Raw genomic sequence first — 56,968 nt, 5'->3', positions numbered from 1 at the left:
CTCTTCGTCCTCCGCGGGCGGCGGGGCGACGGCGAACTGGACGAACTCCTCCGCGCCGTGGTGCACGACGCGGTAGAGCGCCGTGCCGATGAGCACACCCAGGGCGATCGACATGACGGAGACGAGGGCGGCGGTGAAGTCGGCGAGACCGTTGTCGGTCGCCACCGCCTCGGTGAGTCCCACCAGCCCCGCCGCTCCCGGCACCAGCAGCCAGAACGCGGGGAGGAACGTGAGCTGCGACGGGGCCCCGTGGCGCAGCCCGGCGATCCAGAACACGACCGGCGTGACGGCGACCGCGCCGACGAAGCCGCCGACCGCCGGGTCGATGAACTCCGTTCCCGCCCATTGGCCGAGGTAGGCGACGACCAGGGCGAGCAGCACCCACCCGAATGTGGACGGCGGGGAGGAGAAGTGCAGGTAGTTGCCGAGTGCGAACACGAGGATGCCCAGCAGCGGCACCCACCAGGGCAGGTAGGACGAGGAGGCGTCGAGCGCCTCGTACGAGTCGCTCGAGACGCCCACCACCGCGCCCGCGGCGAGGATGCCGAAGGCGAGGAGGGCGAGCTGCACGAACCCGTAGATGAGGCGGGACGCACCGGAGATCATCTGCCCGGCTGCGAGCTCGACCGTCGCCGTGGTGAGCACGCCGCCGGGGAGGAAGGTCACCAGCGGCGCGATCAGCAGCCGGATCGGGTCGCCGATCTCGATCACCTCCGCGAGCAGGAACACCGCGGCGGCGCACACGAAGGCCGCGGCGATGGGCATGACCAGCTGCAGTGTGGGGGAGCGCACGAGCTTGAGCAGGCCGATCCCGAACCCGAGCACGAAGGCGACGAGCGCGCCCTGCCAGGTCGGCGCGAGCAGGAGCGCGAGGCCGGTCGTGAGGATGGCATGCCCGAGCGTGCGGGTGAACCAGCCGAGCCGCGGGCGCATCGCGCCGATCTCGTTGAGCCGCCGGATGCCGTCCAGCGGGTCCACGGCGCCGGTCTTCGCCTGCGCGATGAGGTCGTACAGCGCGGCGATCTGGTCGAAGCGGAACGAGGCGTTCGTGGCCGACCGGAACGCGACCCGCTGCTCCTCCGCGTCCCCCGTCTCCACGATGATGATCGTCGGCAGGACGACGAAGTCGGCGCCGTCTCCCCCCGATGCCGTGGCCACCTCGGCGATCGTGTCCCGGATGCGGTCGACGGACTCCGCCGATGCATTCATGCCCTGAGCCAGTCCCAGGAGGAACTGCCGCAGCGCCGACCGGTCGACGACGTCGGTCATGTCACGTGAACAGGAACGACAGCGCCACCCCGACGACGATCGCCGTGCCGACGTAGACGAGGTTCGGCAGCTGGAACGAGTGGTCGATGACGAACTTGCCCATCTTCGTCGTTCCGGTCTGGTCGAACGCGACCGTCGCCACCTGGCTGCCGTTGGCGGGCAGCGTGTAGATGCCCATCGCCGCCGGCCACAGCCCCACCAGCAGGGAGGCGGGCAGACCGATCGTGATGCCGATCGGGACGATCGCGTTCGTGGCGCTCGATTGGCTGGTCGTGAGCATGGCGACAGCGAAGAGCGCCAGCGCGAACAGCAGAGCGCCGAGGAAGGCGGACGATCCGGAGACGACCGAGCCCAGCCCGTCGACGATGAGGGTCTGGTTCGCGGCGACGAACGTGTTGGCGAGCCAGGCGATGCCGAACAGGGCGATGGCCCCGACGATGCCCGCGGGGAACGTGGACTGCTTCGGCACGTCGGCGGCCTTGACCTTGCAGAACACGAAGATCAGCGCGGCGATGATGCCCATGACGACCTCGATGATCACCGTGACGCTCAGGCGGAGCGGGTCGCCGTCGTCATCGGTGCCGATGACCGGACGGAGGTTCTCGAACAGGCCGAAGAAGACGATCACCGCGACGCCCGCGAGGAACAGCGAGGCCGAGAGCACGGCGGTCGGCGGGAGCTTGTTCTCGTGCGCGTCGACGGTGGGCGGCTTGATCTGCCCCTCCGCCAGGCGCTTCTGGTACTCCGGGTCGTCCTCGAGGTCCTTGCCGTGACGCATCATGACCAGGGCGGCGACGAGCAGGCCCGCGATCGAGGCCGGCCACATGATGAGGAGCAGGCCGCCGAGGTCGACGCCCTGCGGCGCGAGCAGCACGACCATCGATGCGGTGGCCGCGGAGACCGGCGAGCACAGGATGCCGACCTGCGAGGCGACGGCCGAGACCGACAGCGCCCGCTCCGGCCGGATCTTCTGCTGGTAGGAGACGTCGTAGATCACGGGCAGCAGCGGGTAGAAGATGTTGCCGGTCCCCGCGCCGACCGTGAAGAGGAACGACATGGCCGGCGCGAGGAAGACGACGGACTTCGGGCGTTTGCGGATGACCTTCGCGGCCACCGACACCATCCAGTCGATGCCGCCGGCGGCCTGCATGGTCGAGGCCGCGGTGATGACCGTGATGACGATGAACACCGCGTCGACGGGGGCGTTGCCGGGGGCCTCCCCGAACACGAACACGAGCACCGCGACGCCGACGAGGCCCCACACGCCCAGGCCGATCCCGCTCGTGCGGGTGCCCATGAAGATCGCCAGGACGACGACGATGAGCTCGGCGACGAGGATCCAGACGCTGTCGTTCACGACGACGGCCCCTTCACGATCGGCGCCGCCCCGGTGAGGACCTGCACCGGCAGCTCGGTCTCGACGATATTCCCGTCGGCCGCCTCGACCTTCAGCGCCAACGCGTTCTCGACCGGGCTGACCGCCGTGACGAACTCGCTGTTCTCGAAGTGCAACGACTGCAGGTTGCCCACCGCATACCCGGTGGAGAGCTCGCCGCTGAGCAGGGAGGCGTGGAAGAGCGGCCGTCGCTGGTCCTCGGCGTCGTAGTGCGGACAGAAGCTGCCGTGCAGGAACCCGAGGCCCTCGGGGAGCACCTGCAGCGTGGGTCCGTAGCTGTCGGTCGTGCCGCCCTCGAACCAGCAGATGCCGCCCGCGCTGCCTCCCGTGAACACGACGTTCGACGAGGGGTCCTCCCACATCTCGCGCATGATCTCGTCGAGGCCCTGACGCTTCCAGACGTCGAGCATGTTGGCGGTGTTCCCGCCGCCGACGTGGATGACGTCGAAGCCCTTCACGAACCCGGCCAGGTCGTCGACGGCGCGATGGAACAGCGGCAGGTGGTGCGGCGCGCATCTGTCGGAGTCGTACGTGGAGTAGAAGCTCACGATGTAGGCGGTGTCATCGCCGGTCGCGGTGCCGACGAAGAGGACCCGAGGCCGCTCCTTGCCGGTGAGCTTCAGGATGTACTCGTGCGTCGGATCGTTCCGACGTTCCATCATGGCCTTGCCGGCCCCGGTTGCGACGACGTGCGACATGCCCCCACCTCACTGTCGAGTGTGAATGCGCTCAACCTAGCGTCGCGCCGTCACCGCCGTCCAGAGCGGTCACCCTGGCCGGGTGAATCCGCGCCTCTCAGCCGAAGACGCGAGCCGTGCCGACCATGCCTTCCAGGAGGGCGGCTGTGCGGGCGCGCGGTCCCTCCGGCGCGATGCCGAGGACGCGGGCGAGCTCCAGGGCGAGAGCGGCGTGTCCGGCGGCGCTGGGGTGGAAGGGGTCGTTCATGAGGCCCCACGGCATCCCGCCACCGCCCAGCTCCGCGAAGTGCGCGTACTGGTCGACGAGGATCACGTCCTCCGCGGACGCGACCCGACGGACGGCCTCGGCGAAGTCGGCGATCCGCGCCCGCTCCGGCGCGTTGCGGACGTCGATGGCGGGCGGCGTCTGGAGCACCGGGATGGCGCCGATTTCGCGCACCCGGCTCACGAAGTCATGCAGGGAGGCGGCGTAGTCGTCCGGCGAGATCACCGGTCGGGGCCCGCCGTCCGAGGCGTCGTTGGTGCCGACCATGAGGGTGACGACATCCGGCTGCCAGCCCGCGACCCGACGCTCCCAGTCGTCGAGGATGTCGACGATCCGGTTGCCGCTGATCGCGGTGTTGAGCACGATGTCGCGGACGCGCTCGAGCTCGCCCCTGATCAGCTCGTGGAGGTGCTCCTGGTAGCTGCGCCCGCCCTGGGTGTGCACCAGGCCGTGGGTGATCGAGTCGCCGGTGATGACCCAGTTCAGCGGTGCCGGGTCGCGGAGCGCGTCGGCGAGGCGGCGGAGGTCGTCGTCGGCGGTGGCAGGGGAGGCGGAGGGGGCGATCGGCACGTTTCCGAGCTTATCCGGCGTAATGCTCAGGGGCCGTTCCCGTCCTGTTTGCCGAGGGGCGAGGCTGGGCATGTGAGCGCGGACGGGATCCGTGGCCCAGGACGTCGTCGAATCCCCAACCCGACGACGTGGAGAAATCGAGTCCCTCGTGCGGCGGGCTGCTCCCCCGGCCCGCCGCACATCCCCGGGTCTCGGGGCGTTCCGTCGGCCCATTCCGGAACGCCGATATACGCGCGGCTGCGAACACCTGCGATGCGCCGCATGAGGGGTACCGTCGTTGGCGGCCTGTTCGAGGGAGGGGAACCTTGCGGGCCGGGGGAGAGCTCGGCGGCATCGCCGCGGGCGGAGAGAGTGCGACGCCGCGCGGCGTGGAGACACGTGCGGCGTGCATCGTCGCGTTCCGCAATCCTGCGGAACGCGCGTAGTACGTCGGGCCCCGCCGTGTCTCATCTTCGACCGTGCCCACGTCGCGTGTGCGCGGCTGTCACCGGAGGAACACATGCTGACCCATTCGCCACCCGTCCGACCCCGCTCGGGACGGAGCCGCATCGCCCGCCGCGTCGCCGCCGTCGCCATGATCGTCGGCGGATTCGTCGGAGCCCTGCTCGTCCCCGTCGCGGCGACCGCGGCCCCGCCGTACACGACCGGCGCGACGGTCGAGTCTCTGACCTTCACGGAGACGGCCGTCGCCAGCGGCACGAAGGCCGAGCTGACCGGCACCTGGTCCCTGCCGGACAACCCGGTCGCACCTGCCGGTTTCGTCGTCGAGCTCCCCGAGGGCCTCCGTGGGCTGCCGGACACCTTCCCGTTGCTCGACGCGGCGGGAGCTGAGGCGGGACGCTGCGTGACGACCGCCGCGCAGCTCGTCTGCGACATCGACAGCGCTTACCTTGAGGAGCACCCCGTCGGTCTCTCCGGAGGCTTCTCCTTCTGGGCGACGGTGACCACCGAGGTGAGCGAGACCACCACGGTCACCTACGACTTCGGTGACGTCACCGCTTCCGTCGATGTGAAGCCGGACCCTTTCATCTGCACGACCGACTGTGACTTCCGAGGCCGCGCGGACTTCAAGAGCGGGGAGTACCAGAACACCTCGGACACCATCGCGTGGGACGTCGCCGTCGGGGCGGGAGCGAAGGGCATGGCCGCGGGTCAGGAAGTCGTCGTCACCGACGTCATCGGCTCCGACCAGGAGCTCCTGCGCGAATCCGCCGCCGGGGAACGCTACCCGTCGCTGTGGGTCGCCACCGGTCTGCAGACCCTCCCCAGCGGTCTCGTCGTCCCGGGGCCGGTCACCGAGGTCGCTGCCGCCGACTACATCGTCTCCGCCGACGGGACCACCGTCACCTTCACCGCCGTCGAGGGCGGCTTCTACAACGTGCACTACCTCTCGCGGGTGACCGACGACGGTGCGGCCGGCACCTACCGCAACGCCGCCGAGATCCGGGTCGGCACCGAGACATCGTCGACGGTCACGTCGGAGGTCACCCGCCACGGCGGCTCGGGGACGGGGAACGGTACGCGCGTCGGGCGCTTCACGGCGCTGAAGACCCTCAGCGGTCCGGCGGCCGCGACCGAGCGGATCCCCGCCGGGACCCGGTACGTGCTGGAGTACACGTACCCGGCGGGGCCGGGCTTCCCGGCGGGCTCGGGGGTGCTCGATCTCGAGGCCGGATCGCCGGTGACGAGCCCAGCGCTGCCTGCCGGCGCGGAGGTCAGGGTCCGCGAGCGGGCGCCGGAGCCCGTGGCCGGCACCGCCTGGGGCACGCCGGTGATCAGCCCGGAGCGGTTCACGGTGGGGGACGAGACCGTCACCGTGAGCGTGCAGAACCCGGTGGCCGTCGTGCCCCCGCCGCCCGTTCCAGCCACGCCGAGCACGCCGGCGACGCCGAGCACGCCGGCCACGCCGAGCACGCCGAGCACGCCGGCGGGCACTCCCGGGGGCTCGCTGGCCACGACCGGCGGGGGGATCGCGACAGCGGGTCTGCTCGCCGGGGTGCTGCTTCTGGGGATGGGAGGCGCGCTGGCGGCCGCGCGACGCGCACGCCGCGGGAACCGCTGATCGCACGCGCCGGGCGGGGTGCGGCCGACATCCGCCGGGCCGTGCCCCGCGTCGGCGTGAGAACGCACGGGTGAGGTCTGTCACCTCACCGACACAGGCCCTCGGGGGAAGGGAACACCATGAGCGACGAACGCAGAGACGAGGAAAGGGAACGCGACGCGGACCTGCTGGACCGGGTCCGCGGGGGTGACGAGCAGGCCTATGCGGAGCTGTGGGAGCGCTACGCACCCGCGGCGGCGGCCGTGGCCCGCAGCTACTGGTGGTCAGCCGATGCCGACGACCTCGTCGCAGAGTCCTTCACCCGCATCTATCAGGCGATCCAGGCCGGGAAGGGGCCGACGGCCGCGTTCAAGCCGTACCTGTTCGCCACGATGCGCAATCTCGCCATCAGCTGGGGCCGCGCCCGTCGCGAGGTGCCCATCGAGTACATCGAGGCGGTGGAGGACCCGAACAGCACGGATGCCGCGGCCGACGCCGATTTCGACGCCTCGCTCGTCTCGCAGGCCATCCTGGCCCTGCCGGAGCGCTGGCAGGATGTGCTGTGGTTCGGCGAGGTCGAGCACCTCTCCATGCACGAGATCGGCAAGCGCCTCGACATCAGCGAGCGCGCGGCCGCGGTCCTCGCCTTCCGTGCCAGGGAGGGGCTCCGGCAGGCCTGGATCACCGCGCACGTCGCGGCCCGCCCGCCGGCCTCCCGGGAGTGTCAGTGGACGATGGGGAAGCTGGGCGCACACGCCCGCCAGCGCCTCACGCCCCGGGACACGGCCCGTGTGCACGCCCACCTCGACGAGTGCGCCGACTGCCGCGCCAAGGCCGAGGAGGCGCGTCACGCCAGCTCGCGCATGCTGTCCGTCCTCTTCCCCGCCGGCATCACGGTGGGGGCCGGTGCGCAGATCTGGCAGTCGCTGACATCTGCCGGACTGTCCGCCAGCGCCGCCCCGCTGCCGCCCGCGATCGCCGCTCCGGTCGCGGGTATCGCTGCGGCGAAGGCCACCATCGGTATCGTGGCCGCGGTCGCCGCGACGACCCTCGCGGCGACCGTCGCCGCCACGGTGGTCGGGGGCACCGCCGTGGTCGCGGCGCCCGCCGCCACGGAGGTCGTGACGTGGAGCGTACCCACCCCGGCCCCATCCCCGGAGGCGACATCCGCCCCGGCGGCGACGCCGGTCGCGAGCCCTCCGCCGTCGGCCGCGCCGGAGCCGTCCGCTCCGGCAGCGCCGCCGCCGGAGCCGGAGCCGGAACCCGTCCCCGAGGCGAGCGTGCCGAGCGCTCCTGTCCTCATCGACGTGCCAGGACAGGTCTCACGCACCGAGCTGCTGTCCGTGACCGTGGCGTGCGAGGTCGGTGCCGACCTCACGGTGTCCGCCTACGGCGCCACCCTGGCGGCGGGGACGTGCGCGGCGAACGAGCGATGGCAGGCGAGCTTCCGCGTCGACGCCTATCCGGTGCCCGCCGGGACCGCAGTGACCCTGAGTTTCGCGCAGTCCAACATCGCCGGGATCTCCGGCGCGGCGAGCGCGGAGGTGGTCATCGTGGATTGATTTCGGAACCGCGCGTAATCACCCCCGCGGATCGCTGTCCTGTAGGAGTCCGCCATCTCCGGATACCAGCGGATGAAGAGATCGAGATTGGAACCACATCGCCATGAGGAAACGATCGGGCGCCTTCGTGCTCGGATTGCTGCTCGCCCTGGGCGCCGTCGCTGCCGCGGCACCCGCTGACGCCGCGACGGGAGCCGCGACCATCGTCGACGCGAACACCGGCCGGTTCACGCTGCCGGACGGCACGATCGCCACCGCCACACTCGCCGGCGGCTCCCGCATCTTCGGCGGCGAGGGTAAGACGCTGAGCTCCTGGAGCGGCACGGATGCCATGTACGCGGCCGGTGTCTCGGCGAAGGACCTCGCGACGCTCGACGTCCACTCGAACGCGAACTGCGGGACGTCGTCGCGCTGCGGCGAGGGGCAGCTCACGATCACGTTCGATCGCCCGGTCGACGATCCCGCGATCCACATCGCCGAGTTCGGCGCCGGGACCGGCGGTACCGTGCTCGGCGGGATCTCGGTCGCAGACGGCATCCGTTTCGCCTCCTCCGACGGCGGCGCCACCCGTGCGGTCGTCTCCGACGGCGCCACTTTCGTGGACGGAGGCGACGGCTACTCCCGCGGCGACATGAGGATCTCCTGCACCGCGGCCTCGCGCCCCGGCGGCTGCGGAAGCTTCACCGTCCCGGGCACCAAGATCACCCGGATCGTCTTCGATGTCGCCCGCTTCGCCCTCGGCGGCACGCAGACCGCAGCGCTGGACGGCTACGCCCTCGGGGTGACCGCCACCGCCACGCCGGACCCGAAGGTCGCCGGACTCTCGATCGCCAAGGTCGTCGACAAGGCCGCGGCCGCACCGGGCGACGTCCTCGACTACACCATCACCGTCCGGAACACCGGCGAGGCGGAGGCCCGTCAGGTGCCCGTGACCGACACGCTTCCCGCCGGGCTGCGCGATGCGACGGCCGATCAAGGCGGCGTGGTCGCCGACGGCGCGGTCGCCTGGACAATCGACGCCCTTCCCGCCGGCGGCACGAGCACCCTGCACGTCTCCGGGACCGTCGACCGCGCAGGCGCGGGCACCACCCTCGTCAACCGCGCCGTGGTGGAGAACCCCGCCGGTGTCCCGGCCGAGACGCCGGCGCCCACGTCCTCCACGCCGTGTGCGGACGACGCGAGTGTCGCCTGCGCCTCCACTGTCGTCGCCGCCCTGCCGGCGTTGTCGCTCGCGAAGACCGTCGACAAGCAGGTCGCCGGCCATGACGAAGCGCTGTCGTACACCCTGGTCGTCGGCAACGCCGGGACGGCCCCGGCGACCGATGTCCCCGTGACCGATGTCCTTCCGCCCGCCTTGACCGCGGTCTCGGCCGATCAGGGCGGCGTGGTCGCCGACGGCGCCGTCCACTGGACGCTCCCCGAGGTCCCGGCCGGCGGCGAGGTCGTGCTGCACGTGACCGGCACGACGCCGGGAGGTCTCGACGAGGCCCAGCTCGTGAACCGCGCCACCGTGCAGAACTCCGCCGCTGCGCCGAACGGGACGCCCGCGCCGACGGTGACCACCCCGTGTCCTGACGACCCGCAGCAGGCATGCGCCCTGACCGCGGTGGCCCCGCTCGCCTCGTTGGAGATCGACAAGACCGTGGCGCAGTCCGCCGCGCCGGCGGGGTCCATCCTCGACTACACGATCACCGTGTCGAACGTCGGCCCCGGTGCTGCGACGCAGATCCCCGTCGTCGACGACCTGCCCGACGGTGCGCGGTTCATCGCCGCCTCGACCGGGGGCGTCGCCGTGCAGGACAGGGTGGGCTGGGTTGTGCCGGAGCTCGGCCCCGGGGAGTCGGCCACGATGACCCTCCGCGCGCAGCTGCCGCGGGACGCCGAGGGCACCGTCGTCAACCGCGCCACCGTCGCCTATGACGAGTCGATGATCGCCGGCCTGCGGGCAGCGGCGGTCCAGGCCGGGATCGCCGTTCCGGACGACCTGTCCGGCCTCCCCGCGCTGCCGCCGCTGTCGGCGACGCACGCCTGCGCGGACGACGCGCAGTGGTCGTGCGCGGCGACCGTCGTCCGCGCCCCTGCCGCTGCAGGGCTCGCGCAGACGGGCGGCACGCCGCTCTCCGTCCTCCCCGCGATCGCGCTGCTGGCGGGTGGAGCTCTGCTCCTCATCGTCTCCGCGCGTCGCGCGACCCACCGATAACCACTGATCGCGTCAGCCACGGGGGACCTCCCTCCGGGGGGTGATCGAGGTACCCAGAAATGCACTTCTCACAGTCCACTTCGTCCGTTCCGCTGCCGAAAGGCTCCGTCATGATCGTCTTCGGGACCCGTCCCGAGATCATCAAGCTCGCTCCGCTCGTCCGCGAACTGGGAGATGCCGCCTTCGTCGTCCATACCGGGCAGCACTACGACCCGGGGATGTCCCGGGTGTTCCTCCGGTCCTGCGGGATCGAGCGCGTCGATCTCCAGCTGCATGTCGGCGGTCTCCCGCGCGCGGCGCAGATCGGGCGCGCCGCCGAGCAGATCGCCGAGGCCATCGCCCGCTTCGAGCCGCGGTACGTCGTGGTCCAGGGCGACACGAACGCGACGTTCGCCGCCGCTCTCGCCGCGAATGCCGCAGGGGTGCGCCTCGGGCACGTCGAGGCGGGACTGCGGGCGCACGATCGCCGGATGCCCGAGGAGCACAACCGGGTGATGGTCGACCACATCGCCGACGACCTGTTCGCGGCGACGGCGGCGAACCGCGCCAACCTCCTCGCCGAGGGCATCGACGAGGAGCGCATCCGCGTCACCGGCAATCCGGTGGTGGAGGCGGTGCGCGCCCAGCGCGCGGGCGCGGCCGGCGATGCGGACGAGCTCGCGCGGCTCGGATTGACGCCTGCCGGCTTCGTCCTCGCCACACTGCACCGTCAGGAGAACGTGGACACTCCGGAGAACCTCCTGGCCACCCTCCGCGCCTTCAACGCGATCGCGGCGTCGGGGTGGCCCGTCGTGTTCCCCGTGCACCCACGCACCAGGGCGATGCTCACCTCGCTGGACGCCACGCACCTCCTGGACGCACTGATCGCCGAGGAGCCGCTCCCCTACGAGCGGTTCCTGGCGCTCGCCGCCCACGCCGCTCTGCTGGTCTCCGACTCCGGCGGCATCCAGGAGGAGGCGACGGTGATCGGCCGCCCCGTCCTCGTCGTGCGGGACTCGACCGAGCGCCCCGAGGCACTGGGCGCCTTCACCCGGCTCGTCACCCCGCAGGAGCTCGCTCCGGCCGCCTCCGTCCTGCTCGGCGCGGTGGAGCCGACCCTCGCCCGACTCGCCACCCTGCCGTCCCCCTTCGGCGACGGGCAGGCCACCGCGCGCATCGCGGCGCACATCCGCAGCACCGTCGCCTCGACCCGCACTGAGGAGTCCTGATGTACAGCAACGCCCTGACCACCCCGCTCGCCACGGTCGGCGCCCTCGCCGTCACAGGTCCGGAATCGATGACCACCTGGGTCATGGCGGCGGGCATCGCGGTCACCGTGGGGGCGGGGCTGCTCCTGCGCACCCGCCTGCTGCGGCGGTCGGCACCGGCTCCCCGCCTGCTCCGTCGGTCCGTCGCGCCGGAAGAGGACCCCGCGCGGGGGAGGACACCCTGATGTTCCCGGTGCTCAACGCGTTCACGGTCCTGCTCGGCGTCGCGTTCGTCACGTACGTCCTGTTCATCCTCATCCCCTACCTCCGTTATCCGAAGACCACCCCGGGCGATCCGGCGAGCTTCGAATGGCACTTCTTCATCCCGTGCCGGGACGAGGAGGCGGTGATCGATACGACCGTGTCGCGGGCGCGGCGGGACTTCCCCGGCGCCCACGTCTGGGTGATCGACGACGACAGCGAGGACGCCACGGCGTCGATCGTCACCCGATGGGCCGAGGCCGACGAGCACGTGCATCTCGTTCAGCGCCGTCGCCCCGAGGCGCGGACCGGCAAGGGCGACGCACTCAACGCCGCCTATCATCAGCTCCTGGCCTGGCTCCCCGCAGACGCCGACCACGATCGGATCGTCGTCGTCGTCATCGACGCGGACGGCGAGATGGAGCCCAACGCCCTCGAGATCTGCGCCGCCGACGACATCTTCGGCGACGAGAGCGTGGGGGCGGCGCAGATCGCGGTCTGGATGAAGAACCGCGACGACCCGAAGCCCTACCCGCACGGCGGGCGGTTCGCCAACACGTTCGCGCGGTTCCTGCTGCGGATGCAGGATCTCGAGTTCCGCACCACCATCGCCGCGATGCAGTCGCTCCGGGCGAAGACCGGGACCGTGGGGGCTGGGCGGCAACGGCCAGTTCACCCGGCTCTCCGTGCTCGATGCGATCGGCGACACCTTCGGCGAACCGTGGCACGGCGCCCTGCTCGAGGACTACGAGCTGGGCGTCCATGTCGTGCTGGCGGGCTACCAGGTCCGCCACGTCTACGACACGCACGTGAACCAGGAGGCGCTGCCCTCGATCCGCCGTCTGCTCACGCAGCGCACCCGGTGGGCGCAGGGGAACATCCAGTGCGTCAAGTACATCCGCGAAGTGGTGAAGTCGCCGTACGTCGACAACGCCGGGGTCATCGAGACCGTGTACTACCTCGTGCTGCCCTTCCTCCAGATGCTCGGAGGGCTCTCGTTCCTCATCCTGTTCAGCGCCCAGGTCGGGTACTGGGTGCAGCAGCCGGAGCTCTTCCAGGTCGCGCTCGGCGACACCCTCGGCGTCCTCGGGCTGCTGTTCGCCTTCTCCGTCGCCCCGTTCGCCGTCTGGGGGTTCGTCTACAAGATCCGCTGCGAACCCCAGGCGAGCTGGCTGACGGCGCTGGGGTGGGGGCTCGGGGTGTGGCTCTACGTCTATTACATGTACATCTGCATCGCGCGGGCGTTCCTGCGCATCGTCCGGGGCAAGAACGGATGGGCCAAGACACGCCGCAATGCGGAGGCCCACGTCGTCGTCAACGGATCCGTCGCCGTGGAGGCCTGATGACCACCGTCACCGAAACCCTGCCCGCCCTCCGCGCCCGTCGACTGGATCGGGTGTCGCCGCCGAACCGTGCCGCGCGGGTGGTCGTGGCCCTGCTGATGCTCGCCGCGGGCGGAGCGCTCCTGGCGGTCAACACCTCCTTCCGCGCCGTCGAGGCGGTCGTCGCGACGTGGCTGCTCTCGCCGTTCGTCGAGGGCCAGCGCGCGGCGATCGGCGAGCACTATCTCGTCTGGACCCCGACCGGAGACCTGATCGCTCTGCAGATCACGGTCGAGTGCACAGCACTCCTGATCGGGCTCCCGCTCACCGTGGTCGCCGCGGTGATCCTCGCCTTCACCCGCGTGCGGTGGAGCCGGCTGTTCGGCGGGCTCGCAGCCATGTGGGGCATCGTCTTCGCGGTCAACATGCTGCGGCTCGTCCTGATCGGCTGGGCCACCCAGACCTGGGGTCTCGATCCGGGCTACAAGGTGAGCCACGTGTTCGTGGGTTCCCTCGTCGGCGTCCTGGGGTACGTCGTCGGACTCGTCGTGATGCTCCTGATCATCGGCGTCCGTGCCCCGCAGCGCCGGAATACTCGCCGTCCGCGGGCGTAATCGACCCCCGTCCCCACCGTCTCATTCGCGGCGAAGCACTCTGCTCGTCGTGTCCACATCAAGAAAGAGGCTCATCATGAAGAGCATCCTCAAGACCGCGTGCAGCGCCGGTGTCGGCCTGCTGATCGTCGGGGGCTCGCTCCTCGGCGCGCAGGGGGCCATGGCCGCCGACCAGCCCGACTCCACCGACGGCGCATCGAGCGGCGGCATCTCCTCGGTCCGCAGCACGGAAGACGTCGACGGTCAGGCCTCGACCCGCGGCTACCTGGGTCGAGCCACCCAGACGGCCGCGACGGGCGTGACGCCGGGGTCGGAGATCAAGGAGGGCGCGATCGTCCAGCTCGTCAACGACGAGCAGATCGACGGCGTCTACAAGGTGATCCTGCCCGTGCCGGCGCACACGACCTTCGCGTCGGCGACCAGCGGCGGTCAGCTCGTCGGCGGGAACGTCGTCTGGACGTTCAACGTCACGCACGACGGCGGCACCAGCATCGTCACCCCGATGGCGACGTTCACCGTCGACGCCGACTACTGGGGTCCGCAGATCACCAACAGCGCCAAGGTGCTCTACACCGGTGGCGTCTTCACCGACGACCACCGCTTCACCTACAACTACAGCCACACCTTCGCCGAGCGTCCGCCGGTGCCGGTGGCCGATCCTGCCGTCGGACTCGCGGGCGCCGGAGTGATCGCCGTCGGAGCCGCTGGCGCGTTCGCGCTGCGTCGTCGTCCCTCGGCGACCCGGTGACGGGCGCCGGACAGACACGGAGGAACAGAGACCTGTGAAGAAGACATCCTTTCTTCGGGGTGCGCTGACCGTGGGGGTGCTCACCGTTCTGGCGGCGGGCGCCCTCGCGGGTGCCCCCGCCGCCTCGGCGGCCGACGTCAACGGCTGGAGCGGATCGGGAGACACCCGCACCGCGTCGGCCGCCGGAGCGACGGCCCGCATCACCACCACCGACAAGGTGCAGATCAAGAGCTCCGGTGACGTCGTCAATCTCGCCACCGTGCGCGACGGCGGGGAGCTCGGGCTCAACGTGATCGGCCTCAACGAGGGATACCCCTGCAAGAACGGCATCGAGTGCGTCCGCGGGAACGTCGTGGTCGACTTCGGCCAGCAGGTGACGAACCCGAAGATCACCCTCGCCAACCTCGGCGGTGACGTGTACTCCATCGGCGGCGTCGTGCAGTCCTCGGCGAAGTACACGCTGAAGACCTCCGGGGTGAGCCTCAGCGCCGTGAGCGGCAACCTGGACGTGACGTCGAACACGATCACCTCGACCTCCTTCGCCGCCAAGACCGGCACGGTGCAGGTCAACGGCACCGTCTCGAAGGTGGAGTTCCAGCTCAGCATGCGCTCGAAGGGCGCGTTCCTCGGGCTCGTGCCGACCTGGACGAAGGTGCCGAGCGACCTGCACAGCATCGACATCGACGTGGACAAGCCGACGGCGCCCGCGCTGACGGTGGACAAGAACGATCACCGCGACAGCGCCGTGATCGGCGACCAGCTCTCGTACGACATCGTGGTGCGCAACACCGGCACCGCTGCGGCGAGCAACGTCGTCGTCAGCGACGACCTGCCGGCCGGACTCACCGGTATCACCGCCTCGTACACCGCTGGCACGACGGGTCAGGTGTCGGTCACCGGGCAGCGCGTCCAGGGCACGATTCCATCGCTCGCTCCTGGCGCGTCCTCGACGATCACCGTGAAGGCGACCGTCGGGGCATCCACGCCGATCGGGAACCTGCGCAACAACGCCTGCGCCGTGGGAACCGCCACGAACCAGGCCTGTGACTGGGACGACACCACCATCACCAAGAAGACCACGCCCGTGCTGACGATCAGCAAGGACGACGGTCAGGGTGATGTGAAGCTCGGACAGGACCTGACGTACGACATCGTCGTGCGGAACACCGGCGACGGTGCGGCCACGAACGTCGTGGTCAGCGATCCGCTCCCGGCCGGTCTCGACTTCGTCTCGGGCAGCGGCCCGTCGGGTGTGACGGTGAGCGCCTCCGGGCGCACCATGACCGCCAACCTCGGCACGCTCGAGGCAGGGCAGTCGGTCACGCTGAAGGTGAACGCCAAGGTCAACCAGTCGGCTCCTCCCGGGGCGCTGACCAACCAGGCCTGCGCGGTCGCCGGTAACGCGGCGAACGTGTGCGCGACCGACACCGACACCGTCAAGCGCGAGTTCTTCCAGTACACGTTCAACTCGAACCCGACCGACCCGACGCCGGGCCAGGCCGTGACGTACCGGATGGAGTTCGGCAACAACGGCAACGTCGACTCGGCGAACGCGGAGATCGAATACACGCTGGCGGGCATCCTCGACGATTCCAGCTGGAACCCGTCGAGCGTGACGGCCAACCGCGGCACCGTCACCGTGAGCGGCGACAGCATCGACTGGAAGGGGCCCCTCGCCTCGGGTGAGACGGTCGTGATCACCTTCACCGGTGTCTGGAACGGGAACGGCGACGGTTTCGCCTTCCCCAACGTCACCTACTACGGCAGCGCGCGCTAGCCGGCACTCAGGCGAACGCGCGGGTGCAGGCCCATTCCTCTGGGGTGGCCTGTGCTCGCGTGTTCGCCTGTTTCCGCGCGTCGGCGGGGTCAGTCGCGGTCGGCGCGGCTGATGAGGTCCATCAGCTCGTCGAGCGTGTCGACGTCGATGACCTCGGTGCCGTCGGGCTCGCGCACCTCGATGCCGTCGACCTCCAGCTCCTCATCGAGCTGCACGAGGATGCGCGACTCCGGGAACTGCCGGGGGGCGACGAACGCGAGCAGCACGGCGTCCGCGAACACCACGACCGACGTGGCCTCGAGGTCGTCCCGCAGGTCGACCTGCTCGACCACCGGCTCCTCGTCCACCGCATCCTCGATGTCGAGCGCGAGCTCCTCGACGATCGCCCGCCACCGCTTCTCGCTCATCGAGAGCACGCGCGCGATGGCCGCCACGAGCTCGTCCGGATCCATGTCCTCCGCGCTCTCGTCGCCGTCGAGCTCGGGGTCCACGTTCACGTTCACGACGGTGCCGGCGGCGTCCAGGCTCGCCCGTCCGTAGACGAGACCGTTCTCGGAGACGGGGTCTTCGAGCAGACCGCTCTCGACGATGCGGGACAGGAGGATTTCGAGCGCCATGCTTCCAGTCTCGCGCATCCTGCCTTCCGCGGCCCCTGGTTCTTCCGCGACCTCGGCCCAGGGTCGCGCGTAATCGAACACCCCTTCGCGCCTCTTGTTCACTGGACCATCCCGACTCGACGGCCCAGGGCCGCGTTCGAAAGGCAGGCTGCTGTGATCCGTCCCCTCTCCCGCGGCATCGGCGTGGCGCTCGCCGTCGGTGTCGCTCTCGCCCTCGCGATCCCGTCATCCCCGCTCCCGGCGGCTGCGGAGGTCGCCCCCGACACCCCCGCCCTGAACTGGGTCGTGAACACCGCCCCCGGCGGTCCGAGCGAGGAGACGCTGCGTGCGGCCATCGCCGACGCGGGAGGGACGTTCCTGATCTCGTACCCGGAGATCGGGGTCACCGTCGTCCGGGCGCCCGAGGGCGGGTTCGCCGCGCAGCTCCGCGACCTCCCGTGGGTGCAGTCCGTCGGTCCCACCCGCACGTCGACCACGCCCGACCGCCTCCCCGACCCCGCCGAGTCCGCGGCAGGCGTCACGGAGGAACCCGAGGCGATGCCTGCCGAGGGCACCGCGTGGGACACGGTCGCCGTCGGCGCGACGACCCCGGGCGGCGCAGGTGTGGTCGTCGGGGTCGCGGACAACGGCATCGATGCGGGGCACCCCGACCTCGCCGACCGCATCGACCCCGCTCTCTCGGTCGGCTGCGGCATCAACGGCGTCCCGGACACCCGACCGGCGGCGTGGGCTCCGGAAGCGGGACTCTCCGGGGCCCACGGGACGCATGTGGCAGGCAGCATCGCGGGCGCTGCGGACGGCGCCGGCATCCGGGGGATCGCCTCGGACGCGCGTGTCGCGGCCATCAAGGTCGACAACCAGACAGGGCACATCTACCCGGAAGCCAGCATCTGCGCCACGATGTGGGCGGTCCGGCACGACATCCCGGTCGTGAACCACAGCTACTACGTCGACCCCTGGTACGTCTGGTGCGCCGGCGACGAGACGCAGTCCGCCGCGCTCGAAGCCCTTCGGCGCACGTACGCGTACGCGCATGAGCAGGGCGTCGTCACCGTCGCCGCCGTGGGCAACGAGGCGCAGGACCTCGCCACCATGACCACCGACGTCGTCAGCCCCAATGACGGTGCACCCGAGCCGCGCCCGGTCGACTCGTCGTGCCTGAAGGCCCCGGCCGGGCTGCCCGACGTGATCTCGGTCGCCGCCGCCGACCAGGACGAGACCAGCGGCGCCGTCGTCATGGCCCGATTCTCCAACTACGGAGCGGGCACGGTCACCGTCACCGCACCCGGCGTCGTCTGGTCTGCGGTGACCCGTCAGGACGACGGCTCGATCTACGCGCTGTTCCCCGGCACCTCCATGGCCTCCCCGCACGTCGCGGGGCTCGTCGCGCGGCTGCTCGCGGCCGACCCGACGCTCACCCCGGACGAGGTCACGCGCCGTATCACGGCAACGGCCGACGGGGTCGCGGACGAAGGGCCGGACCGGATGGGCGCAGGCCTCATGGACGCCGACATCGGCGCCTCCGTCCCCGCTGTCGGCGTCTACTCCCGTGTCGCCCTCACCGGTCAGCCGTTCCGGGTGACGGGCAGCGGGTATCCGCCGCGGAGCAGTGTGGAGCTTCGCGTGGGCACGGCCACCATGCCGGTGCAGACCGACGGGCAGGGACGGTTCGCGACCGTGTTCCCCATCCCGGCGGATGCCCCTGTGGGCGTGAGCACTCTGACCGACGGCGCGGCCCGTGCGCCCATCGTCATCCGCACTTCTCCGGCTGCGCCGACCATCCTCACCCCGAAGGCCGGAGCCACGGTCGCGGCGACCACCACGACGATCTCGGGTACCGGCGTCCCGGGCTCGCGCGTCCGCGTGCACGTGCGCGACGGGGAGCTCACGCCGTTCCTGCGGTTCGTGACCGTGCGCGACGACGGCACCTGGACGGTGGACGCGCCGCTGACGCAGGGGACCTACGAGGTCGTGGCCCGGACGATCATGGGCACCGACACCTCGACCACCACCGCGCCGATCCGGTTCTCGGTGCACACGAAGTCGGCGATCGGCTACTCCGTGGAGCTCGCTCCGCAGCCGGGAGCGCCGCAGGACACGCTGATCGTCCTCGACCTCGCCAATGCCGGGGCGGCGGGCGGACGGGCTGTCGTGGACATCGATCTGACGGCGTTCGCGGATGTCGAGGTCCCCGTGCCGCCGGTGGGCGAGGTCGAGCGGACGGCTCGGGGGCTGCGGTGGACCCTCACGCTGGACTCGGCGCAGAAGGCCCAGCTGCAGATCCCCGCGACCTCCGGCGACGACCCGGCGTTCCCCGTGATCGCTGTTCGATGAGACAGGCGGTCACGCCGGTTCAGGCGCTTTCCGGAAGCGATGGCCTGAACCGGCGTGACAGCCTGCGCGTCACAACCACTTCTTGTACTTGAACACCCCGAACAGGCCGACGGCGAAGGCAAGCATCGCCCCGATCGCCATCGGATAGCCGAACGCCCAGTGCAGCTCGGGCATCACGTCGAAGTTCATGCCGTAGACGGTGCCGACGAGGGTGGGCGCGAAGATGATGGCCGCCCACGAGGAGATCTTCTTGATCTCATCGTTCTGGGCCAAGCCCGCCTCCGAATGCCGCCGGGCGACGAGGGCCGACTGCACCGTGAGGGCGTTCTCCAGGATCGCCCGGAACGAGTCCACGCGCTCGTTGACGCGGATCGTGTGGTCGAGCACGTCGCGGAGCGAGCGCTGCAGCTCCTCGTCGATCCGGTACTTCTCCGACCCGCGGCGCAGCCACTCCAGCATGCCGCTCAGGGGGTGCACGGCGCGCTGGAAGTTGATGACCTCGCGGGAGAGCTCGTAGATGCGGCGGGAGAGGGCGTCGTCGTCGCTGTCGCCGAAGAGCTGGTCCTCGATCTCGTCGATGTCGTTCTCGAGGCCGGCGACGACGGGCTCGTACTCGTCCACGACCTCGTCGAGGATCGCGTAGAACACCGCCTCCGGTCCCATCGCGAGCAGCTCCGGGTTCGCTTCCATCCGGCGGCGGACCGCGGCGAGGTTCGGCGACTCGGCGTGGCGGATCGTCACCACGAAGTCGGGGCCGATGAACAGGTGCAGCTCCCCGAACTCGATCGACTCCTCCTTGTCGCGGTACCGGGCGGGGCGCAGCACGGCGAAGAGCGTGTCGCCGTAGCGCTCCACCTTGGAGCGCTGATGCCCCGAGAGCGCGTCCTCGACGGCGAGCGGGTGCAGATCGAACTCGCGAGCGACGGACGCGACCTCCTCGGGACTCGGTCGATACAGACCGATCCACGCGATCCCGCCGGCGGCATCCAGCATCCGGTAGGTCTCGTCCAGGTTCTTCGGGGTCTCCACGCGACGTCCGTGGACGTACACGCCGTTGTCGATGAGCGCCATGATGCGGCTCCGTTCTCGCGGGTGCACGCAGACCAGGGTCTGCGTGCGGATTCGTCAGGGGGCGGGAGACGCCGCCGATGACTGCGAGGCGAGAGGCACGGACGCGGAGCGGGAGCTCAACGCGCAGATGCAGGGAAGCGCGACGCAGCGAGGGCGGCGTCGTTACTATCGTCGGACATCGCCATCACCGCCTCTCCGTGCTTCTCCGGGGGCCAGCTTACCCCTCCGTTTCGAATCGCCCGAATGGCCCCATTCCGACCGGAGATGCCGCCACGTGCGCGATTCGAAGGATCAGGGGATGATGGCGTCGATGTAACCGCCGTCGACGCGGACCGCGGCGCCCGTCGTCGCCGAGGCGAGCGGGGACGCGAGGTACGCGACCATGTTCGCGATCTCCTCCGGCTCGATGAGCCGCTGCAGCAGGGACTGGGGGCGGTGCACGCGCATGAACTCACGCTGCGCCTCCTCCCACGGCAGCTGCGGATCCACGAGCGAGTACACGAAGTCCTCCACGCCGCCGGTGTGGGTCGGGCCCGCGAGCACCGAGTTCACCGTCACGCCCGTGCCGGCCGCCTCCTTCGCGAAACCCCGGGACACCGCGAGCAGCGCCGTCTTCGACATGCCGTAGTGGATCATCTCGGCGGGGATCACGACCGCGGAGTCGCTGGCGATGTCGAGCACCCGACCCCAGCCGCGCTCGGTCATGCCGGGCAGGGTCGCGCGGATGAGCCGGACGGCGGCGAGCACGTTCACCTCGAAATACCGCCGCCACTCGTCGTCGGAGATGTCGAGCGCGGGGGTCGCTCCGAAGATGCCGAGGTTGTTGACGAGGATGTCCACGTCTCCGGTGGCGGCGAGGACCGCAGCGGCCCCGTCCTCCGTGGTGACGTCGCCCGGGGCCGGCACGAGGTTCCGGTCCGGATCCTCCGCCTGCAGCGTGGCGATGACCGACGACACGGTCTCGGGGTTCCGGCCGTTGACCGCGACCCGCGCTCCCGCGTCGGCGAGGGTCGTGGCGATGGCGAGTCCGATGCCCTGAGTGGAACCCGTGACGAGGGCGGTTCTCCCGGCGAGGTCGATGCGCATGATGTCTCCTCCGTGTCGCTGCGGCCTCCGGTGCAACACCCGCCGCGCCGGTTTCATGCCCGCTCCGCCGGCACCCCGGTCCGGGAGAGGCGGTACTCGACCATGCGCGCACCGTCTCCGTGCGGGACGAGAAGCGCACCCGCGAGTCCCGAGTCAGGTGCGGGACGGGAGACGGGCCGGGGACGAGAGCGGAAGGCGCGGGTTTGATTTCGCACGGGGGGACGCCGTGGGTGCGGGATGGGAAACGTGCCGGGGGCGCGTGCGGGAGGGGCGTTTTCGATCCCGCGAGGTGCCGGTGGGAGGTGCGCACGCCCCGGGGGGCTAGAGGGGGATGGGGGTGCCGGCGCGGGACGCGGACTCCTGGGCGGCCTTCACGATCTCGACGGTGCGGATGCCGACACCGGCGTCGGGCTGGGGCTGACGGCCCGCGCGGACGGCCTGCACGAACTCCTCGAGCAGCAGGGCGTCGAGGTCGGCCCCGACCGGGGTCCAGGTCTCTCCGTGGGCATCGTGCCCGGCCACGCCCTTCGCGAAGGGGCTCACGGTCACGGTCCCGCGCTCTGCCACGACCTCGAGGGTGAGGCCGCCCCAGGTCGCCGAGCTCATCGGCCAGCTCCACGAGCAGTCGATCGTGGCGACCACGCCGCTCGGATACTGGATCGTCACGAGGCCCCCCGTCTCGACCGCGAGGTCGCGCTCCCCGTGCAGGATGCTGTTCGACACCGCGCGGACGGTCTGCGCGCGCTCTCCCAGGAGCTCGTCGAGGAGATCGGCGCAGTGCACGACGTGGTCGACCAGGGCACCGCCGCCGGCGAGCTCGGGGTCGGTGAACCAGGCCCGGTCCTGCGGCAGCTTGCCGTTGTTGATGCCGGTGACGCCGAGGATCGCCCCGAGGCGTCCGCTGCGCAGCTCGGCGACCGCATCACGCACCGCGGGGGAGAAGCGCACCGGGTACGCCACCATGAGCAGCACGCCCGCCCGGTCGCAGGCGTCGCGCATCGCGATCGCGTCCTCGACGGTCGTCGCGAGCGGCTTCTCGCACAGCACGTGCACGCCGGCCGCGGCGGCCTGCTCGACGAGGGCGCGGTGACGGGAGTTCTCGGCGGCCACCACGACCGCGTCGGGGCCCCACGCGAAGGCGTCCTCGTAGGTCTCGACGTAGGCGACCCCGAGCTCCGCGGCCAGAGCGGCGCCGCGCGGAGCGTCGTCCGGGGCGGAGGCGCCGTCGGGGTCGGCGGCGATCAGCTCGACGTCGGGCATCTGCTGCAGCGCGTGCACGTAGCTGAGGGCGTGCGTGTGCGCGAAGGACAGCACGGCGATCCGCAGCGGGCGGGGAGCGGTCATCGGGTGGACTCCTCGGCGACGGCGACGGCGGGGGACGAAGCGGGGAGGGCGACCGGGGCTCCGGAGGCGATCGAGGCGTAGGCGGCCTCGGCGACCGCGACCGCCCGGATCCCGTCCTCCGGGGTGACGGCGGCGTCGCGTCCCTCCGCGATGGCGGCAACGAAGTCGGCGATCTCCGCGTAGTACGGGCTCTCCTCCGGTGACATCGGCGGCAGGTAGTCGGTCGCACCCTCGACGAGCACGGCGTCGGTGCGCAGCGTGTGGTCCTCGGCGCTGTCGTAGCGCAGGCGCCCCTCGGAGCCGGCGACCTCGACGCTCGTGCGGAAGGGCATGCCGGGCTGCACCCAGCTCGCGTGCACGTGGCTGATGACCCCGTTGCGGTGAGTGAGCACGACGTGCGCCGTGACCGGGGCCGGCACACGGTCGTCGACCGTCGGCGGGTTCTGCACGGCGTAGACGCTGTCGACCGGGCCGGCGAACCACAGCGCCTGATCGATGTCGTGGATCATGAGGTCGCGGATGACGCCGCCCCCGGCGCGCTCCGAGAAGAACCACGGGGCCTGGGGTGCGGCGCCGAGGCGACGGAAGCGCTGCACGGCGGGGATGCCGATCTGCCCGGCGTCGATGCCGGCCTTGATGCGGGCGTACTCCCCCATGTACCGGACGACGTGCGCGGGGAACAGCCGCACTCCCGCGGCGGCTGCGGCGGCGGTCACCTCGGCGGCGGCCTCCGCGGTCGCGGCGAGCGGCTTCTCGCAGATCACGTCGAGCCCGCGGGCGATGGCGCGCAGGGCGAAGTCGGCGTGGGTGCTGCTGGGGGTGACGATGTCGACGACATCGACCTTCTCGAGGAGCGCATCGACGTCGCCCACGACCTCGAACCCGTACTCGCCGGCGATCTCCTCGGCGCCCTCCTTCGAGGTGACGAAGCCCTGCACGCCGAGCGCCCGCCAGGCGTCGGCGTGCACGCGGGAGATCCCGCCCGCGCCGATGAGTCCGACCTTCAACGTGCTCACTGCTTCTCCTCGGGGTCGTCGCCGGCCGCGGGGTCGTGCGGCAGGGGGGTGATCGGTGGGGCGGGCATGTCCTCGATGCCGTAGATGTCGCCCGGATGCCGCTGGAACGCGTGCACGACGGCGCCGTGGGCGGCGGCTTCCGCTCCCAGCCGTGCCTCCGCGACGGGCACCTGGAACGGCAGCCCGAGGTGGCCGGGCAGAGCGGCGCGCAGGGGGTCGAGCAGCTGTTCGTGCGCGGCCGAGAGTCCGCCGCCGATCACGACCATGGCGGGGTCGACCGTCATGATCAGGGTCGCGATCCCGTGGGCGAGTTCATCGATGAAGCCGTCGAGCTCCTGCTGGGCGGCCTGCTCTCCGGTGCGCGCCAGGGCGAACACCTCGGCGGCCGTCGGGGCGGTGCGCCACGAGATCTGCCCGGTCTCGGTGTTCAGGCCACGGAACGCCAGGCGACCGATGTCTCCCGCCGCGTTGTGGATGCCGCGTCGGGGACGGCCCCCGAGGATGAGGCCCATGGCGATGCGGTTGCCGACGGACAGGTAGATGACGTCGTCGACGAGCTGCGCGACGCCGAGGTGGTGCTCCGCGACGGCCGCGAGTCGCACGCCGTTGTCGACGGCCACGGGGCAGCCGAACGCCTGACGCAGCTGCGAGCCGATGTCGATGCCGGACCACTCCGGGATGACGACCGAGGTGGTGACCCGTCCGTCGTCGTCGACGATGCCGGGCAGGGAGACGCCGATCGCCCGCAGACCGGTCCGCGGCAGCGAGAGCGGGGCGAGAGTGCCGCGGACGTCGTCGATCACCGCGGCGAGCTTGGCCGGGCCGTCCGGCTGCTCCGCGACGCCGGGGAACGCCCGCTGGGCGATGACCACGCCCGCGAGATCCGCGACGACGACCCGCACGCTCGCGACCCCGATGTCCACGCCCACCACCACACCGGCCGCGGCGTGGAAGGAGTAGCGGCGGGCCGGGCGCCCCGCGCCCCCGGCGTTCTGCGTGGGAGCGTCGACGAGGAGTCCGGAGTCGGAGAGCACCGCCACGGCGTTCTCCACGGAGGTGCGAGAGACCTCGAGCGAGCGGGAGAGGTCGCTGACGGTCGCCGGCCCGGCGTCCCGCAGCCGGAGTGCGGACCGCGCCACGATCGAGAGCGGACTGGTCGCGCCCATCGGGTCCCTCCTTCGTCTCCGCCGTTGGTGCGATCAAATTAGCACACCCGATTCTCAGATCGGGGATTGTTGTTCACGGCCGAGAAACACGGCCGAAACAAGGCTCTGAGAACTTGTGCTTGACGAATTATCCAAAGCCAATGTCATAATGAACCGTACTCAGCACGGTTTACGCAAAGGAGCACCATGCGCGTCAGCAAGATCACCGGCGTCGTCGCGGGAGTCGCGGCCGCCACCCTGTTGGCCGGATGTTCGGCCGGCGGAGGAAACACCGCAGAGGGCGAGCAGGACATCACGGTCTGGCTCTACCCCGTCATCGCCGACGAGGCGATGCACAAGGACTTCTGGGACTCGACCATCGGGGCGTTCGAGAAGGAGAACGAGAACGTCAACGTGAAGTACGAGATCTTCCCGTGGGCGAACCGCGACGAGGCCCTGCAGACGGCGATCGCCGCCGGCAAGGGACCGGACGTCGTCTACCTCATCCCCGACCAGCTCGCGGCGTACCAGAAGTCGATCGCGCCGCTGAACGACCTGCTCAGCGAGGAGCGCCAGGGCGACCTGCTCCCCAACGTCAAGGAGTCGGTCACGCTCGGCGGCGACATCCTCGGTGCCCCGATCCTCACCAGCGCGCAGCCCCTCATCTGCAACGCGGCCGCGTTCGAGGCCGCCGGCGTGACCGAGTACCCGGAGACCTGGGACGACATCGCCGAGATGGCCCCGGCCTTCGTCGACAAGGGCATGTACGCCCTCAACTACCCGGCGTCGGCCGAGAACACCCTCAACCTCACCTACTACCCGCTGCTCTGGCAGGCCGGTGGCGAGGTCTACACCGAGGACGGCGAGGTCGGCTTCGACAGCAAGGCCGGCGAAGAGGCCCTCAGCTTCCTGACCGACCTGGCCGAGGAGGGCGCGCTCGACCCGGAGGCCCTCACCACCAACGTCCCGCTGGAGCAGACCGCCATCGCCCAGGGCAAGGTCGCCTGCACCTGGAACAACGCCGTGACCGAGGTCGCGCCGTTCTGGGGCGAGGAGAACGTCAAGGTCCTCGCGCCGCTGACCGACAAGGAGTCCGTCGCCTACGGCACCGTCGGCTCGCTGTCCGTGCTCAAGGGCTCGAAGGCCCCCGAGGCCGCAGCCGCGTTCGCCGAGTTCGCGACCGGCGCCGACGTCGTCGAGCCGTACCTCAAGGCCGCCGGGTTCTTCTCGGCCCTCAGCACGACCGAGCCGCTGTACGCCGACGACCCGCTCCTCGGCGAGGTCGAGAAGTACGTCCCCGACACCACGGTGGGCGAGCTCGACGCCAGCTCCCGTGCGCTCATGGGCGTGCTCTCGCCGGAGATCCAGGCCGCCCTGCTCGGCCAGAAGTCCCCGGCCGACGCCCTGAAGGACGCCGCGGCCGCCGCAGCCCCGCTGCTGCAGAAGTGACACCCCGGGGGCGTGCGGGTACCCGCCGCACGCCCCCTCTCTCCGCCCCCCACGTGAGGAATCGACAATGACGACGGCCACCACGGCGCCGAAGCCCGCAGGACGGGTCGCCCGGGTGCTCGCCCGACGGGAAGCGCGCGTCGCGTTCCTGTTCGTGCTCCCCGCCTTCCTGCTGTTCATCGCCTTCCGCTTCGGCCCGAGCATCGCGGGTGTGGCGCTGAGCTTCTTCGACTACGACATCTCCGGCGAGATCGCCTGGCGCGGCCTCGACCACTTCCAGCGCCTCGTCGCCGACCCGCTGTTCTGGCGGGCGCTGGGGACCACCCTCGTCTACACGGTCTTCGCCGTGCCGATCGCGCTCGTGCTGTCGACGATCATGGCCCTCGGCGTGCGCCGCGCCTTCCGCGGCGCCCGGTTCTTCCGCTCGATCTTCTTCCTCCCCGTCATCACCTCGCTCGTGCTGGCCGGCTCGATCTTCGTCTGGATCTTCTCCGCCAACGGTCCGTGGTCCGCCCTGATGACCCCGCTCGGCCTCGGCGGCTCCTGGCTCGGCAGCACCGTGCTCGTGATCCCCGCGATCGTCGTCGTCGGCGTCTGGTCCCGGTTCGGCTACGGGATGATGATCCTCATCGCCGCCCTGCAGGACGTGCCGCGCGAGCTGGAGGAGGCGGCGCTGGTCGACGGCGCGAACGCCTGGCAGCGCTTCCGGTGGATCATCCTCCCGCACCTGCGCCCGACGTTCTTCTTCCTCGCGGTGATCGAGACGACCGCCGCCTTCCAGGTCTTCGACGTCATCTACGTGATGACCCAGGGCGGCCCGGCGAACGCCAGCTACTCGCTCGTCTACATGCTCTACGACCAGGGCTTCCGCTACTTCGACTACGGCTACGCGGCCGCGGTGGGCGTGGCCCTGTTCATCATGACCCTCGTGGTCGCCCTCATCCAGCGCCTCGTGATCGGAAAGCAGAAATGACCGCCCTCCTGCAGCCGCCGACGCAGACGACGCCACCCGCGACGCGTCCCGCCGCGCGCAAGCGCCGCTCGTTCCGCGCGCTCGAGCCGACCGGCTGGGGCATCGCCGTCCGCTGGATCTGGCTGAGTCTCGCCGGCATCCTCAGCTTCTTCCCCTTCTATGCGATGGTCGTGCTGAGCCTGAAGCCGGGCATGGTCGTCGAGCTGCCCGGCTCGCTGATCCCCTGGAACGACATCTCCTTCGAGGCGTACGAGCAGGTGCTCGGCGGACAGAACATCCTCGTCTGGCTCTTCAACACGCTCGTCTACTCGCTCGTGTCGGTCGTGGCGGTGCTGTTCCTCTCCGCGCTCGCCGGATACGCCTTCGCCAAGAAGCGCTTCCGTGGCAAGGAGGTCATGTTCTGGTCGTTCTTGGCGATGGTCATGGTGCCGTTCCACGTGACGCTGATCCCGACGTTCATCCTCATGGCGAACCTGGGCGGCATCGACACGTACTGGGGCCTCATCCTGCCGACGCTCGCGAACGCGCAGGCCGTCTTCCTCATGCGCCAGTTCATCCAGGGCCTTCCCGACGAGCTGTTCGAGGCCGCCCGCATCGACGGCGCCGGCGAGTTCCGCATCTTCCTGCGGATCGTGCTGCCGCTGTGCAAGCCGATCCTCGCGACGCTCGGGATCTTCGTCTTCCTCTGGCACTGGAACGACTTCCTCTGGCCGCTCATCATCGCCAAGTCCAACTCGATGTTCACCCTCACCGTGGGCATCTCGTCGCTGCAGCAGCAGGATGTGCCGCTCAGCACCATGCTCGCCGGCTCCGTCGTGGCGCTGCTGCCGATCTTCCTCGCGTACCTCATCGCTCAGCGGTACGTGCAGGAGGGCGTCACCGGCACCGGGATCAAGGGCTGAGAAGAAGGGAACCGCACCACCATGACGCAGTACGCTTTCGCCTCCGAGGCCGAGCTCGAGGAGGCGCTCGCCACCCCGAGTGACGGGCTCGTGGCCGACCTCGCGCAGGGCTCCGGAGACCTCGTGATCCTCGGCGCCGGCGGCAAGATGGGCCCGACCCTGGCGATGCTCGCCCGGCGCGGCCTGGACGCCGCCGGCCGCACCGACGACGCGGTGTACGCGGTCTCCCGCTTCGGCGACGCCGCCATCCGCGAGCGCCTGGAGGCCGCGGGGGTGCGCGTCGTGCCGTTCGACCTCATCGAGAACGACGACCTCTCCGGTCTCCCCGATGCCCCGAACGTGGTGTTCATGGTGGGCGCGAAGTTCGGCGCCGCGACCAACGCCTCCTGGGCCTGGGAGGTCAACGCGGCTCTGCCCGACCGCATCGCCCGCCGCTACCGCGACAGCGCGATCTCGGTGCTCTCCACCGGGAACGTGTACCCGTTCGTCCCCGCCTCCTCCGGCGGCGCCGCCGAGGAGACCACGCCCGCGCCGATCGGCGAGTACGCGCAGTCCTGCCTCGGACGGGAGCGCGTGTTCGAGTTCGGGGCGCAGGAGCGCGGCACCAAGGTCGCGATCATCCGCCTGAACTACGCCGTCGACCTCCGCTACGGGGTGCTCGCCGACATCGGCAGCGCCGTGCACGCGGGGGAGCCGGTCTCGGTCGCCACCGCCAACGTCAACGTGATCTGGCAGGGCTACGCGAACGAGGTCGTGCTGCGGAGCCTCGCGCACGCCTCCACCGACCCCTTCGTGATCAACCTCACGGGACCGGAGCTGCTCAGCGTCTCCTCGATCGCCCACCGTTTCGGCGCCCTGTTCGAGCGGGAGGTCGAGATCGTCGACGAGCCGATGCCGACCGCGCTGCTCAGCGACGCCCGGCGCTGCATGGCCCTGTTCGGCTACCCGTCCGTCTCCTCCGAGGAGCTCATCCGCATGCAGGCCGGCTGGATCCGCGACGGGCTGCCGATGATCGCCAAGCCCACCAAGTGGGCCGTGCGGGACGGGAAGTTCTGATGACCGACGCCGCTGCGCACACGGCGACCGTGCCGTCGCTGCGCCCTGAGGCCGCTGCGACCCTGGCCCGCGGCGCCGTGATCCCGGCCCATCCGCTCGCCCTCACCGCAGAGCGCACGCTCGACGAGCGGCGGCAGCGGGCGCTGTCCCGCTACTACCTCGACGCCGGGGCCGGCGGTCTCGCCGTCGGCGTGCACACGACGCAGTTCGAGATCCGCGACCCGGAGCACGCGCTCTTCGAGCCGGTGCTCGCACTGGCCGCGGAGGAGATGGACGCCCGCGACGACGCGACCCTCGTGCGCATCGCCGGAGTGGCGGGCGACACCGCGCAGGCGGTCGCCGAGGCGGAGCTCGCCCGCTCCCTCGGCTACGACGCCGTGCTGGTGAGTCCCCGCGTCGCGGGTGCGGACGAGCGTGCCCTGCTCGACCGCGCCCGCGCCGTCGGCGAGGTGCTGCCGCTGGTCGGCTTCTATCTGCAGACCGCGATCGGCGGGCCCGTGCTCGACCGCGAGTTCTGGCGGGAGTTCGCCGCGATCCCGTCCGTCGTCGCCGTGAAGGCGGCGCCCTTCGACCGCTATCGCACGCTGGAGCTCGTGCGGGGCGTGGCCGCCTCGGGACGCGCCGACGAGATCGCGCTGTACACCGGCAACGACGACGCGATCGTCGCCGACCTGCTCTCCGAGTTCCATGTCGACTCCCCGTCCGGGCGGCGCACCCTCCGGTTCGTCGGCGGGCTGCTGGGCCAGTGGGCCGTCGGCACGCATGCGGCCGTCGCGCTGCTGGAGCGTGTGCACCGAGCCCTCGCGGGAGACCCGGAGGCCTACCGGGAGGTGGGACGCCGTGCCTCCGACATGGTGGACGTGAATCAGGCCGTTTTCGATCCGGGCAACGACTTCCACGGGGTCATCGCCGGGGTGCACGAGATGCTCCGCCAGCAGGGCCTCCTCGAAGGCATCTGGTGCCTCGACCCGGCCGAGGGCCTCTCCCCGGGGCAGGCGGAGGAGATCGCCCGTGTCCGGCAGGCGTACCCGGAGCTCAACGACGACGCGTTCATCGCCGAGAACCTCGAGGCCTGGCTGCGATGACCGCGGGGACGGGCGCACCGACCGTGGTCGCGGTCGTCTCCGCCGAGCTGTTCGCGGAGTTCTTCTCGACGGACGATGCGGCCCGCCTGGAGACCATCGCGGCGCGGCTCGGTGGGTCGTTCGTGCGGGTGGACCGCCTCGCGGATGCGGTGCTCGACGAGGCGCGCGTCGTGGTGACGAGCTGGGGCGTGGGTCCTTTCGACGACACCGTGCTCGCTACCCTCCCGAAGCTCGAGCTCATCGCGCACACCGGCGCCACGATCAAGCCCTTCGCCACCGACGAACTGTTCGACCGTGGCGTGCGGGTGACGCAGGCCGGGGCGGGGATGGCCCGGTCGGTGGCGGAGGTGTCGCTGACGTTCACGCTCGCGCTGCTGCACCGCGTGCCGGAGATGCACGACGCCCTGCGCGCCGGCATCGGCTGGTGGGACGCGGAGGCCGTCGGGGCGCAGCACGAGATCCTCGGTGCTTCCATCGCGGTCATCGGCGCCTCCCGGACCGGGCGGGCGTACCTCGAGCTGATCCGGGCACTCGGCGCGCAGCCGCTGCTCGTCGATCCCACGCTCGACGCGGCCGAGGCGTCGTCCCTCGGGGCGGAGCTCGTGGCGCTCGACGACGCGCTCCGCCGCGCGCAGATCGTCGCGGTGCACGCCCCGACGCTTCCGGAGACGCACCACCTGATCGGCGCGCGCGAACTGGCGCTGATGCCGGATGGTGCGGGCCTGGTGAACACGGCGCGCTCGTGGCTGGTCGACGAGGCCGCCCTGCTCGCCGAACTCCAGCGCGGTCGGTTGAGCGCGGCCATCGACGTGTTCGACGAGGAGCCGTTGCCTATGGAGAGTCCTTTCCGTTCGGCCCCGCGGGTGCTGCTCACCCCGCACCGCGCGGCCGGGACCAGGGAGGGGCGGCTGCGACAGGGGCGGATCGTGGCGGACGAGCTCGACGCCTTCGCCGCAGGGCAGCCCCTCGGACACGCCGTCCACCGCGACCAGCTCTCCTCGATGGCATGAGCGCCGTGCTCGTGCGGTCGGCGCGCGCGGAGGATCAGTCCGCCCTCGCGGCACTGTGGGCGGCCGCCTTCGCGCCGCCCCTTGCGCCGGACCAGTGGCTGGTGGACGACGAGCGGCTGGATCACACGATCGTCGCCGCCGACGACGAGGGCGTGTGCGGGTCGATCTACGGGTTGCCGAAGCGCCTGCGGGAGTCGGACGGCGGCGTGGCGCAGGTGCACGCGATCGGCAGCGTCGCGGTCGCCGAGCGGGCTCGCGGTCGGGGACTGGCCCGCCGGCTCGTGGCGGCCACCCTGGACGCGGCCGGTGACGCCGACTGGGCTCTGCTATTCACCGGCACTCCCGAGGTGTACCGGTCGAGCGGCTTCGCGACCATCTCGATGCCCCGCACGATGGCCGGGCCGTGGACGGCGTCGGCGACGGCCGCAGAGCACGCCTCGGTCCGCCGTGAGTCCGTGGGACTCGGTGTCCTCGGCCCGGTGCGCGAGGTCTACGAGCGCTCCCGCACCGGTGCGGTCGTGCTCGCTCCGGTGCGCAGCGACCGCGACTGGACGATGGCGGAGGTGCGGCTGCGGGGCGCGACGCTGTACCGGTTCGCCGAGGCGGAGACGACGGTCGGCTACGCGGTGGCGGAGGTGCGCGACGGCGTCGGGCTGCTGCACGAGAGCGCGACCGATCCCACCCTGGCCGATCCTGCCGCGGTGCGTCGCACCCTGCTGGACGCCGTGGCCGCGGACTGGGCCGCGGCGGGCGTCCGCACCTGCGAGCTGGCCGTCCCCGCGCTCGCCGCGGACGAACGCGCCGTCCGCGCGTTCGCTCCGGCGGCCGTGCGGCAGGACGACCGCACCGGGATGATCCGGCCGCTGCGCCGCGAGGCCCGGGTGGACGGCATCCGCCACTTCACGGGCGGGCGACTACTTCTGAGCATCCGCTCGGAGAGCGCTGGGGATCGGGGACTGATCGGTGACCGCGATCCGGCCGAGGGCCGGACGCCTGACCGCGGCGAGGACGCCGCAAGGAGGATGAGCATGACCCAGCTGGACACCACCACGGAGACCGCGGCGATGCGCAGTCGACGGATGCTGCTCGCCGGTTTCGGCGCCGCCGCCCTGGGCGGGGTCGCCGCGATCGGCGCTCCCGCCGCCGCTCAGGCCGCGGGACCCGTCGTGCCGCAGGAGTCGTCGGGCTCGAAGAACGTCGCCCACGGAGGCCTCGCCACCGCTCTCGCGACGCGCAAGGCCAAGGACGGCGACCTCGTGCGCACGAGCGGCTACGCGACCCCTGGCGACGGCGGCGACGGGCTCTACCGGTTCGTGAAGAAGGACGCCCCCGCGGCCAACGGCGGCACGGTGCTCGCGGGGCCGAAGGGCGGCGCCTGGGTGCTCGTGCACGACGGCACGGTCGACTTCCGGAAGTTCGGCATCATGGATGCCTCCGCGCCCGCGGACGACGCGCTCGACGCGATGGTGGGCGACGCCCGCGTGCGGCGCGTGGAGGCGCACACCGACCTCAACTTCGTCCGTCGCCACAAGTTCTCCCGGTCGAACATCGCGTTCGACTTCGGGCACCACCTGATGACGACCGAGGGTATCGAGAACGCCGGGAAGGACGACCCCTTCGCGGCCGTCATGTTCTTCCGCGGCGAGGTGACCGACGCAGTGCAGGAGGCGAAGCTCGGGGAGGACGTGCCCGACCTCGCCGACATCTTCCCCGTCGCCGACTCCTCGTTCTTCGCGGTCGGGGAGTGGTACGCCGCCGAGGTCAACGCGCTGTCTGGTCGCTGGGAGCGCGAGCTGCAGCGGCTCGTCCAGGTCACCCAGATCGTCGACGGCCGGCACATCCGCGTGAACTACAAGAACGGCTGGCCCCTCGGCAAGGACCGCACGATGACGTGGCGGCACGTGAAGCCGGTGCAGGACGTGACGGTGTCGAACCTGAAGTTCCTCGGCAAGGGCACGGACGAGTACACGGGGTCGCACCCGCTGGCCTTCGAGTACGCGGTGCGCTGCGACGTGGACCACATCGACGGCACGGGGACCTTCTGGCCGCTGATCCAGCGCCGGTGGAACACGTACTTCACCACGGAGAGCTGCACGCTGAAGAACCCGACCTCCGTCACCTGGGGCGGCGCCGGCTACCTGACGCAGCAGATCTACTGCCTGTACGGGTACGTCGCCAACTGCCACACCGCCAACGCCCGGCACCTCAACGACTTCACCGCCAGCGCCTACTGCCTCGTGGAGAACTGCCACGGCGACGGCGACGACCAGGGACCCTTCGTCACGCACGGCCAGTACGAGCACGACCTCACCTACACGGGCAACTCCGGACTCATGACGTTCGCGAACTCCGGCGCCGCGTGGGGATCGGCGGCCAAGCGCATCACCGTCCGCAAGCACGTGTGCTCGTGGTTCGTCGCGCGGGTGCGCATCACCGACCTGACGCTCGAGGACGTGCAGGTGATCGGCAAGCCCTCGCTCTCGGGCTCCGGGATGCTGTGGATCAACGCGGACGGTGCGCAGCTGCGCGGCTGCACCGCGTCGGACACGCTCGTCATCACCCAGGCCTCCGACAACTCCGCACGCCCGACCGTGATCGCCGACTCGCACTTCACGTTCGTCGCTCCCGGCGAGCTCACCAATGCGACGGTGAAGACGCCGGTGACCTTCGTCGACACGGTGCTCGACCGCGTCGGCGGCATGAAGATCAACGGGCCGGGTGCGGTCACCTTCCGCGGCTCGACCCTCACCGCGGCGGACGATGCCGCCCCCATCGCCTCGGCGACGGGCAAGCTGCGCGTCGAGGGCTCCACGCTCCGGAACGCCCGCATCGCGGCAGCATCGAAGGACCGTCAGGTCGTCGAGATCGCGGGTTCCGAGGTGTCGGCGAAGGGTGGGACGACGGTGTCGCGGTCGGGTGCGGGCGAGCTGCACCTGACGCTCGCCGACAGCACGTTCCGGGCGGAGGGGGCGACCACGCACGTCGCCGTGACGAGCGGCGCGACCCACTACCGCGCGGTCGGCAACCGGTTCGAGGGCGGCGCCCTGGAGCTCCGCGACGACGCCTTCGGGGCCGGCTCGACGCTGCTGCACACCGGCAACGTCGAAGCCGGTGTCACCCGGTCGGCGTTCCCCGCCGAGGGCGACCGCGTCGTCGACACCGCCAACCTCGTCGTCGGCTGATCCCCGGGCACGACTTCGGAGCTGCGGCGCGACCCGCCGCCTCCCCGGCCCCGCCTACGGCGTGTCGCCGGGGGTCTCCGAAGTCGTGCCCGGGCGGCGCAGCGGTGGGGCTGCTTGTCGCCGGTGTGCTCACCACGGGTGCCACGGTGGCGGCAGCAGGCGGACCGGCGCCCCAGTCGGTCCAGGCCGTCTGGAAGCCGATTCCGGCCGATGGCTCCGGGGGCAACCAGTCGGGTTGCGTCCTGCTGTCCGGATGCTTCGGCGGATGAGGGCCGCGATGAAGGGCCTGTTGGTCACGGTCGTTCTCGCGACGGGGTGGTGGTCGCGGCAAGTGCGGCGCCGGCGCCCACGGTCGTCCAGGCCGACTGGAAGCGCACCATCATGGCAGGGTGAGTTGATCCCCCGGGCATAACTCCGGAGATGCGGCGCGATCCGCCGCCGCCTCGGCCCCGCCTACGGCGTGTCGCCGGGGTTCTCCGGAGTTGTGCCCGGGCGGCGCCGGGGGCTGTCCGGGTTCAGCGGGACTGACCTCCTCAGGCCTCGGACACACCCACGAGCTCGGCGCTGCGCCGCCAGAGGGCCTCGGCGAGAGCGGGATCGTTCACCTGCGGGTTCACGCGGGTGGTGAGGACCCGCTCGTCGTAGTACCGGCCGGAGATCCAGGTCTCGCCGGGCGTGCCCTCCAGGAACCAGCGCAGTGTCGCGCCGCCGCGGTCGCTGCCGATGAGGACGAGGCGGCGCAGCGGGGTGCGGTAGACGAGGCGCATGATGCTCGACGACTCGGCGGCGAAGTTCGTCGCCACGGTGCCGGGGTGGAAGGCCACCGCGCTGAGCCCCTGCGCATGGAACTTCTCGTGCAGGCTCTTCGCCATCAGGACGTTGGCGAGCTTGGCGTCGCCGTAGGCCTTGTTCGGGGAGAACCGGCGGGTGTTGTCGAGGTCGTCGACGTCGAGGTGCCCGAACAGGCGGTGGGCGACGCTGGAGGTGTTCACCACGGCGCCGCGGGCGGCGAGCAACTGCGGGAGCAGGAGTCTCGTCAGCAGGAACGGGGCGAGGTGGTTCACCTGCATGGTCTTCTCGTGCCCGTCGACGGTGGGGGTGCGGTCGCCGAAGATGCCGCCGGCGTTGTTGGCCAGCACGTCGATGCCCGCCGCGCCCACGGCGTCCGCGAGCTGCGCGGCGAGGGTGCGCACGTCGTCGAGGCGCGCGAAGTCGGCAGTGAACCACTCCGCGCCGGCCTCCTCCGCCACGGCCCGCATCTTGTCGGGTGAACGGCCCACGAGGAGCAGGCGGTGCGGGGATCCGGCGAGCTGGCGGGCGGCGGCGGCGCCGATCCCGTCCGAGGCTCCGGTGAGGACGATGGTGCGCGCGGCCACGGCGGCGCTCACTCGGCCGACGGCGTGATGCGACGGACGGCCCTGGTCACGTGCTCGGCGATCACGGCGCGCGCCTGCTCCGGATCGCCGGTCGCGATGGCGTCGACGATCTGCTGGTGACTGCGCACGTGCTCCTCCTGCTCGGCGGGGTCGAGCGCGGAGTTGGCCGCCTGGATGAACCCGGCGATCCGGCCGCGGAGCTGGGCGCTGAGCTCGTCGAGGAACCGGTGCTCGGCGAGGTCGGCGAGGGTCTCGTGGAAGAGGCGGTCCTGGCGCAGGACCTCGGCCACATCGCCCGGTGCCGCAGCCGCCATCGCCTGGATGATGGCCTCCAGCCGTGCCGCCGACTCGTCGTTCCACCGCTCCTGCACCCGGATCGCCATGAACTGCTCCAGCACGATGCGCAGGCTCGAGATCTCCTCCAGGTCCTGCGCGCTGAGCTGGGCGACGCGGGCGCCGCGGCGGGGTTCGCGGGTGATGAGGCGCTCCTCGGCGAGCCGGGTCAGGGCCTCGCGCACGGGGATGTGGCTGACGCCGAGACGGTCGGCGAGCTTGCGCTCCACGAGGCGCTCGCCCGGGGCGAGCTCTCCGGAGTGGATCGCCGCCCGGAGCTCGTCCGTGACCTGCTCGGCGATGTTCTGATCCGACACGCTGCGCATCCGGGGCCCTTCTCGATCTCGCGCGGCCCGGTGCTCGTCGAGCGGGGCTCCTTCGCTCGGTCGATGCTATGGCATGAGGCCGGGACTGGACAGGATCCGCGCGGTGCTACATGCTATAGCAAAACCCGAAACCGATGACGAAGGAGTTGTCATGTCCGGCAGAGAGACGCTCGCGCAGGCGCGCGCCGCGGAGGACGCGGTGGGAGCCGCCGCCATGAAGAAGGCGATCTGGAGGCTGGGTCCGTTCCTCGGACTGCTCTACCTCGTCGCCTACATCGACCGGAACAACGCGGGCTTCGCGAAGCTGGAGATGACTGCCGCCCTCCAGATCACCGAGGCTGCCTTCGGGTTCGCGGCGGGCATCTTCTTCATCGGCTACCTGCTGTTCGAGGTGCCGAGCAACCTGCTGCTGGAGAAGTTCGGCGCCCGCAAGTGGATCGCGCGCATCATGATCTCGTGGGGCATCGTCGCCGCGCTGACCGCCTTCGTGCAGGATGCGACGCAGTTCGCGATCGCGCGCTTCGTCCTCGGCATCGCGGAGGCCGGGTTCTTCCCCGGCGTGCTGCTCTACCTCACGCTGTGGTTCCCGCGGCAGTACCGCACGCAGGTGCTCGCCGTCTTCGTGCTCTCGAACCCGATCGCCAACGCGGTCGCCGCGCCGCTGTCCGGCTGGATGCTGGAGCTGCACGGGCTGTGGGGGCTCGAGGGCTGGCAGCTCGTCTTCCTGCTGCAGGGCGTCCCGGCCGTGCTCCTCGCGTTCGTCGTGTTCTTCTGGCTCCCCGACCGCCCCCAGGACGCGCGCTGGCTGAACCCCGCCGAGCAGCGCTGGATCACCGACACGCTCGCCGCCGAGACCCAGGCGACCGAGCAGCGGCACGGACGTCTTCGTCTCGGCGAGGTCTTCCGCAACGGGCGCCTCTGGACGCTCATCGTGCTCTTCTTCGGTGTCGTGTTCGGTGCGTACGGCCTGGGGATGTGGCTGCCGACGATCGTGAAGAGCATGGGCGACTTCTCGAACTCGACCACCGGGTGGCTCGTGGCGCTGCCGAACCTGTGCGCCGCCCTCGTGATGCTGCCGTGGGAGCGCGCCGCCCGGAAGCAGGGCAACATCCCGCTGCAGATCGGCATCACGCTCAGCATCACCGCCCTGTCGCTCATCGCGGCGGTCGCGGCGCAGGGCACACCGGTGCTCGCGCTCGCGGCGCTGTGCGTCGGGATGTCGGCGCTCTTCTCGACCACCCCGCTGTTCTGGAGCCTGCCGCCGATGGTGCTCACCGGCACGGCAGCCGCGGCCGGCCTCGCCTTCATCAACTCGGTCGGCAACCTCGCCGGCTTCGCGGGACCGTACGCGATCGGCTGGATCAGCGAGACCACGGGGTCGGCGGTGTGGGGCCTGCTCCTCATCTCGGGGCTCACGCTGCTCGGGGCGACGATCGCCTTCGTGCTCAGCCGCCGCTCGGACTTCACGACGGCGCCCGCACTCGCCGTCGAGGCGTCCACGGCCCGGCGATAACCGGGCCGGGTCGGCGGTCGTGACGAGAACGTGACCCCGCCGGCCCGGTTCGCTCTAGACGCCTCTCCGCTTTTGCTACATGCTATAGCGCAACACCCTTACCCGAAGCACCACCCGACCTTGGAGGCACCCATGTCGCGTCGTCGTGTTCGGCTCGGCGGAGCAGCAGTGCTGCTGACCGCCGCGCTCATCACCGCTGGTTGCAGCACCTCATCCACCCCCGACGGCCAGGCGCAGGAGGGCGGCACGCTCACCGTCGCCGCCGCGCAGGGCATCCCGCAGCTCAATCCCGCCATCCGTACGTTCGCGTGGGAGGAGGTGCTGTTCCCGCTGCTGTGGAACGGCCTCACCACGACCGACGAGTCCGGCGAGGTCGTCGGCGATCTCGCCGAGAGCTGGGAGGCCTCCGATGACCAGAAGACCTGGACGTTCACCCTCCGCGACGGCGTGACGTTCTCGAACGGTGAGGACTTCACCGCCGACGACGCCGTGGCCGCCTTCGACTACTACCTCGACCCGGAGACGGCGACGCAGGAGAAGAACAAGATCTCGATGGTCACCGACGTCGCCGCGCCGGACGAGAAGACCGTCGTGGTGACGCTGTCCGAGCCCATCGCGACCTTCCCCGCGGGCATCGTCTGGGTGAAGATGATCGACGTCGACGCGCTCGACACGATCGACAAGGAGCCCATCGGCACCGGGCCGTACGTCGTGGACGCCTTCACGCCCGACGACAGCCTCACCCTCGTCCCCAACCCGGAGTACTTCGGCGAGGCGCCGGCGCTCGACGAGATCACGATCGTGAAGGCCGCCGAGTCCACCGCCGCCGTCACCGGCCTCCGCTCCGGCGACATCGACGTGCTGTGGTCGGTGCCGCAGGGGGATGTGGCGGGTCTGGAGGGCGGCGACATCGCCCTGGTGAAGCCCGAGAACCCGAGCCAGTGGCCCTCGTGGGAGATCGACACGACCTCGCCGCCCTTCGACGACGTGCGCGCCCGGCAGGCCCTGGCCTACGCGATCGACCGCGAGGCCATCCTCGACGCCGCCTACTACGGCCAGGGCACGGTCTCGCCGACGAACAACGCGCTCGGCGAGGTGAACCCGTGGTTCGGGGGCGAGCTGACCGACTACTCCTACGACCTGGACAAGGCGAAGGAGCTGTTCGCCGAGGCCGGGGTGACCGAGGGCAGCACGCTCACCTGGTGGGGCGTGGCCGGACAGTACCCGGAGTGGAACACGAGCGGCGAGATCCTGCAGGCGAGCCTGAAGGAGATCGGCATCACGCTGAAGATCGACAACAACGACATCGGCACCTGGGTCGACGCGTTCTACCCCGCGGGCAAGAGCTACCCCGGGTACATCGTGCCGAACTTCCAGTCCACCCCGCCCGAGCCGGCCTACTCGCTGAACTTCTACCTGGAGGGGCGGTGCGAGTGCAACTGGGTCGACCCCGACTTCCAGACGGCGTTCGCCGACGCCGTCGCCGAGCCGGACGAGACCGCGCGGGCCGAGAAGTGGGGCACGGTGCAGACCATCATCAACGAGCAGGTGCCGCTCATCGTGCCGCTGCAGTCGACGGTCGTCACCGCCACCAGCACGGCGGTCGACGGTGTGTGGGTCGAGGGCGGCGGACAGCTGCACCTCGAGGGCGCGCAGCTGAAGGGCTGACGTGGTCCTCTCCGTCCTCCGGCGGGTGGCGATCAGCATCGCGATGCTGATCGCCACCTCGCTCCTCGTCTTCGTCGTGCTCCGGCTGCTGCCGGGCGACCCCGTCATCACCCGCCTCGGCTCGACGCCGGGCGTGGATGCCGAGACCATCGCCCGGCTCCGGGAGGAGGCCGGCCTCGACGCCCCCGTCATCGAGCAGTACCTGCGGTGGATCGGCGGCGTCTTCACGGGCGACTTCGGCCAGTCCTACTTCAACCAGTACTCGGTGACGGAGCTCATCGCGCAGCGCCTGCCCGCGACGCTGGAGCTCACGCTCATCGGGGTGCTGCTGGCCGTGCTCATCGCCACCCCGGCTGCCGTGTTCGCCTCACTGCGTCCGCTCGGCCTGGTCGACAGGGTGCTCACCGCGATCTCGACCGCGGGCATGGCCCTTCCGCAGTTCCTCATCGGCATCGTGCTCATCGTCGTGTTCGCCGTGCAGCTCAAGGTGCTGCCGGCCCGCGGCTACACGCCGTTCGCGGAGGACCCAGCCGAGAACCTCGTGCGCATGATCCTCCCCGGCCTCACCCTCGCCTTCGCGGCGGCGCCGCTGCTCATGCGCTTCCTCCGGGCCTCGATGGTCGAGGTGCTGGACGCCCCCTACATCCGCACCGCGAAGGGCAAGGGACAGTCGGCGAGTGGCGTCGTGCTCGGCCACGCGCTCCGCAACGCCCTGATCCCCGGACTCACCATGCTCGGCCTGATCGTCGGCTACACCCTGGGCGGCGTGGTGATCGTGGAGTACGTGTTCGGCGTCCCCGGACTCGGCTCGCTCGCGATCGACGCGGTCTTCAAGCGGGACTACGCGGTGCTGCAGTCGGTCGTGCTGCTGATCTCCGCGATGTTCATCCTCACCACGCTCATCGTCGACCTCCTCTACGGGGTGCTCGATCCGCGTCTTCGTGCAAGGAGCAGCCGTGGCTGACACCCTCACCCTCGCGCTGCGCTCCGCGCGTCCCCGCCGACGGGTCGCCGTCGCCTCCTGGATCCCGCTGGGGCTGCTGGCGATCATCGTCCTCGCCTGCGTGCTCGCCCCGCTCCTGGCCCCGTACGACCCCGCGGCCCAGTCGTCCGACCGGTTCGCCGGTCCCTCGGCCGCGCACCTCTTCGGGACCGACGAGCTGGGCCGCGACCTCTTCAGCCGCGTGCTCTACGGCGGCCAGCTCACCGTGTTCATCGCCGGGGGCGCGACGCTCGTGGCCATGGTCCTCGGGATCGCCTGGGGTATGGCGGCGGCGTTCGGACGCGGCTGGGTCGATGAGATCCTCATGCGTCTCGCCGACACGGTCATGGCGATCCCGCAGATCCTGTTCGCGCTCGTCTTCATCTCCGCGTTCGGCGCCGACCCCGCCAAGCTCGCCGTCATCATCGGGGTGCTCCTCACGCCGACCACCGCGCGGCTCGTGCGGTCGTCGGTGCTCAGCGAACTGCAGGAGGACTACTTCACGGCCGCTGTGGCGTTCGGCTCGACCCGGCGCCGTCTGCTCTTCGCCGAGGTGCTGCCGAACGCCAAGGGGCCGATCGTCGTGCAGGCGGCCATCAACGCCGCCAACGCGATCCTCCTGGAGGCGTCGATGAGCTTCGTCGGGCTCGGCATCGCGCCGCCCGAGGCCACCTGGGGCACGCTCGTGCAGCAGGGCTACCAGAAGATGTACCAGTCCATCGGGTACGTGCTGTTCCCCGCCCTGTTCATCTTCGTCACCATCTGGCTGCTCAACGTGCTCGCCGACCAGTTCGGCGGCGATCGGAAGGGGAGGGGCCGATGACCGACCTCACGCCCGTCCTGCAGGTGCAGGATCTCACCGTCTCCTACGGCGACGTCATGCCCGTCCAGGGCATCACGTTCGCGGTGCGGCCCGGTGAGCGCATCGGCCTCGTCGGCGAATCCGGCTCCGGCAAGTCGCTCACGGCGCTGTCGATCATGCGGCTGAACGACGGGGCGACCCTCGGCGGCAGCATCCGGCTGCGCGACCGCGAACTGCTCACGCTGAGCCCGCGGGAGATGACCCGCGTGCGCGGAGGCGAGATCGCGATGGTCTATCAGGACCCGATGTCATCGCTGAACCCGGTCCGCACGATCGGGCACCAGCTCGTGGAGGCGATCCGGCTGCACGACCGGGTCTCGGCGGCGGCCGCCCGCGCGCGGGCCGTCGAGTTGCTGACCGAGGTCGGGGTGCCGCTGCCCGAGGAGCGTCTGGGCCAGTACCCGCACGAGTTCTCCGGCGGGATGCGGCAGCGCGTCATGATCGCGATGGCCATGTCCTCCCGGCCCGCCGTGCTCATCGCGGACGAGCCGACCACGGCCCTCGACGTGACGACGCAGTCCCGGATCATCGACCTCCTCGATCGGCTCGCGGAGGACCACGGGACCGCGGTCGTACTCATCACGCACGACCTCGGCGTCGCCGCCGGGTTCTGCGAGCGCATCCACGTGATGCGGCACGGGCGCGTGGTCGAGGAGGGGCCGGTCGAACGCATCTACACGGCCCCGGAGCATCCGTACACGCAGGCGCTGCTCGGCGCGGTCGTCGACCTCACGGTGGACGTGCAGCAGCCCATCCGCACCGCCGCGGAGGTGCTCGAACGCGGGACGGAGCCGCTCGCCGAGGCCGGGTCGATCAGCGCGGTGGATCGGGCGCGGGAGTCCGGCGACGTGCTGGTGGACGTGCAGGGCGTCTCGAAGGTGTTCACGCTCGGCTCCGGGCGCCGGGTGACCGCGGTCGACGACGTGTCGTTCCAGATCCGGCGCGGCGAGACGGTCGGGCTCGTCGGCGAGTCGGGCTCCGGCAAGTCGACCGTGTCGAAGGCCGTGCTCGCGCTCGGCGGCATCGACGGAGGCACGGTCGTCTTCGACGGGCAGCGCCCGCACGACCTCCGCGGCGAGGAGCTGCGGCGGCTGCGCAAGCGCATGCAGATGGTGTTCCAGGACCCGTTCTCGGCCCTGAACCGGCGGCAGACCGTCGCGCAGATCATCGAGGCGCCGCTGCGCGCCCACGGCATCGGCACCCGGGCCTTCCGCGCCGAGAAGGTGCGCGAGACCATGCACCGCGTACGTCTGGACGAGGAGTTCGCGCACCGGCTGCCGCGCTCGATGTCCGGCGGGCAGTGCCAGCGCGTGTCCATCGCCCGGTCGCTCGTGCTGGAGCCGGAGTTCCTCGTGCTCGACGAATCGGTGTCGGCGCTCGACGTGTCGATCCAGGCGCAGGTTCTCAATCTGCTGCGGGAGCTGCAGGCCGAGCTCGGCCTCACCTACCTCTTCATCAGCCACGACCTGGCGGTGATCCGGTACATGTCCTCGACGGTCGCCGTGATGCAGCAGGGCCGCATCGTCGAGATCGGGGCGCGCGACGCGCTCTTCGCGAACCCGCAGCACGAGTACACGCGCGGGCTCATGGCGGCGATCCCCATCGCCGACCCGGTCCTCGAGCGCCGACGGCGCGCGGAGGCCGCGGTGCTCTGGCAGGCCCAGGGCGGGCAGACGGGCGCGGTCCCTGCCGCGCTCGCAGGACGAGGAGGACGACGATGACCACCATGGATCAGGAGACGGGGCCCTCGACGGACGCCGCGGGCGCCGGCGCGGCGGTGCGGTCGACCGGCCGCCGCGCGCTCATGGCCGGGCTCGGCGCGGTCGCGCTCGGCACGGCGGGCGCTCTCGCGAGCACCGCACCGGCGCAGGCCGCGCCGGTCACCGCCGGCGCCAAGGACGTCACGCGAGCGGAGTCCGTCGCCGACCTGGCCCGTCTCCGCGCGCGCGACGGCGAGGTGGCGGTCGTCGCCGGGTACCGGAAGCCCGGCGACGCCGGACTGCTCGTGTACGTGGGCAGCGAGAACGCGAAGACCAAGGTCAACGGCGGCACCGTGATCGCGGGGAAGCACGACACCCGGTGGGTGCTGCAGCACGACGGCACCGTCGACTTCCGGGTCTTCGGTATCACAGGACCGGAGAAGCCGGCCGACGATGCGCTCGCGGCGATGGTGAACGATCCCCGCATCCGCCGCATCGAGGCGAGCACCGACCTCCTGTTCCGGCGTCGGCATCGCTTCACCCGGTCGTACGTCGAGATCGACTTCGGCGGACACGTCATCACGACGGACGGCATCGAGAAGAACACCCACGACAACCCGTTCGGTGCCGTGATGTTCTTCACCGGAGTGCCGAAGGACGTCACGGTCGAGCACGCGCTGGCCGAGGCCTGGCCGGAGTTGACCGACGCGGTCGCCGTGCCGGACGCGTCCCGGTTCCCCGTGGACTCGTGGTGGGCGGTGCAGTGCGACCCCGTCGCCGGAGGAGGGGCTGATGAGCGCGAGCTGCAGCGGTTCGTGCAGGTGACGCAGCAGATCGACGGCACCCACATCCGCATCGACTACCTCAACGGCTGGCCGCTCGACACGGGGCGGAAGCTCATCTGGCGGCAGATGGCACCGGTCGCGGGCGTGCGGATCGCGAACATGCGGTTCCTCGGCGCCGGTCCCTTCGACGGTCCCACCGACGGCTCCTTCCCCGACTCGCGCGAGCTCACCGGCTCCCACCCGATCGCCTTCGAGTACGCGATCCACTGCGACGTCGCCGACGTGCACGCGAGCCGCACCTGGTGGCCCGTGATCATGCGGCGCTGGAACACGCACTTCACGACGGAGCGCTGCTCGGTCGAGAACCCGCCGACGGTGTTCTACGGCGGTGCGGGGTACCTGACGCAGCAGATCTACAGCCTCTACGGCCGGGTGAGCGACTGCACGTCGTCGAACGCCCGGCACCTGAACGACCTCACCGCCAGCGCCTACTGCCTCGTCGAGAACTGTCACGGCGACGGCGACGACCAGGGCGGCAATCCCTTCACCACGCACGGCCAGTACGAGCACGACCTCACCTTCATCGGCAACTCGGGGCTGATGGACATCGCCAACTCCGGCGCGCAGTGGGGCACGGCCGCCAAGCGCATCACGGTGCGCGATCACGTCTGCTTCTGGTTCGTCGCCGGGACGAAGATCAGCGATCTGACGCTGGAGAACGTACGCGTGATCGGCCGCTCGACCTTCGATCCGCAGGCGACCATGACCATCAACGCCGACGGTGCGCAGGTGCGAGGGTGCACCGCGGGACTTCTGGCGATCGGACAGCGGTCGCAGCGCTCATCGCGGCCGACCGTCATCCAGGACTCCAACTTTGCGCTGCCCAAGGATCAGGTGCTCGTGCAGACCCCGGTCACGGCTCCCGTCCGCTTCGTGGACTGCACGATCACCGGGATCGACGGGGTCAAGGCGCGCGGGTCTGGGCCGGTCGAGTTCGTGGACTGTCGTCTCAGCGGCCCGGCGGCCGGCGCCCCGTTCGAGGTCGGCGCATCGAAGGTGACGATCCGCGGCGGATCCGTGCGCGACGTGCGCCTGACCGCGACAGCGGTGCGGGATCAGCTCATCGCTCTGGACGGGGTCGAGCTGTCCACGGAGCGCGCGGACGGGGCTCTGCTCAGCAGGGCCGCAGGCGCCGGCGTCGTCACCTGGCGAGTGAGCGGGGTGACCTCGACGGTGCCGAAGGGCGCTGCCCACCTCGACATCGGCGCGGGCGTCAATCACGCCCGCGTCACCGGCAGCCAGTTCGTCGGCGGACGACTGCGGCTGGCGAACGGTTTCGCCGAGCCGTCGACGCTGCTCTACAGCGACACCGTCGAGCGCGGCGTCGAGACCGCACTGCCGGGGGCCGGACCGCGCGTCGTCATCGCCGACGTGCTGACGAGCGCGTGACGGACGGCATCATGGACATCAGGGAGGACCACGCGTGAACGACACGGCAGCGGCGACGCACCTCGGAGACCGCATCCGCATCCCCCGCACGCAGGCGCGCATCGGGGTCGCCCGGCGCGACATCACGCCGCCCGTCGGCATCCGCGCCAAGAACTGGGGACCGGCCGACTGGGAGCGCTCCGAGGGGGCGCACCGGCCGTTCGAGCTGACCGCGCTCGCCGTGGTCGCCTCGGACGAGCGGCCGCGGGTGCTGCTCGCGGTGGACGGCACGTGGTGGCGCCGGGTCGCCGATGAGCAGGGCGTGCGCGGGGCGATCCTCGACGGTCTGGGCCTCGAGCCCGATCAGCTCATGCTCTCCCTCTCGCACACCCACGCGGGGGCCGTGCTGTGCGCCGCGGACGCGCATCTGCCGGGCGGCGAGCTCATCCGCGGGTACCTGGAGGCGCTGTCCGCCGCGGGAATCGCGGCAGGGCGGGAAGCGCTGGAGACCGCGCGACCGGGACTGATCGAGTGGACCACGGGCACCTGCACCCTCGCGGCGGAGCGGGAGCTCGACCTCGACGGCCGCGCTCTCGTCGGCTACAACCCTCAGGGCACCGCCGACGACACCGTGACGATCGGCCGGATCAGCATCGACGGGGAGGTGCGGGCGACGCTGGTGAACTACGCCTGCCATCCGACGACCCTGGCCTGGCAGAACCGCGAGGTGTCGCCGGACTACGTCGGCGCGATGCGCGAGGTCGTGGAGGCGGCCACCGGTGCACCGTGCCTGTTCGTGCAGGGAGCCTCGGGCGAGCTGGCCCCGCGGGAGCAGTACACCGGCGACGCCGCGGTGGCCGACCGGCATGGACGTTCGCTCGGGCACGCGGTGCTCGCGGCGCTGGACGGGCTTCCGGTGCCGGGCGAGGAGCTGACGCTGGACGGTGTCGTGGAGTCGGGTGCTCCGCTCGCTATCTGGACCGGCACCCCGGCGGACGGCGGCGAGGAGGCGGCGGGAGTCGTCTCGGCGGTTGAGCTGCCGCTGCGCGACCTGCCCACCCTGGACGAGCTCGCCGAGGAGTGGAAGGACATCGATCCCCGGTCCCGGGAGGAACGTCTCGGACGGGCGCGGAACCTCCGCGACGGGTACATCGACGGCCCGACCGTGTCGCATCCGGTGTGGGCCTGGCGGCTCGGTGACGCCGTGATCCTGGGGCATCCGGGCGAGGCGTATTCCCGGCTGCAGACGACACTGCGGGAGCGGTTCCCGGAGACGCCGATCGTGGTGATGAACCTCACGAACGGTCCGGGCTTCGTGTACCTCCCGACCCGCGAGGCCTACGACCGCGGTGCCTATCAGTCCTGGCAGACGCCCCTGGCCCCCGGTGCCCTGGAGCTCCTGGAGGCCCACGCCGTGTCGGTCGTGGCCGGGCTGCGGGGGTAGCCCCCTTTCGAATCGCCCACTTTGCTCCATTTCCGGCCGAAATCGAACCAGTTGCGCGATTCGAACGGGATAGAGTTGCTATAGCAAATCCCCGAGGCAGAGGAGAGACATGACCGCGCGCCCCGTCGCCATCGTCACCGGAGGCTCGGCCGGCATCGGCTGGGAGATCGGACAGCGGCTCTCCGCGGACGGCTACCTCGTCGTCGCGACCGACCGCGTCCCCGGGCTCACCGCGGGTGAGAACCCCGCCGGGATCCTGTGGCGGGAGCTCGACGTCACCGACCACGCCGCCGTCGACCGGGTCTTCGGCGAGATCGAGGCGGAGCTCGGCCCCATCGAGGTGCTCGTGAACAACGCCGGCATCCAGCGGCACCGCGGGATCGAAGACCTCACGTGGGATGAGTGGTCCGCGGTCGTCGACGTGAACCTGCACGGGGTGTTCTCCGCGCTCCAAGCTGCAGGGAAGCGGATGCTCGACCGGGGCGAGGGCCGCATCGTCAACATCTCGTCCATCTCCTCGCGAGGCTCCGCGGGGCGGGCGCCGTATGCCACGACCAAGGCCGCCGTCATCGGCCTCACCTCCACGGCCGGAGCGGAGTGGGCGTCGCGGGGCGTGCGCGTCAACGCCGTGGCGCCCGGCTACGTCGACACCGGGGTGTTCCGGCAGGGCGTCGAGCAGGGGACGCTGAGTCTCGACACGATCCTGTCCCGCATCCCCGCGAAGCGCCTGGCCGACGCGAGTGAGATCGCCGCGGCGGTGAGCTTCCTCGTGTCGGACCAGTCGCGCTACATGAACGGTCAGACGCTGTACGTCGACGGCGGCTTCATGGTGGACTACGGCGTGCCCCTCGCGAAGAAGCCCGAATGACCACCGTCGCCCGGATCGACACGGCCACGGCGGTCCTCCCCCTTCCGGCACCGCTGCAGCTCGGCGCGATGACGGTCACGCGACGGGAGTATTCCGCGGTGCAGGTGACGGCGGACGACGGCACCACCGGGGTCGCCTACTGCCTATCGCGCGAGGCCCCGATGGCGGAGATCGTCGAGCGCCTGGTGGCTCCGCACGCAGTGGGGCTCGACGCCGACGACCCGGCGGCCGCGTGGGACCGGATGCTCCGCGGCAGTGCGATCGTCGGACGGGTGGGGCTCGTGCGGCGGGCGATCGGTCTCGTCGACATCGCCCTGTGGGACATCGCGGCCCGTCGTGCCGGCGTGCCGCTGTGGACCCTGCTCGGCACCGGTGACGCCCCGCGGGAGGGGATGCTCGTCGCCGCGTATCCCTCTCCGCAGCGGACGCCGCGGGAGGTCGCCGATGAGGTGCTCGCGCAGGCGGACGGCTGGGCGCAGGTGAAGATCTCCCGCATTCCCGATCCGGCATACATGCGCGAACTGCTCGCGATCCTCGGCGCCGAGCTGCCGTCCGCGACCGGTCTCGTCGTGGACGTCGGCTTCGGGTGGCCCGATGCGGAGGCTGCAGTGGCGGAGGTCGCGCAGTGGGGCGACCCGCGCCTGGCCTGGCTGGAGGACCCGCTGCTCCCCGAGGACGCGGCCGGCGTGGCCCGGATCCGCCGGGAGACCGGATTGCCGGTGGCGGTGGGCGACGAGGTGACGGACCCCGCCGTGCTCCGGGCTCTCGTGGAGGTCGGCGAGGTCGACGCCCTCCGCCTCGACGTCGTCGCGATCGGCGGCATCACGCCCGCCAGGGAACTCATCTCCTGGGCGGCAGAGCGCGGCGTCCCGGTGTCCGGACACGTATACCCCGAGGTCACGGCGCACCTCGGCATCCAGGTGGAGACCTTCGCCCGCGGGGTGAACCCCTACGACCCCGCGCCCTCGTTCGTGACGGGCGGTCCGGAGTTCGCCGGGACCGTGACGCCGCCTGCAGCTCCCGGGCTCGGCTTCGGCCTCGATCCTGCCGTCTTCCGATTCGAGAGGGACTGACATGACACCTTCCCCGCGTAGCGTCGTGGTGACCGGCAGCGGCAAGGGCATCGGGCGCGCGGTCGCCGAGCGGCTCACCGCCGACGGCTGGATCGTGGTCGGGCTCGAACGCTCGCCCGGCTCCGGCACCGTCGAGGACGGCATCGTCGCCGAGGTGGTGCTCGGCGACGCCTCCGACCGCACGGCTCATCAGCAGGCGGCCGCCGCGGCGCGCGCCAGGGCTCCGCTGGCCGGCTGGGTCAACAACGCCGGCATCACGAAGCGCACGCCGCTGCACGAGCTCGACGAGACGGTCGTGCGCGAGATCGTCGACATCAACGGCTTCGGCTACCTCTGGGGCTGCTCGACGGCCGTGTCCGCGTTCCTCGATCAGGGCGTGGCGGGCGCGATCGTGAACATCGGGTCGATCCACGGTCGATCGAGCTTCGTGGACCACGCGGCCTACGAGTTCACGAAGGGCGGCATCGACGCCCTGAGCCGCAGCGTCGCCGTGACATATGGCGGAGTGGGCATACGGGCGAACACCGTCGCGCCGGGCGGGGTGCGCACTCCCCATCTGGAGGCACAGATCGCCAGGGCCGCCGACCCCGAGGCGGAGGAGCGGCTGCTCGCGGAGGGCCCGCCGATGAGACGCATCGCCCGCGCGGAGGAGGTCGCCGCGGTGACGGCGTTCCTCCTCTCCGACGAGGCCCCCTACCTCTCCGGCCAGTCCATCGCCGTCGACGGAGCCTGGACGGCGTCGTTCGGGGACATCGCGCTCGACCCCGCGCTGCGGGAGCGGTTCGCGGCGCCGCCGGCTTCCTGAGCCCCTGCCACGCCGATGTCCCCGGTCCGTGCGACGATCCGCTCGTCGACGGGAGAACGGGATGCGCGGGGAAGCGACGGTTCTGCATGCCGACCTCGATGCGTTCTACGCCTCGGTCGAGCAGCGTGATGCGCCGGAGCTCCGCGGGCGTCCGGTGATCGTCGGCGGCGGGGTCGTGCTGGCCGCGAGCTATGAGGCGAAGGCACGCGGCGTCCGCACGGCGATGGGCGGACGGCGGGCACGAGAGCTGTGCCCCGACGCCGTCGTCGTGCCGCCGCGGATGGAGGCCTACTCCGCCGCCAGCAAGGACGTCTTCCGCATCTTCCGCGACACCACCCCGCTCGTGGAGGGTCTCTCGATCGACGAGGCGTTCCTCGAGGTCGGCGGTCTGCGTCGCATCGCCGGCACTCCCGAGGCCATCGCCGTCCGGCTGCGGGAGCGGGTGCGCGCCGAGGCGGGCCTGGCCATCTCGGTCGGCGTCGCCCGCACGAAGTTCCTCGCCAAGGTCGCGAGTGCGGTGAGCAAACCCGACGGACTCCTCGTCGTCGAGCCCGACCGGGAGGAGGAGTTCCTGCTGCCGCTTCCCGTCGAGCGGCTGTGGGGCGTCGGCGCCGTGACGGCGGAGAAGCTGCACCGGTACGGCATCCGCACGGTCGGCGAGCTCGCGGAGCTCGAGGCCGCGACGGCGGAGCGGATGCTCGGGAAGGCGACCGGAGCGCACGTCCTTGCTCTCGCCCGCCTGCGGGATCCGCGCCCCGTGGACACGACGCGGCGCCGCGGGTCGATCGGGTCGCAGCGGGCGCTCGGGACCCGTCCCTGGTCGACCGACGAGCTCGACGTCATCCTCACCCAGATCGTCGACCGGCTCGCGCGGCGTCTCCGCGACGGCGGCCGCGTGTGCCGGACGGTCGTGCTGCGGCTGCGCTTCGGCGACTTCACGAAGGCCACCCGCTCGCGGTCGCTTCGGGCGCCGACCGACCGCACCGCCCTGCTGCTCGCCGTCGCCCGCACGCTCCTCGCCGCGGCGCAGCCCGAGATCAGCGGTCGCGGGCTCACTCTGCTCGGCCTCTCGTTCACCCAGCTCGATGCCGCGGACAGCGTCCCGCCCGAGCTGCCGATCGACTGGGGCGACGAGTCCCGTCTGGACACCGTGCTCGACACGCTCCGTGACCGCTACGGCTCCGCCTCGGTCTCCCGCGCCGCCCACCTCGGCCGCGACCCCGGTTGGTCGTCCCCGGTGCTCCCGGAGCACCACTGACCCCTTTCGAATCGCCTGACTGGTCCCGTTTCGGCCGGAGATACAGCCGATCGGGCGATTCGAAGCGGGTCAGGCCTTGAGCATCGACGCCCGCGAGATCACGCCGTCGACCACGTCGAAGGTCGCGATGGTCTCCGTGGCGACGCCGGCGTTGATGACCTGCTCCTGCGCGACGACCCAGCGCGAGCCGAACAGGACGCTCGTGTCGATCACGCAGGAGAGCTCCGGGTTCTGCAGCCGCGGCTCGTAGAAGGAACGGATCGCGGCCGAGCCGACGAGGGGTTCCGGCGCGACCCCGGTGACCACGGCATCGTCGGCATATGTCGCGACGAAGGCGTCGAGGTCGTGCGCGTTGAAGGCGTCCAGCTGCGCCTGCACGGTGTCGAGAGCGGAACGGTCGAGGGTGGTGCGGTCAGTCAATGCGAACTCCTCCGTTGACGTCGTAGGTGGCTCCGGTGATGAAGCGGGCACGCTCCGAGGCGAGCGAGGCGATGATCCAGGCGACGTCCTCCGGCTGACCGAAGGCGCCGAGGGGGATGCCCGACTCGAGCTTCGCGCGGCCTTCACCCTGGAGCTGATCGGTGATCGCGCTGGCGACCGGTCCGGGGGTGACGGCGTTGACGCGGATGCCCTCGGCGGCGAGGTGCCGGGCGAAGCTGCGGGTGATCGCGAGGATCGCCCCCTTGCTGGCCGCGTAGTGGATGCCCGTCTGCAGTGCGCCGACCTGGCCGGCGATCGAGGCGATGTTGATGACCGAGCGGTCGCCGTCGGCAGCCCGGAGCAGGGGGAGCGCCGCGCGGGTGAGCAGGAAGGTGCCGCGGGCGTTCGTCTCCAGGACGAAGTCCCACTCCTCGATGTCGATCTCGGGATACGGGGTGTACGGGCACACGCCGCCGTTGTTGACGAGGACGTGCAGGTCGCCCCAGGCGTCCGTGACCTCGGCGATGAGGGCGGCGATGGAGTCCGGTTCGCGGAGGTCGAGGCGCGACACGTGGACGTCCGGGGAACCGGCGGCACGGCACTCCTCAGCCACGCGGACGGCTTCGGCCTCGCGTCCGGCGTAGGTGATCCAGAGGGCGACGCCCTCGCGGGCGAGTTCGAGGGCGGCGGCGGTTCCGATGCCGGAACTGGCGCCCGTGACGAGTGCGCGGCGAACAGTCATGCCTAAACGCTATAGCAAGAAGCGGTCTCGGGACAGCGGCTGTACGCCAGCTTGCTAGATGCTATAGCATCGCATTCATGACCGCGCCGCTCATCCTCGTCACCGACTGCGACCTCCCGGGAATCGTCATCGAAGACACCCTCCGGGCCGCCGGCCTCCGTGCCGAACGGGCCGCCTCCGGGAGTCCGGACGACATCGCCGCCGCCGGAGCCGACGCCGAAGCGCTGGTCGTGCAGTGGGCGCGCATCGACGGCCCCCTCATGGACCGCCTGCCGAACCTCCGTTTCATCAGCCGGGTCGGCATCGGCTACGACATGATCGACGTCGAGGCCGCCACGGCCCGCGGCATCGCCGTCGCGAACACGCCGAGCTACTGCATCGAAGAGGTCGCCGCGCACACCGTCGCGATGATCATGACCCAGGCCCGCGGCCTCTCCGCCTACGACCGGGCCGTGCGCGACGGCGTCTGGAAGGCCGTCGACGCCCGGCCGCTCGCCGTGAGGCCGTCCTCCACCACCGTGTCGGTGCTCGGGTTCGGGCGCATCGGATCGATCGTCGCCCGCGGGTGCCGGGCGCTCGGCTTCCGCGTGCTCGTCGCCGACCCCTACGCTTCCGACGACGCCGTGAGCGACGCGGGCTGCGAGCCCGTCGACATCCCCTCGGCGATCGCCCGCGCCGACATCCTCACGCTGCACGTGCCGCTGACGGACGAGACCCGCCACCTGATCGACGCCGCGGCCCTGGCGACGATGAAGCGCGACGCCGTGATCGTGAACACCTGCCGCGGCCCGCTCATCGACGAGGACGCCCTGGCCGCGGCGCTCCGCGACGGGCGGCTCGCCGGTGCCGCCCTCGACGTCTTCGCGGAGGAGCCCCTCCCCGCGACCTCCCCGCTGCGGGCGCTCGACACCGTGCTCCTCACGCCGCACGCCGCCTGGTACTCCCCGGAGGCCCTGGCGGATCTTCCCGTGCACGCCGCCGAGAACGTGATCCGCTCGCTCGCCGGCGAGGCCGTACCCATCGTCAACCCGAGCTTCGCCGCCGCGCGCTGAGAGGACCCTCATGGAACTGCTGCGACTCGGCGAGATCGGCCACGAGCGCCCCTACGTCCGCGATGACGAGGGCGTGGTGCGCGATCTCGGATCCCTGACCCGCGACATCGACGGCGCCTTCCTCGCCGCGGACGGCATCGCCCGCGTGCGCGCGGCAATGGCAGACGGCGCACTCCCGGAGGCGGAGACCGCCGGGCTGCGCGTCGGCGCCCCCGTGGCGCGGCCGACCGCCGTGATCTGCATCGGCCAGAACTACGCGGCGCACGCGGCGGAGTCGGGCGCCGAGCCGCCCGCGCACCCGGTGGTGTTCTTCAAGCACCCGAACACTGTCGTGGGCCCGGACGACGTCGTGCTCCTGCCGCCGGGCGCCGAGAAGGTCGACTGGGAGGTCGAGCTCGCGGTCGTCATCGGCCGCACGGCGCGGTATCTGCCCTCCGTCGAGGCCGCGCGCGACGTGATCGCCGGCTACACCATCTCGAACGACGTGTCCGAGCGGGCGTATCAGCTCGAGGTCTCCGGCGGACAGTGGTCGAAGGGGAAGTGCTCCGAGACGTTCAACCCCCTCGGCCCCGCGCTGGTGCCCGCCGACGAGGTCGACCCCCAGGCGCTGCGCCTGCGGTCCTTCGTGAACGGCGAGCCGCGGCAGGACTCCTCCACCGCCGACATGATCTTCCCCGTGCTGCAGCTCGTGCACGAGCTCAGCCACTACCTCGTGCTCGAACCAGGAGACGTCATCAACACCGGCACCCCGCAGGGCGTCGCGCTGTCCGGGCGCTTCCCCTATCTGCAGGACGGCGACGAGATGACCATCGAGATCGAGCGGCTCGGCCGTCAGCACCAGCGCACGGAGCGGGTCCGGCTCGGGTGAGGCCTGTGCCCGGGGCACGGTTCCTTTCGCTGAGTGCAACCGTGTCCCGGGTAGAGGCCTCTCCCGGGCACCCCACGGCCACAGGCATCCGCGCCGGCTCAGGCGGGTGGAGGGGAAAGGTGCCTGATGTCGCGCGAGCGCCTGAACCCGCGCGAGGGTCAGCCGGCGAAGGGGAGGACCGGGAGGCCGTGCACCCCGGGACGCACCGCGAAGACCGACCCCGCGGCAGTGCCGTGATCGGGCGGCAGGCCCTGCGCGGAGGTCGTGATGAAGAGCGTGCCGAGGTCGTCGCCGCCGAACGTGCAGGCACTGACCTGGGGCACCGGCAGCACGATGTCCTCGCGCACGGCCCCGGACGGCTCGAACCCGCGCACACGGCTCCCGCCCCACAGCGCGACCCAGACGCTGCCGTCCGCGGCGACCGTGAGGCCGTCGGGCACGCCGTCGTCTTCGGGGATGTGCGCGAACACCCGGCGTCCGCGGAGGTCGCCCTCGGCCACGTCGAACACGTCGATCCGGCCGGTGTCGGTGTCCACGTAGTAGACGCGGCGGCCGTCGGGGGAGTAGCTGACCCCGTTGGACGAGGTCACGCGGGGGAGCACCGTGGTCACGTCGAGCGCGGCGTCGATGCGCAGCACGGTCCCTGCACCCTCGGTGGAGTCCGTGGACATCGATCCGGCCAGAAGTCGCCCTCGCGGGTCGCAGCAGCCGTCGTTCATGCGCACCGCGCCGTCGTCGAGCAGGGTCGCGACGGGACGGGCCTCCGTGTCGGGGCCGTCGGCGAGGTACAGGGTACGCGCGCCCACCGCCACGAAGCCCCCGGACGTCCGCGGACGGAAGAACGCGAGGTACTCGTCGTCGACGTGCTGGCGGACGATATCGTCGCCGCGGAGGGTGAGCAGGTCGCCCGCGTCTCCGTCGACCCAGCGCAGCCCGCCCCACCCGGGCCACCAGACCGGGGCTTCGGCGTGGACGGCGACCGGGCCGGTCACGTTCTCGGGAGTCATGCGCTCTCCGCCGTCCGCCGCGGGTCGGTCACGGGCAGCGGCTCCGGAACGGGGCCGTCATGATCCGCCGCTGCGGCACGGGCGGACGGAAGCTCCTTCGCCACCTGCTTCTCGAGCACGGTCACGGCCTCGTCGGAGAGCAGGATGAGGCCGTCGAGCTCCTCGCGCACCCGCTTGTACGCGATGTTCCGCTCGGACTGCGTCGCCGACTCGTCCACGGCGACCTTGAGGAGCTGCTGCGCACGGTCGAGGCGCTTGCGCTCGGCCTCGGTGAACGTCGAGTCGCGCAGCCGACGGGCGTCCTTCTCCGCGATCTCGAACGCGACGGCGTAGTCGCCGACGGCCTGCAGGTACTCCGCGATCTGCTGCTCCGAGAGCGTCGCGTCGGCGGAGGCCGGACGCAGCGCGTCCGCGGTCTTCTTCGCGCGGAGGAAGGCGGCCGTCAGCGGCTGGCGGCCGTCGCTCATCGCGGGGAAGGCGATCAGCTTGGCGACGTCGAGCTCGTAGTCGAGCCAGCGCGCGGTGATCTCGTCATGCTCGGCGAAGAGGCGGGCGAGCAGGTCGTCGGGCGCCACCGGCGCGGTCGTGTCGACCACGGTAGGACCCTGGCGCTTCGCCTGCCGTCCGGCCGCGCGCGCCTCGATCTCGGCCGTCTTCAGCTGCGCCTTCATACGCAGCGTCTCCAGCCGGCGCTCGTGCCGACGCTTGGAGCTGCGCTCCCAGGCCTTGGCGGCGCCGCCGGCCATGCCCATGATCGGGAAGATGAGCCACCAGTAGTCACCCGCGAAGTTCCAGAAGCCCCGGATGAACTCGTCCATGATGGGTTCAGCCTACTGCGCGACGGCGGGTCGCCGGGGGCCCGCACGAGAGGGAGGGCGGCCGCATGAAGAGCGTCGGCATCGTCGGGATCGAGAACAGCCACGCCACGGAGATCGTCCGCTTCCTCAACGTCGAGGCCCCGGACGTGCCCGTGCGGATCACGGCCCTCGTGGCAGGGGAGCCGGAGCGCACGCGGGAACTGGCCGCGCTCGGCGGCATCGAACGCGTCGTCGACGAGGCGGGCGCGCTCCTCGGCACGGTGGATGCGCTCATCGTGACCGCCCGCGACGGTGCCGATCATCGCGCCATCGCCGTCCCCTTCCTGGAAGCCGGGGTGCCGGTCTGGGTCGACAAGCCCCTCGCAGCAGCGGTCGCCGATGCCGACGCGATCCTCGCCGCCGCGCAGGGTGGGCAGGCGCCCGTCACCTCATCGTCCACGCTCCGCTGGCTCGCCGACACCGCGGAGCTCGTGGCGGAGGCCGGCCGCATCGGGGAGGTCCAGGCGGTCACCGTCACGGGACCTGCCGATCCGGACAGCCCGTACAGCGGCATCTTCTTCTACGGCATCCACATCGCCGATCTCGCCCAGGTTCTGCGGCGCGGCATCGCGGAGGACGTCGAGGTGCAGTTCCTGCCCGCGGGTGTCGTCGCCCGCTACCGGGTCGACGGGGTGCCCGTCACGCTGGAGTTCGTGCGGCCGGACGGCGATCGCCAGGTGCCGTTCCGGGCGACCGTCGTCGGCCGACGGGGCATCGCCAGCCGGGAGATCCCGATCGGTCCCGGGTACGTGCAGCCCGGCGTCCGTGCCTTCGCCCGGATGCTCGAGACCGGTGAGCCGCCGGTTCCCGCGTCCGAGATGCGCGCTCCGATCGCCGTGCTCGACCAGATCGCCGAGGTCCTCGCCTCCCGCTGCCCCGGGCACAGCTTCGGAGATCCGGGCCGACACGCCGTCGACAGGTTCCGTTCGGCGGCGTGTCGCCTGCGGTCTCCGAAGCTGTGCCCGGCCGAGCGGGTTCAGGCCTTCGTGAGGTCCTGCGCGAGCATGAGGATGATGCCGCTGGGGCCGCGGAGGTAGGTCAGTCGGTAGATGTCCCGGTAGTTCGCGACGCCGCGCAGGGGATGGAACCCGTGCCGCGCGGCGATGGCGAGGGAGGCGTCGATGTCGTCGACGGAGAAGGCGATCCGGTGCATGCCGATCTCGTTCGGCCTCGTCGGCTCCGTCTCGATCGCGTCCGGATGGATGTACTCGAAGAGCTCGATCTGCCCGCGCCCGTCCGGGGTCTGCAGCGCGGCGATCCGCGCGTGGTTCCCGTCGAGTCCGACCGCGGTGGACGCCCACTCGCCGCTGACCTCGTCCCGTCCGACCACGGACAGCCCCAGGTCGGTGAAGAAGGCGATGGTGGCGTCGAGGTCGCGCACGGCGATCCCGATGTTCTCGAGGGCGATGGCCATGCCCGCG

General features: G+C 71.2%; 49 protein-coding genes and 1 pseudogene (1 of these 50 only partly in view). 32 read left to right on the top strand and 18 right to left on the bottom strand.

The genetic code is table 11. The features are described 5' to 3' along the window. The 4 genes from AB1285_RS14585 to AB1285_RS14570 form a co-directional block, all read right to left on the bottom strand. Positions 1-1,269 carry the 5' portion of a threonine/serine ThrE exporter family protein gene (locus AB1285_RS14585; RefSeq protein ID WP_187662908.1) on the bottom strand. Its footprint begins 66 nt before the window's first position, so the window shows 1,269 of its 1,335 coding nt (coding positions 1-1,269); it begins with the start codon at positions 1,267-1,269; the stop codon falls past the left edge of the window. A 1-nt stretch (position 1,270) separates the two neighbouring features. Next, positions 1,271-2,626 carry an anaerobic C4-dicarboxylate transporter family protein gene (locus AB1285_RS14580; protein ID WP_187662909.1) on the bottom strand — a complete coding sequence of 452 codons (1,356 nt, stop codon included), beginning with the start codon at positions 2,624-2,626 and terminating at the stop codon, positions 1,271-1,273. After that, the gene (locus AB1285_RS14575; protein WP_187662910.1) at positions 2,623-3,363 is read right to left on the bottom strand and encodes a peptidase E; all 741 of its coding nucleotides are present in this window, start codon (positions 3,361-3,363) and stop codon (positions 2,623-2,625) included. Before AB1285_RS14575 ends, AB1285_RS14580 begins: the two co-directional genes overlap by 4 nt. Positions 3,364-3,460: 97 nt before the next feature. Beyond that, entirely contained in the window at positions 3,461-4,198 is a 738-nt protein-coding gene (locus AB1285_RS14570; RefSeq protein WP_187662911.1) for an SGNH/GDSL hydrolase family protein, read from the bottom strand. A gap of 499 nt (positions 4,199-4,697) precedes the next feature. On the opposite strand from AB1285_RS14570, the gene AB1285_RS14565 reads away from it, so the two are divergent. The 5 genes from AB1285_RS14565 (at position 4,698) to AB1285_RS14545 (ending at position 11,433) form a co-directional block, all read left to right on the top strand. Next, positions 4,698-6,260 (top strand): DUF5979 domain-containing protein, encoded by a 1,563-nt coding sequence (locus AB1285_RS14565; protein ID WP_370428147.1) that lies wholly within the window; start codon positions 4,698-4,700, stop codon positions 6,258-6,260. A gap of 119 nt (positions 6,261-6,379) precedes the next feature. Continuing rightward, complete coding sequence (locus tag AB1285_RS14560; protein WP_366237220.1) at positions 6,380-7,801, top strand: sigma-70 family RNA polymerase sigma factor; 1,422 nt, start codon at positions 6,380-6,382, stop codon at positions 7,799-7,801. A 103-nt stretch (positions 7,802-7,904) separates the two neighbouring features. Further along, on the top strand, positions 7,905-10,001 hold the full coding sequence (locus AB1285_RS14555) for a DUF11 domain-containing protein (RefSeq protein ID WP_370428146.1): 2,097 nt from the start codon (positions 7,905-7,907) through the stop codon (positions 9,999-10,001). A gap of 110 nt (positions 10,002-10,111) precedes the next feature. After that, positions 10,112-11,209, top strand: a complete 1,098-nt coding sequence (gene wecB, locus AB1285_RS14550) for a non-hydrolyzing UDP-N-acetylglucosamine 2-epimerase (protein WP_370428145.1) — start codon at positions 10,112-10,114, stop codon at positions 11,207-11,209. After that, on the top strand, positions 11,209-11,433 hold the full coding sequence (locus AB1285_RS14545) for an LPXTG cell wall anchor domain-containing protein (protein ID WP_370428144.1): 225 nt from the start codon (positions 11,209-11,211) through the stop codon (positions 11,431-11,433). The genes wecB and AB1285_RS14545 overlap by 1 nt, the downstream gene beginning before the upstream one ends. Before the next feature lie 85 nt (positions 11,434-11,518). Here the strand turns inward: AB1285_RS14545 and AB1285_RS14540 are convergent, their stop codons facing one another. Further along, positions 11,519-11,695, bottom strand: coding sequence for a hypothetical protein (locus AB1285_RS14540; RefSeq protein ID WP_370428143.1), 177 nt, complete (start codon positions 11,693-11,695; stop codon positions 11,519-11,521). On the opposite strand from AB1285_RS14540, the pseudogene AB1285_RS14535 reads away from it, so the two are divergent. The 5 genes and pseudogenes from AB1285_RS14535 to AB1285_RS14515 all read left to right on the top strand — a co-directional run. Then, positions 11,610-12,008 (top strand): annotated as a pseudogene (locus tag AB1285_RS14535) (glycosyltransferase); the annotation flags it as partial. The gene AB1285_RS14540 and the pseudogene AB1285_RS14535 sit on opposite strands and share 86 nt — an antisense overlap. Before the next feature lie 127 nt (positions 12,009-12,135). Further along, complete coding sequence (locus tag AB1285_RS14530) at positions 12,136-12,792, top strand: glycosyltransferase (RefSeq protein ID WP_370428142.1); 657 nt, start codon at positions 12,136-12,138, stop codon at positions 12,790-12,792. After that, positions 12,792-13,385 (top strand): exosortase/archaeosortase family protein, encoded by a 594-nt coding sequence (locus AB1285_RS14525; protein ID WP_187662918.1) that lies wholly within the window; start codon positions 12,792-12,794, stop codon positions 13,383-13,385. Before AB1285_RS14530 ends, AB1285_RS14525 begins: the two co-directional genes overlap by 1 nt. A 76-nt stretch (positions 13,386-13,461) precedes the next feature. Next, positions 13,462-14,133, top strand: coding sequence for a hypothetical protein (locus tag AB1285_RS14520; protein ID WP_187662919.1), 672 nt, complete (start codon positions 13,462-13,464; stop codon positions 14,131-14,133). Positions 14,134-14,167: 34 nt separating this feature from the next. Next, the gene (locus tag AB1285_RS14515) at positions 14,168-15,910 is read left to right on the top strand and encodes an isopeptide-forming domain-containing fimbrial protein (protein WP_370428141.1); all 1,743 of its coding nucleotides are present in this window, start codon (positions 14,168-14,170) and stop codon (positions 15,908-15,910) included. An 89-nt stretch (positions 15,911-15,999) separates the two neighbouring features. Here AB1285_RS14515 and AB1285_RS14510 read toward each other — a convergent pair whose 3' ends face one another. Next, positions 16,000-16,527 (bottom strand): cytochrome C5, encoded by a 528-nt coding sequence (locus tag AB1285_RS14510; protein WP_370428140.1) that lies wholly within the window; start codon positions 16,525-16,527, stop codon positions 16,000-16,002. Between the two features lie 153 nt (positions 16,528-16,680). On the opposite strand from AB1285_RS14510, the gene AB1285_RS14505 reads away from it, so the two are divergent. After that, positions 16,681-18,861: a S8 family peptidase gene (locus tag AB1285_RS14505; protein WP_370428139.1), complete on the top strand. Its 2,181-nt coding sequence runs from the start codon at positions 16,681-16,683 to the stop codon at positions 18,859-18,861. Between the two features lie 69 nt (positions 18,862-18,930). Here AB1285_RS14505 and corA read toward each other — a convergent pair whose 3' ends face one another. The 5 genes from corA to AB1285_RS14480 form a co-directional block, all read right to left on the bottom strand. Beyond that, complete coding sequence (gene corA / locus AB1285_RS14500) at positions 18,931-19,932, bottom strand: magnesium/cobalt transporter CorA (protein WP_187662923.1); 1,002 nt, start codon at positions 19,930-19,932, stop codon at positions 18,931-18,933. A gap of 291 nt (positions 19,933-20,223) precedes the next feature. Continuing rightward, positions 20,224-21,018, bottom strand: a complete 795-nt coding sequence (locus tag AB1285_RS14495) for an SDR family NAD(P)-dependent oxidoreductase (RefSeq protein ID WP_315638277.1) — start codon at positions 21,016-21,018, stop codon at positions 20,224-20,226. 321 nt (positions 21,019-21,339) lie between these two features. Beyond that, entirely contained in the window at positions 21,340-22,362 is a 1,023-nt protein-coding gene (locus AB1285_RS14490) for a Gfo/Idh/MocA family protein (protein ID WP_187662925.1), read from the bottom strand. Beyond that, positions 22,359-23,378, bottom strand: coding sequence for a Gfo/Idh/MocA family protein (locus tag AB1285_RS14485; RefSeq protein ID WP_370428138.1), 1,020 nt, complete (start codon positions 23,376-23,378; stop codon positions 22,359-22,361). The genes AB1285_RS14490 and AB1285_RS14485 overlap by 4 nt, the downstream gene beginning before the upstream one ends. Then, positions 23,375-24,544, bottom strand: coding sequence for an ROK family transcriptional regulator (locus AB1285_RS14480; protein WP_370428137.1), 1,170 nt, complete (start codon positions 24,542-24,544; stop codon positions 23,375-23,377). The genes AB1285_RS14485 and AB1285_RS14480 overlap by 4 nt, the downstream gene beginning before the upstream one ends. Before the next feature lie 186 nt (positions 24,545-24,730). Here AB1285_RS14480 and AB1285_RS14475 point away from each other — a divergent pair, with 186 nt between their 5' ends. The 7 genes from AB1285_RS14475 to AB1285_RS14445 all read left to right on the top strand — a co-directional run bounded on the left by AB1285_RS14475 (position 24,731) and on the right by AB1285_RS14445 (position 34,180). Continuing rightward, entirely contained in the window at positions 24,731-25,972 is a 1,242-nt protein-coding gene (locus AB1285_RS14475) for an ABC transporter substrate-binding protein (RefSeq protein WP_370428136.1), read from the top strand. A 67-nt stretch (positions 25,973-26,039) separates the two neighbouring features. Beyond that, entirely contained in the window at positions 26,040-26,945 is a 906-nt protein-coding gene (locus AB1285_RS14470; protein WP_187662929.1) for a carbohydrate ABC transporter permease, read from the top strand. Beyond that, positions 26,942-27,847, top strand: a complete 906-nt coding sequence (locus AB1285_RS14465; RefSeq protein WP_187662930.1) for a carbohydrate ABC transporter permease — start codon at positions 26,942-26,944, stop codon at positions 27,845-27,847. The genes AB1285_RS14470 and AB1285_RS14465 overlap by 4 nt, the downstream gene beginning before the upstream one ends. A 21-nt stretch (positions 27,848-27,868) precedes the next feature. Continuing rightward, entirely contained in the window at positions 27,869-28,903 is a 1,035-nt protein-coding gene (locus tag AB1285_RS14460; RefSeq protein WP_363445164.1) for an NAD-dependent epimerase/dehydratase family protein, read from the top strand. After that, positions 28,903-29,988: a dihydrodipicolinate synthase family protein gene (locus AB1285_RS14455; RefSeq protein WP_370428135.1), complete on the top strand. Its 1,086-nt coding sequence runs from the start codon at positions 28,903-28,905 to the stop codon at positions 29,986-29,988. Before AB1285_RS14460 ends, AB1285_RS14455 begins: the two co-directional genes overlap by 1 nt. Then, positions 29,985-30,998, top strand: a complete 1,014-nt coding sequence (locus AB1285_RS14450) for a hydroxyacid dehydrogenase (protein ID WP_370428134.1) — start codon at positions 29,985-29,987, stop codon at positions 30,996-30,998. Before AB1285_RS14455 ends, AB1285_RS14450 begins: the two co-directional genes overlap by 4 nt. Then, positions 30,995-34,180, top strand: coding sequence for a GNAT family N-acetyltransferase (locus AB1285_RS14445; protein WP_370428133.1), 3,186 nt, complete (start codon positions 30,995-30,997; stop codon positions 34,178-34,180). The genes AB1285_RS14450 and AB1285_RS14445 overlap by 4 nt, the downstream gene beginning before the upstream one ends. A gap of 533 nt (positions 34,181-34,713) precedes the next feature. On the opposite strand, the gene AB1285_RS14440 is transcribed toward AB1285_RS14445, so the two are convergent. Beyond that, positions 34,714-35,556: an SDR family NAD(P)-dependent oxidoreductase gene (locus AB1285_RS14440; RefSeq protein WP_370428132.1), complete on the bottom strand. Its 843-nt coding sequence runs from the start codon at positions 35,554-35,556 to the stop codon at positions 34,714-34,716. 8 nt (positions 35,557-35,564) lie between these two features. Continuing rightward, positions 35,565-36,215, bottom strand: coding sequence for a GntR family transcriptional regulator (locus tag AB1285_RS14435; RefSeq protein WP_060922906.1), 651 nt, complete (start codon positions 36,213-36,215; stop codon positions 35,565-35,567). A 151-nt stretch (positions 36,216-36,366) separates the two neighbouring features. Here AB1285_RS14435 and AB1285_RS14430 point away from each other — a divergent pair, with 151 nt between their 5' ends. From AB1285_RS14430 to dinB, 11 genes are all read left to right on the top strand, one after another. Continuing rightward, positions 36,367-37,728 (top strand): MFS transporter, encoded by a 1,362-nt coding sequence (locus tag AB1285_RS14430; RefSeq protein ID WP_370428131.1) that lies wholly within the window; start codon positions 36,367-36,369, stop codon positions 37,726-37,728. A 132-nt stretch (positions 37,729-37,860) separates the two neighbouring features. Then, on the top strand, positions 37,861-39,396 hold the full coding sequence (locus AB1285_RS14425) for an ABC transporter substrate-binding protein (RefSeq protein ID WP_187662938.1): 1,536 nt from the start codon (positions 37,861-37,863) through the stop codon (positions 39,394-39,396). 1 nt (position 39,397) lies between these two features. Continuing rightward, positions 39,398-40,360 carry an ABC transporter permease gene (locus AB1285_RS14420; protein ID WP_292794602.1) on the top strand — a complete coding sequence of 321 codons (963 nt, stop codon included), beginning with the start codon at positions 39,398-39,400 and terminating at the stop codon, positions 40,358-40,360. Further along, a complete protein-coding gene (locus tag AB1285_RS14415) occupies positions 40,353-41,201 on the top strand; it encodes an ABC transporter permease (RefSeq protein ID WP_370428130.1) in 849 nt (282 codons plus the stop codon). The genes AB1285_RS14420 and AB1285_RS14415 overlap by 8 nt, the downstream gene beginning before the upstream one ends. Continuing rightward, the gene (locus AB1285_RS14410) at positions 41,198-42,961 is read left to right on the top strand and encodes a dipeptide ABC transporter ATP-binding protein (RefSeq protein ID WP_370428129.1); all 1,764 of its coding nucleotides are present in this window, start codon (positions 41,198-41,200) and stop codon (positions 42,959-42,961) included. Before AB1285_RS14415 ends, AB1285_RS14410 begins: the two co-directional genes overlap by 4 nt. Further along, positions 42,958-45,174: a peptidase C14 gene (locus tag AB1285_RS14405; RefSeq protein ID WP_370428128.1), complete on the top strand. Its 2,217-nt coding sequence runs from the start codon at positions 42,958-42,960 to the stop codon at positions 45,172-45,174. Before AB1285_RS14410 ends, AB1285_RS14405 begins: the two co-directional genes overlap by 4 nt. Before the next feature lie 34 nt (positions 45,175-45,208). Further along, the gene (locus AB1285_RS14400) at positions 45,209-46,597 is read left to right on the top strand and encodes a hypothetical protein (protein ID WP_366237238.1); all 1,389 of its coding nucleotides are present in this window, start codon (positions 45,209-45,211) and stop codon (positions 46,595-46,597) included. Between the two features lie 109 nt (positions 46,598-46,706). Further along, positions 46,707-47,465, top strand: a complete 759-nt coding sequence (locus AB1285_RS14395; protein ID WP_085604421.1) for an SDR family NAD(P)-dependent oxidoreductase — start codon at positions 46,707-46,709, stop codon at positions 47,463-47,465. Next, the gene (locus tag AB1285_RS14390) at positions 47,462-48,538 is read left to right on the top strand and encodes an enolase C-terminal domain-like protein (protein ID WP_363445145.1); all 1,077 of its coding nucleotides are present in this window, start codon (positions 47,462-47,464) and stop codon (positions 48,536-48,538) included. Before AB1285_RS14395 ends, AB1285_RS14390 begins: the two co-directional genes overlap by 4 nt. Before the next feature lies 1 nt (position 48,539). Next, complete coding sequence (locus AB1285_RS14385; RefSeq protein WP_366237239.1) at positions 48,540-49,343, top strand: SDR family NAD(P)-dependent oxidoreductase; 804 nt, start codon at positions 48,540-48,542, stop codon at positions 49,341-49,343. A 61-nt stretch (positions 49,344-49,404) separates the two neighbouring features. Beyond that, on the top strand, positions 49,405-50,601 hold the full coding sequence (gene dinB / locus AB1285_RS14380) for a DNA polymerase IV (RefSeq protein ID WP_370428127.1): 1,197 nt from the start codon (positions 49,405-49,407) through the stop codon (positions 50,599-50,601). Positions 50,602-50,670: 69 nt separating this feature from the next. On the opposite strand, the gene AB1285_RS14375 is transcribed toward dinB, so the two are convergent. Together AB1285_RS14375 and AB1285_RS14370 are read right to left on the bottom strand one after the other, a co-directional pair. Beyond that, positions 50,671-51,021 (bottom strand): nuclear transport factor 2 family protein, encoded by a 351-nt coding sequence (locus AB1285_RS14375; protein WP_370428126.1) that lies wholly within the window; start codon positions 51,019-51,021, stop codon positions 50,671-50,673. Next, on the bottom strand, positions 51,014-51,763 hold the full coding sequence (locus AB1285_RS14370) for an SDR family NAD(P)-dependent oxidoreductase (protein WP_370428125.1): 750 nt from the start codon (positions 51,761-51,763) through the stop codon (positions 51,014-51,016). Before AB1285_RS14370 ends, AB1285_RS14375 begins: the two co-directional genes overlap by 8 nt. Before the next feature lie 77 nt (positions 51,764-51,840). Here AB1285_RS14370 and AB1285_RS14365 point away from each other — a divergent pair, with 77 nt between their 5' ends. After that, the gene (locus AB1285_RS14365; protein WP_370428124.1) at positions 51,841-52,815 is read left to right on the top strand and encodes a C-terminal binding protein; all 975 of its coding nucleotides are present in this window, start codon (positions 51,841-51,843) and stop codon (positions 52,813-52,815) included. A 10-nt stretch (positions 52,816-52,825) separates the two neighbouring features. Beyond that, positions 52,826-53,683, top strand: a complete 858-nt coding sequence (locus AB1285_RS14360) for a fumarylacetoacetate hydrolase family protein (protein ID WP_370428123.1) — start codon at positions 52,826-52,828, stop codon at positions 53,681-53,683. Positions 53,684-53,841: 158 nt separating this feature from the next. On the opposite strand, the gene AB1285_RS14355 is transcribed toward AB1285_RS14360, so the two are convergent. Both AB1285_RS14355 and AB1285_RS14350 read right to left on the bottom strand, forming a co-directional pair. Continuing rightward, positions 53,842-54,690 (bottom strand): SMP-30/gluconolactonase/LRE family protein, encoded by an 849-nt coding sequence (locus AB1285_RS14355; RefSeq protein WP_370428122.1) that lies wholly within the window; start codon positions 54,688-54,690, stop codon positions 53,842-53,844. Further along, positions 54,687-55,508, bottom strand: a complete 822-nt coding sequence (locus AB1285_RS14350) for a hypothetical protein (RefSeq protein ID WP_370428121.1) — start codon at positions 55,506-55,508, stop codon at positions 54,687-54,689. Before AB1285_RS14350 ends, AB1285_RS14355 begins: the two co-directional genes overlap by 4 nt. A gap of 65 nt (positions 55,509-55,573) precedes the next feature. Here AB1285_RS14350 and AB1285_RS14345 point away from each other — a divergent pair, with 65 nt between their 5' ends. Further along, positions 55,574-56,584 (top strand): Gfo/Idh/MocA family oxidoreductase, encoded by a 1,011-nt coding sequence (locus AB1285_RS14345; RefSeq protein WP_370428120.1) that lies wholly within the window; start codon positions 55,574-55,576, stop codon positions 56,582-56,584. Here AB1285_RS14345 and AB1285_RS14340 read toward each other — a convergent pair. Next, positions 56,524-56,961 (bottom strand): VOC family protein, encoded by a 438-nt coding sequence (locus AB1285_RS14340; protein WP_370428119.1) that lies wholly within the window; start codon positions 56,959-56,961, stop codon positions 56,524-56,526. The genes AB1285_RS14345 and AB1285_RS14340 overlap by 61 nt on opposite strands. Between the last annotated feature and the right edge of the window lie 7 nt (positions 56,962-56,968).

This window comes from Microbacterium sp. NRRL B-14842 (genome assembly GCF_050470785.1).
This window is presented reverse-complemented; position numbering and strand designations above follow the sequence as displayed.

What these genes read in the sequence shown, in the direction of transcription:
- AB1285_RS14405 (WP_370428128.1), top strand. Translation starts at nt 42,958, where the DNA reads ATGACCACCATGGATCAGGAGACGGGGCCCTCGACGGACGCCGCGGGC.
- AB1285_RS14360 (WP_370428123.1), top strand. Translation starts at nt 52,826, where the DNA reads ATGGAACTGCTGCGACTCGGCGAGATCGGCCACGAGCGCCCCTACGTC.
- AB1285_RS14340 (WP_370428119.1), bottom strand. Translation starts at nt 56,961, where the DNA reads ATGGCCATCGCCCTCGAGAACATCGGGATCGCCGTGCGCGACCTCGAC.
- AB1285_RS14495 (WP_315638277.1), bottom strand. Translation starts at nt 21,018, where the DNA reads ATGCGCATCGACCTCGCCGGGAGAACCGCCCTCGTCACGGGTTCCACT.
- AB1285_RS14345 (WP_370428120.1), top strand. Translation starts at nt 55,574, where the DNA reads ATGAAGAGCGTCGGCATCGTCGGGATCGAGAACAGCCACGCCACGGAG.
- AB1285_RS14465 (WP_187662930.1), top strand. Translation starts at nt 26,942, where the DNA reads ATGACCGCCCTCCTGCAGCCGCCGACGCAGACGACGCCACCCGCGACG.
- dinB (WP_370428127.1), top strand. Translation starts at nt 49,405, where the DNA reads ATGCGCGGGGAAGCGACGGTTCTGCATGCCGACCTCGATGCGTTCTAC.
- AB1285_RS14450 (WP_370428134.1), top strand. Translation starts at nt 29,985, where the DNA reads ATGACCGCGGGGACGGGCGCACCGACCGTGGTCGCGGTCGTCTCCGCC.
- AB1285_RS14435 (WP_060922906.1), bottom strand. Translation starts at nt 36,215, where the DNA reads ATGCGCAGCGTGTCGGATCAGAACATCGCCGAGCAGGTCACGGACGAG.
- AB1285_RS14460 (WP_363445164.1), top strand. Translation starts at nt 27,869, where the DNA reads ATGACGCAGTACGCTTTCGCCTCCGAGGCCGAGCTCGAGGAGGCGCTC.
- AB1285_RS14445 (WP_370428133.1), top strand. Translation starts at nt 30,995, where the DNA reads ATGAGCGCCGTGCTCGTGCGGTCGGCGCGCGCGGAGGATCAGTCCGCC.
- AB1285_RS14480 (WP_370428137.1), bottom strand. Translation starts at nt 24,544, where the DNA reads ATGGGCGCGACCAGTCCGCTCTCGATCGTGGCGCGGTCCGCACTCCGG.
- corA (WP_187662923.1), bottom strand. Translation starts at nt 19,932, where the DNA reads ATGGCGCTCATCGACAACGGCGTGTACGTCCACGGACGTCGCGTGGAG.
- AB1285_RS14490 (WP_187662925.1), bottom strand. Translation starts at nt 22,362, where the DNA reads ATGACCGCTCCCCGCCCGCTGCGGATCGCCGTGCTGTCCTTCGCGCAC.
- AB1285_RS14385 (WP_366237239.1), top strand. Translation starts at nt 48,540, where the DNA reads ATGACACCTTCCCCGCGTAGCGTCGTGGTGACCGGCAGCGGCAAGGGC.
- AB1285_RS14565 (WP_370428147.1), top strand. Translation starts at nt 4,698, where the DNA reads ATGCTGACCCATTCGCCACCCGTCCGACCCCGCTCGGGACGGAGCCGC.
- AB1285_RS14520 (WP_187662919.1), top strand. Translation starts at nt 13,462, where the DNA reads ATGAAGAGCATCCTCAAGACCGCGTGCAGCGCCGGTGTCGGCCTGCTG.
- AB1285_RS14355 (WP_370428122.1), bottom strand. Translation starts at nt 54,690, where the DNA reads ATGACTCCCGAGAACGTGACCGGCCCGGTCGCCGTCCACGCCGAAGCC.
- AB1285_RS14390 (WP_363445145.1), top strand. Translation starts at nt 47,462, where the DNA reads ATGACCACCGTCGCCCGGATCGACACGGCCACGGCGGTCCTCCCCCTT.
- AB1285_RS14510 (WP_370428140.1), bottom strand. Translation starts at nt 16,527, where the DNA reads ATGGCGCTCGAAATCCTCCTGTCCCGCATCGTCGAGAGCGGTCTGCTC.
- AB1285_RS14365 (WP_370428124.1), top strand. Translation starts at nt 51,841, where the DNA reads ATGACCGCGCCGCTCATCCTCGTCACCGACTGCGACCTCCCGGGAATC.
- AB1285_RS14560 (WP_366237220.1), top strand. Translation starts at nt 6,380, where the DNA reads ATGAGCGACGAACGCAGAGACGAGGAAAGGGAACGCGACGCGGACCTG.
- AB1285_RS14475 (WP_370428136.1), top strand. Translation starts at nt 24,731, where the DNA reads ATGCGCGTCAGCAAGATCACCGGCGTCGTCGCGGGAGTCGCGGCCGCC.
- AB1285_RS14575 (WP_187662910.1), bottom strand. Translation starts at nt 3,363, where the DNA reads ATGTCGCACGTCGTCGCAACCGGGGCCGGCAAGGCCATGATGGAACGT.
- AB1285_RS14350 (WP_370428121.1), bottom strand. Translation starts at nt 55,508, where the DNA reads ATGGACGAGTTCATCCGGGGCTTCTGGAACTTCGCGGGTGACTACTGG.
- AB1285_RS14430 (WP_370428131.1), top strand. Translation starts at nt 36,367, where the DNA reads ATGTCCGGCAGAGAGACGCTCGCGCAGGCGCGCGCCGCGGAGGACGCG.
- AB1285_RS14470 (WP_187662929.1), top strand. Translation starts at nt 26,040, where the DNA reads ATGACGACGGCCACCACGGCGCCGAAGCCCGCAGGACGGGTCGCCCGG.
- AB1285_RS14455 (WP_370428135.1), top strand. Translation starts at nt 28,903, where the DNA reads ATGACCGACGCCGCTGCGCACACGGCGACCGTGCCGTCGCTGCGCCCT.
- AB1285_RS14395 (WP_085604421.1), top strand. Translation starts at nt 46,707, where the DNA reads ATGACCGCGCGCCCCGTCGCCATCGTCACCGGAGGCTCGGCCGGCATC.
- AB1285_RS14425 (WP_187662938.1), top strand. Translation starts at nt 37,861, where the DNA reads ATGTCGCGTCGTCGTGTTCGGCTCGGCGGAGCAGCAGTGCTGCTGACC.
- AB1285_RS14370 (WP_370428125.1), bottom strand. Translation starts at nt 51,763, where the DNA reads ATGACTGTTCGCCGCGCACTCGTCACGGGCGCCAGTTCCGGCATCGGA.
- AB1285_RS14545 (WP_370428144.1), top strand. Translation starts at nt 11,209, where the DNA reads ATGTACAGCAACGCCCTGACCACCCCGCTCGCCACGGTCGGCGCCCTC.
- AB1285_RS14555 (WP_370428146.1), top strand. Translation starts at nt 7,905, where the DNA reads ATGAGGAAACGATCGGGCGCCTTCGTGCTCGGATTGCTGCTCGCCCTG.
- wecB (WP_370428145.1), top strand. Translation starts at nt 10,112, where the DNA reads ATGATCGTCTTCGGGACCCGTCCCGAGATCATCAAGCTCGCTCCGCTC.
- AB1285_RS14525 (WP_187662918.1), top strand. Translation starts at nt 12,792, where the DNA reads ATGACCACCGTCACCGAAACCCTGCCCGCCCTCCGCGCCCGTCGACTG.
- AB1285_RS14410 (WP_370428129.1), top strand. Translation starts at nt 41,198, where the DNA reads ATGACCGACCTCACGCCCGTCCTGCAGGTGCAGGATCTCACCGTCTCC.